This window comes from Vibrio sp. AH4 (assembly GCF_030710545.1).
Lineage (GTDB): Bacteria > Pseudomonadota > Gammaproteobacteria > Enterobacterales > Vibrionaceae > Vibrio > Vibrio metoecus.
Genome location: NZ_JALAIV010000003.1, coordinates 857,140 through 914,810, shown reverse-complemented (window position 1 = coordinate 914,810; position 57,671 = coordinate 857,140). Strand labels below are relative to the sequence as shown.

General features: G+C 45.5%; 47 protein-coding genes, 2 pseudogenes and 1 CRISPR repeat array (2 of these 50 only partly in view). Of the genes and pseudogenes, 40 read left to right on the top strand and 9 right to left on the bottom strand.

What is annotated here, in order from left to right; translation table 11 throughout:
* From MKA69_RS17455 to MKA69_RS17425, 7 genes are all read left to right on the top strand, one after another.
* A protein-coding gene (locus MKA69_RS17455; RefSeq protein ID WP_095469052.1) for a sugar kinase crosses the window boundary here: on the top strand, nucleotides 1-762 show its 3' portion. It extends 168 nt beyond the left edge of the window; the window shows 762 of its 930 coding nt (coding positions 169-930); its start codon lies off the left edge, out of view; its stop codon occupies nucleotides 760-762.
* Between the two features lie 22 nt (nucleotides 763-784).
* A complete protein-coding gene (locus MKA69_RS17450; RefSeq protein ID WP_095469053.1) occupies nucleotides 785-1,417 on the top strand; it encodes a bifunctional 4-hydroxy-2-oxoglutarate aldolase/2-dehydro-3-deoxy-phosphogluconate aldolase in 633 nt (210 codons plus the stop codon).
* Nucleotides 1,418-1,483: 66 nt separating this feature from the next.
* Complete coding sequence (gene galT, locus MKA69_RS17445; RefSeq protein ID WP_305848568.1) at nucleotides 1,484-2,539, top strand: galactose-1-phosphate uridylyltransferase; 1,056 nt, start codon at nucleotides 1,484-1,486, stop codon at nucleotides 2,537-2,539.
* A 128-nt stretch (nucleotides 2,540-2,667) separates the two neighbouring features.
* Entirely contained in the window at nucleotides 2,668-3,429 is a 762-nt protein-coding gene (gene kduD, locus MKA69_RS17440) for a 2-dehydro-3-deoxy-D-gluconate 5-dehydrogenase KduD (protein WP_000599675.1), read from the top strand.
* 166 nt (nucleotides 3,430-3,595) lie between these two features.
* Nucleotides 3,596-4,765, top strand: coding sequence for a glycoside hydrolase family 88 protein (locus MKA69_RS17435; protein ID WP_181710979.1), 1,170 nt, complete (start codon nucleotides 3,596-3,598; stop codon nucleotides 4,763-4,765).
* A 68-nt stretch (nucleotides 4,766-4,833) separates the two neighbouring features.
* The gene (gnpA, locus tag MKA69_RS17430) at nucleotides 4,834-7,017 is read left to right on the top strand and encodes a 1,3-beta-galactosyl-N-acetylhexosamine phosphorylase (protein ID WP_055044798.1); all 2,184 of its coding nucleotides are present in this window, start codon (nucleotides 4,834-4,836) and stop codon (nucleotides 7,015-7,017) included.
* Between the two features lie 335 nt (nucleotides 7,018-7,352).
* On the top strand, nucleotides 7,353-9,923 hold the full coding sequence (locus MKA69_RS17425; protein ID WP_081022443.1) for a polysaccharide lyase family 8 super-sandwich domain-containing protein: 2,571 nt from the start codon (nucleotides 7,353-7,355) through the stop codon (nucleotides 9,921-9,923).
* A 77-nt stretch (nucleotides 9,924-10,000) separates the two neighbouring features.
* On the opposite strand, the gene MKA69_RS17420 is transcribed toward MKA69_RS17425, so the two are convergent.
* The 3 genes from MKA69_RS17420 to MKA69_RS17410 all read right to left on the bottom strand — a co-directional run bounded on the left by MKA69_RS17420 (nucleotide 10,001) and on the right by MKA69_RS17410 (nucleotide 15,320).
* Entirely contained in the window at nucleotides 10,001-12,091 is a 2,091-nt protein-coding gene (locus tag MKA69_RS17420; RefSeq protein ID WP_305848567.1) for a sensor domain-containing diguanylate cyclase, read from the bottom strand.
* Between the two features lie 281 nt (nucleotides 12,092-12,372).
* Complete coding sequence (locus MKA69_RS17415; RefSeq protein WP_095470223.1) at nucleotides 12,373-13,836, bottom strand: arylsulfatase; 1,464 nt, start codon at nucleotides 13,834-13,836, stop codon at nucleotides 12,373-12,375.
* Complete coding sequence (locus MKA69_RS17410; RefSeq protein ID WP_095470224.1) at nucleotides 13,833-15,320, bottom strand: sulfatase; 1,488 nt, start codon at nucleotides 15,318-15,320, stop codon at nucleotides 13,833-13,835. The genes MKA69_RS17415 and MKA69_RS17410 overlap by 4 nt, the downstream gene beginning before the upstream one ends.
* Nucleotides 15,321-15,504: 184 nt before the next feature.
* Here MKA69_RS17410 and MKA69_RS17405 point away from each other — a divergent pair, with 184 nt between their 5' ends.
* The 11 genes from MKA69_RS17405 to MKA69_RS17355 all read left to right on the top strand — a co-directional run bounded on the left by MKA69_RS17405 (nucleotide 15,505) and on the right by MKA69_RS17355 (nucleotide 31,935).
* Nucleotides 15,505-16,704 (top strand): anaerobic sulfatase maturase, encoded by a 1,200-nt coding sequence (locus MKA69_RS17405; RefSeq protein ID WP_305848565.1) that lies wholly within the window; start codon nucleotides 15,505-15,507, stop codon nucleotides 16,702-16,704.
* Nucleotides 16,705-17,038: 334 nt separating this feature from the next.
* Nucleotides 17,039-18,760: a DUF2264 domain-containing protein gene (locus MKA69_RS17400; protein WP_095469059.1), complete on the top strand. Its 1,722-nt coding sequence runs from the start codon at nucleotides 17,039-17,041 to the stop codon at nucleotides 18,758-18,760.
* A 49-nt stretch (nucleotides 18,761-18,809) separates the two neighbouring features.
* Nucleotides 18,810-20,729: an ABC transporter substrate-binding protein gene (locus MKA69_RS17395; protein ID WP_055044802.1), complete on the top strand. Its 1,920-nt coding sequence runs from the start codon at nucleotides 18,810-18,812 to the stop codon at nucleotides 20,727-20,729.
* A 374-nt stretch (nucleotides 20,730-21,103) separates the two neighbouring features.
* A complete protein-coding gene (locus tag MKA69_RS17390; RefSeq protein ID WP_000093885.1) occupies nucleotides 21,104-22,111 on the top strand; it encodes an ABC transporter permease in 1,008 nt (335 codons plus the stop codon).
* Nucleotides 22,112-22,113: 2 nt separating this feature from the next.
* Nucleotides 22,114-23,274 (top strand): ABC transporter permease, encoded by a 1,161-nt coding sequence (locus MKA69_RS17385; RefSeq protein WP_055035496.1) that lies wholly within the window; start codon nucleotides 22,114-22,116, stop codon nucleotides 23,272-23,274.
* Nucleotides 23,274-24,983 carry an ABC transporter ATP-binding protein gene (locus MKA69_RS17380; RefSeq protein ID WP_305848564.1) on the top strand — a complete coding sequence of 570 codons (1,710 nt, stop codon included), beginning with the start codon at nucleotides 23,274-23,276 and terminating at the stop codon, nucleotides 24,981-24,983. Before MKA69_RS17385 ends, MKA69_RS17380 begins: the two co-directional genes overlap by 1 nt.
* Before the next feature lie 402 nt (nucleotides 24,984-25,385).
* Nucleotides 25,386-26,180: a DNA-binding transcriptional regulator KdgR gene (kdgR, locus tag MKA69_RS17375; protein ID WP_000151010.1), complete on the top strand. Its 795-nt coding sequence runs from the start codon at nucleotides 25,386-25,388 to the stop codon at nucleotides 26,178-26,180.
* 305 nt (nucleotides 26,181-26,485) lie between these two features.
* Nucleotides 26,486-28,396 (top strand): methyl-accepting chemotaxis protein, encoded by a 1,911-nt coding sequence (locus tag MKA69_RS17370; RefSeq protein WP_055064672.1) that lies wholly within the window; start codon nucleotides 26,486-26,488, stop codon nucleotides 28,394-28,396.
* Nucleotides 28,397-28,411: 15 nt separating this feature from the next.
* The gene (locus tag MKA69_RS17365) at nucleotides 28,412-30,085 is read left to right on the top strand and encodes an aspartate aminotransferase family protein (RefSeq protein ID WP_055044806.1); all 1,674 of its coding nucleotides are present in this window, start codon (nucleotides 28,412-28,414) and stop codon (nucleotides 30,083-30,085) included.
* A gap of 165 nt (nucleotides 30,086-30,250) precedes the next feature.
* Nucleotides 30,251-31,420, top strand: a complete 1,170-nt coding sequence (locus MKA69_RS17360) for a serine hydrolase (RefSeq protein ID WP_371131879.1) — start codon at nucleotides 30,251-30,253, stop codon at nucleotides 31,418-31,420.
* Nucleotides 31,421-31,587: 167 nt separating this feature from the next.
* Nucleotides 31,588-31,935: a helix-turn-helix transcriptional regulator gene (locus tag MKA69_RS17355; protein WP_000422467.1), complete on the top strand. Its 348-nt coding sequence runs from the start codon at nucleotides 31,588-31,590 to the stop codon at nucleotides 31,933-31,935.
* Between the two features lie 107 nt (nucleotides 31,936-32,042).
* Here MKA69_RS17355 and MKA69_RS17350 read toward each other — a convergent pair whose 3' ends face one another.
* Nucleotides 32,043-32,477, bottom strand: a complete 435-nt coding sequence (locus MKA69_RS17350; RefSeq protein ID WP_095476272.1) for an exoribonuclease R — start codon at nucleotides 32,475-32,477, stop codon at nucleotides 32,043-32,045.
* Between the two features lie 214 nt (nucleotides 32,478-32,691).
* Between MKA69_RS17350 and MKA69_RS17345 the strand changes: the two genes are divergently transcribed.
* Nucleotides 32,692-33,411 carry a carbonic anhydrase gene (locus tag MKA69_RS17345; RefSeq protein WP_305848563.1) on the top strand — a complete coding sequence of 240 codons (720 nt, stop codon included), beginning with the start codon at nucleotides 32,692-32,694 and terminating at the stop codon, nucleotides 33,409-33,411.
* Nucleotides 33,412-33,693: 282 nt separating this feature from the next.
* On the opposite strand, the gene gcvP is transcribed toward MKA69_RS17345, so the two are convergent.
* From gcvP to MKA69_RS17330, 3 genes are all read right to left on the bottom strand, one after another.
* Nucleotides 33,694-36,558 carry an aminomethyl-transferring glycine dehydrogenase gene (gcvP, locus tag MKA69_RS17340; RefSeq protein WP_305848562.1) on the bottom strand — a complete coding sequence of 955 codons (2,865 nt, stop codon included), beginning with the start codon at nucleotides 36,556-36,558 and terminating at the stop codon, nucleotides 33,694-33,696.
* Nucleotides 36,559-36,700: 142 nt separating this feature from the next.
* Nucleotides 36,701-37,081: a glycine cleavage system protein GcvH gene (gene gcvH, locus MKA69_RS17335; protein ID WP_305848561.1), complete on the bottom strand. Its 381-nt coding sequence runs from the start codon at nucleotides 37,079-37,081 to the stop codon at nucleotides 36,701-36,703.
* A gap of 36 nt (nucleotides 37,082-37,117) precedes the next feature.
* Nucleotides 37,118-38,425 carry a serine hydroxymethyltransferase gene (locus MKA69_RS17330; RefSeq protein WP_000993296.1) on the bottom strand — a complete coding sequence of 436 codons (1,308 nt, stop codon included), beginning with the start codon at nucleotides 38,423-38,425 and terminating at the stop codon, nucleotides 37,118-37,120.
* A 387-nt stretch (nucleotides 38,426-38,812) separates the two neighbouring features.
* Between MKA69_RS17330 and MKA69_RS17325 the strand changes: the two genes are divergently transcribed.
* From MKA69_RS17325 to rplT, 6 genes are all read left to right on the top strand, one after another.
* Nucleotides 38,813-39,436, top strand: coding sequence for a helix-turn-helix domain-containing protein (locus MKA69_RS17325; protein ID WP_305848560.1), 624 nt, complete (start codon nucleotides 38,813-38,815; stop codon nucleotides 39,434-39,436).
* Nucleotides 39,437-39,679: 243 nt separating this feature from the next.
* The gene (gcvT, locus tag MKA69_RS17320) at nucleotides 39,680-40,810 is read left to right on the top strand and encodes a glycine cleavage system aminomethyltransferase GcvT (RefSeq protein ID WP_305848559.1); all 1,131 of its coding nucleotides are present in this window, start codon (nucleotides 39,680-39,682) and stop codon (nucleotides 40,808-40,810) included.
* 293 nt (nucleotides 40,811-41,103) lie between these two features.
* Nucleotides 41,104-43,032, top strand: a complete 1,929-nt coding sequence (gene thrS, locus MKA69_RS17315; RefSeq protein WP_305848558.1) for a threonine--tRNA ligase — start codon at nucleotides 41,104-41,106, stop codon at nucleotides 43,030-43,032.
* Nucleotides 43,033-43,035: 3 nt separating this feature from the next.
* Nucleotides 43,036-43,587 (top strand): translation initiation factor IF-3, encoded by a 552-nt coding sequence (gene infC / locus MKA69_RS17310; protein WP_001894072.1) that lies wholly within the window; start codon nucleotides 43,036-43,038, stop codon nucleotides 43,585-43,587.
* A gap of 103 nt (nucleotides 43,588-43,690) precedes the next feature.
* On the top strand, nucleotides 43,691-43,885 hold the full coding sequence (gene rpmI, locus MKA69_RS17305) for a 50S ribosomal protein L35 (protein WP_001885060.1): 195 nt from the start codon (nucleotides 43,691-43,693) through the stop codon (nucleotides 43,883-43,885).
* A gap of 41 nt (nucleotides 43,886-43,926) precedes the next feature.
* Nucleotides 43,927-44,280, top strand: coding sequence for a 50S ribosomal protein L20 (gene rplT, locus MKA69_RS17300; RefSeq protein WP_001138367.1), 354 nt, complete (start codon nucleotides 43,927-43,929; stop codon nucleotides 44,278-44,280).
* 81 nt (nucleotides 44,281-44,361) lie between these two features.
* Here rplT and intIA read toward each other — a convergent pair whose 3' ends face one another.
* On the bottom strand, nucleotides 44,362-45,324 hold the full coding sequence (intIA, locus tag MKA69_RS17295) for an integron integrase IntIA (RefSeq protein ID WP_000841999.1): 963 nt from the start codon (nucleotides 45,322-45,324) through the stop codon (nucleotides 44,362-44,364).
* A 246-nt stretch (nucleotides 45,325-45,570) separates the two neighbouring features.
* On the opposite strand from intIA, the gene MKA69_RS17290 reads away from it, so the two are divergent.
* The 8 genes and pseudogenes from MKA69_RS17290 to MKA69_RS17250 all read left to right on the top strand — a co-directional run bounded on the left by MKA69_RS17290 (nucleotide 45,571) and on the right by MKA69_RS17250 (nucleotide 51,094).
* Nucleotides 45,571-45,885, top strand: coding sequence for a DUF4144 domain-containing protein (locus MKA69_RS17290; RefSeq protein ID WP_305848557.1), 315 nt, complete (start codon nucleotides 45,571-45,573; stop codon nucleotides 45,883-45,885).
* 167 nt (nucleotides 45,886-46,052) lie between these two features.
* On the top strand, nucleotides 46,053-46,358 hold the full coding sequence (locus tag MKA69_RS17285; RefSeq protein WP_198041669.1) for a hypothetical protein: 306 nt from the start codon (nucleotides 46,053-46,055) through the stop codon (nucleotides 46,356-46,358).
* Nucleotides 46,359-47,075: 717 nt separating this feature from the next.
* Nucleotides 47,076-47,256 (top strand): annotated as a pseudogene (locus MKA69_RS17275) (DUF645 family protein).
* 198 nt (nucleotides 47,257-47,454) lie between these two features.
* Nucleotides 47,455-47,871, top strand: a complete 417-nt coding sequence (locus tag MKA69_RS17270) for a lysozyme inhibitor LprI family protein (protein WP_305848556.1) — start codon at nucleotides 47,455-47,457, stop codon at nucleotides 47,869-47,871.
* A gap of 310 nt (nucleotides 47,872-48,181) precedes the next feature.
* A pseudogene (locus MKA69_RS17265) lies at nucleotides 48,182-48,362 on the top strand (DUF645 family protein).
* A gap of 199 nt (nucleotides 48,363-48,561) precedes the next feature.
* On the top strand, nucleotides 48,562-49,548 hold the full coding sequence (locus MKA69_RS17260; protein ID WP_305848555.1) for a hypothetical protein: 987 nt from the start codon (nucleotides 48,562-48,564) through the stop codon (nucleotides 49,546-49,548).
* Between the two features lie 744 nt (nucleotides 49,549-50,292).
* Nucleotides 50,293-50,475 carry a DUF645 family protein gene (locus MKA69_RS17255; RefSeq protein ID WP_305848554.1) on the top strand — a complete coding sequence of 61 codons (183 nt, stop codon included), beginning with the start codon at nucleotides 50,293-50,295 and terminating at the stop codon, nucleotides 50,473-50,475.
* Nucleotides 50,476-50,671: 196 nt separating this feature from the next.
* Nucleotides 50,672-51,094: a DUF5677 domain-containing protein gene (locus MKA69_RS17250; protein ID WP_305848553.1), complete on the top strand. Its 423-nt coding sequence runs from the start codon at nucleotides 50,672-50,674 to the stop codon at nucleotides 51,092-51,094.
* On the opposite strand, the gene MKA69_RS17245 is transcribed toward MKA69_RS17250, so the two are convergent.
* Nucleotides 51,091-52,241 (bottom strand): IS3 family transposase gene (locus MKA69_RS17245; protein ID WP_305847673.1). Its coding sequence is split into 2 segments (ribosomal slippage): nucleotides 51,091-51,998 and nucleotides 51,998-52,241, totalling 1,152 coding nucleotides; the frame shifts between segments, so codons are not numbered across the junction. The two genes, MKA69_RS17250 and MKA69_RS17245, sit on opposite strands and share 4 nt — an antisense overlap.
* A gap of 105 nt (nucleotides 52,242-52,346) precedes the next feature.
* Between MKA69_RS17245 and MKA69_RS17240 the strand changes: the two genes are divergently transcribed.
* The 7 genes from MKA69_RS17240 to MKA69_RS17210 form a co-directional block, all read left to right on the top strand.
* On the top strand, nucleotides 52,347-52,769 hold the full coding sequence (locus tag MKA69_RS17240) for a hypothetical protein (protein ID WP_305848552.1): 423 nt from the start codon (nucleotides 52,347-52,349) through the stop codon (nucleotides 52,767-52,769).
* Between the two features lie 194 nt (nucleotides 52,770-52,963).
* Nucleotides 52,964-53,725 carry an ORF6N domain-containing protein gene (locus MKA69_RS17235; RefSeq protein WP_114794445.1) on the top strand — a complete coding sequence of 254 codons (762 nt, stop codon included), beginning with the start codon at nucleotides 52,964-52,966 and terminating at the stop codon, nucleotides 53,723-53,725.
* A gap of 146 nt (nucleotides 53,726-53,871) precedes the next feature.
* On the top strand, nucleotides 53,872-54,471 hold the full coding sequence (locus tag MKA69_RS17230; RefSeq protein WP_305848551.1) for a pentapeptide repeat-containing protein: 600 nt from the start codon (nucleotides 53,872-53,874) through the stop codon (nucleotides 54,469-54,471).
* A gap of 322 nt (nucleotides 54,472-54,793) precedes the next feature.
* Nucleotides 54,794-54,955 carry a DUF645 family protein gene (locus tag MKA69_RS17225; RefSeq protein WP_114710095.1) on the top strand — a complete coding sequence of 54 codons (162 nt, stop codon included), beginning with the start codon at nucleotides 54,794-54,796 and terminating at the stop codon, nucleotides 54,953-54,955.
* Between the two features lie 602 nt (nucleotides 54,956-55,557).
* Nucleotides 55,558-55,935, top strand: coding sequence for a hypothetical protein (locus tag MKA69_RS17220; protein ID WP_083150902.1), 378 nt, complete (start codon nucleotides 55,558-55,560; stop codon nucleotides 55,933-55,935).
* 153 nt (nucleotides 55,936-56,088) lie between these two features.
* Entirely contained in the window at nucleotides 56,089-56,628 is a 540-nt protein-coding gene (locus tag MKA69_RS17215; protein WP_148504872.1) for a restriction endonuclease, read from the top strand.
* 279 nt (nucleotides 56,629-56,907) lie between these two features.
* A CRISPR array of direct repeats spans nucleotides 56,908-57,176; the repeat unit is 29 nt; unit sequence GTTCACTGCCGCACAGGCAGCTTAGAAAT.
* A gap of 186 nt (nucleotides 57,177-57,362) precedes the next feature.
* Nucleotides 57,363-57,671 carry the 5' end (the start) of a DUF1349 domain-containing protein gene (locus tag MKA69_RS17210; protein WP_043993107.1) on the top strand. Its footprint extends 315 nt past the window's final position, so 309 of the gene's 624 nt are visible here — the first part of the coding sequence; its start codon is at nucleotides 57,363-57,365; its stop codon lies off the right edge, out of view.

Here is a 57,671-nt window from a genome sequence, read left to right as displayed (position 1 = left end):
GGTAAAGACCATCTTAGCGATGACATGATCAATAGCTGGCAACAAGAAGGCGTGGATACTACTTATGTGGCTCGTTATGCAGATAAATTACCCGGTTTGTATCTGATTGAAAATCGAGAAGATGGTGAGCGTGATTTTCATTACTGGCGACAAGATGCTGCCGCTCGTTACTGGATTGCACGGGAAGATAATGACCACTTGTACAGCATTCTGTCTGACTACGATCTTATCTATCTCTCGGGAATTACCTTAGCCATTCAAGATAGAACCTCACTAACCAAGCTACTGAATTTAATTAAAAAGCTAAAAGAATCGGGATGTGTAGTGGCGTTTGATACCAACTACCGAGAGCGTTTATGGCCAACGCCAGCACAAGCTCAGGAATGTTATGAACAGATGTTGGCACTGACTCATATGGCATTACTGACTCTAGACGATGAGCAAAAGCTGTATCAAGAAAAAACGCAAAATGACACCTTAACGCGCTTACAAGCCTTTGGTTTGGCTCAACTGGTACTCAAATCCGGCAGTGATGGCTGCATGGTTGTGACACAAGGCAAAGAGCAGTGGGTACCGACAAAGGTGATTCACGATGTGGTTGATACCACAGCGGCGGGGGACTCGTTTAACGCGGCATACCTCTATCAGTGGTTGTCTAGCTATGACGCAATTCAAGCGGCTTTAGCTGGGCATACATTGGCGGGGCAGGTGATACGCCATTACGGAGCCATCATCGCGCAAGAGGCAATGCCAGCACTGTGAATAGTCATGCTAGGAGAGAAAAATGAGTGAAAACCAATTAGAGAAACAGTTAAGTGCGATGAAAATCGTTCCGGTGATTGCGATTAAGCGTTCAGAAGATGCGGTGCAATTAGCGAAAACCTTAGTGGAAAACGACCTGCCTTGTGCCGAAGTGACATTCAGAACGGAAGCCGCAGCAGAGGCGATTCGCTTAATGCGTCAGGCTTATCCCGAGATGTTGATTGGGGCGGGCACCGTGCTTAGAACCGATCAAGTGGATGCCGCGATTGAAGCGGGAGTCGATTTTATCGTCAGCCCCGGTTTTAACCCAACCATAGTCAAATATTGCCAACAACGTGATGTCACCATAGTTCCCGGCGTCAATAACCCGAGCCTTGTTGAGCAAGCAATGGAAATGGGCTTGAAGACACTGAAGTTTTTCCCTGCGAGTGCATCGGGCGGTACTGAAATGCTCAAAGCGTTGAACGCGGTTTACCCGGTGAAATTCATGCCAACAGGCGGAATTTCAGCCGCCAATATTCAAGATTATTTAGCCATTAGCAGCGTGCTGGCTTGTGGCGGTACATGGATGGTTCCGGGTCAATTGATTGATGAACAGAACTGGCCTGAGATCGGCAATCTGGTTCGCAAAGCGGTAGATGCACTGACGGTTTGAAAGTGGTGATGGATGTTGAGGTAACGCCATCAAGTTGAAATCTGGGATGTAGAGAGTATTGAAGACATGACGTTAGAACAATTTGAAGTAGCAGAGCATCCGCACCGTCGCTACAACCCGTTGACTGGTGAGTGGGTGTTGGTGTCTCCCCACAGGGCAAAGCGTCCATGGCAGGGACAGCAAGAATCTGCCAGTGAGCAGTCACTACCAAGCTACGACAAAGGCTGCTTTCTATGCCCCGGCAATCAGCGAGTCAATGGGGAAGTCAATCCTACCTACAGTGGCACTTATGTGTTTAAGAATGACTTTGCAGCATTAACGGAAACCACCCCCTTTGCAGAACAGTTGAATGATCCGCTTTTTAAAATGCACAGCGCACGAGGCGAAAGCCGAGTGATCTGTTTCTCTGCCGATCACAGCAAGACACTTCCAGAATTGGAATCTGCTGAAATTGAGCACGTGATCCGGACTTGGATTGAGCAAACTCAAGAGCTGAGCCAACACTATCCTTGGGTTCAAGTGTTTGAAAATAAAGGTTCGACCATGGGCTGTTCCCAGCCGCACCCGCATGGACAAATCTGGGCCAACAGCTTTGTGCCTACGCTGGTGAGCCAAAAGGATCGACATCAAGCGGAGTATTTTGCTGAGCACGGTTCGCCTTTGCTGTACGACTATGTTCAGCGTGAATTAGCGCTGCAAGAACGCATTGTCGTTGAGACAAAGTTTTGGGTAGCACTAGTACCTTATTGGGCGGCGTGGCCGTTTGAAACCTTGCTGCTACCTAAGCAACGAGTGAGTCGTTTAACGGAACTGTCTGGTGAACAACGTCAGGACTTAGCTATCGCGATCAAAGCACTGACCACACGTTATGACAACCTTTTCCAATGCTCATTTCCGTACTCAATGGGCTGGCACGGTGCCCCTTTCTTGGGAGAGCAAGATTGCCAATATTGGCAAGTTCATGCGCTGTTTTATCCACCGCTATTGCGTAGCGCGACTGTGCGTAAATTTATGGTGGGCTATGAGATGTTGGCAGAGAGCCAGCGTGATTTAACGCCAGAACAGGCTGCAGAAAGATTGAGAAGTGTGAGTGCGGTGCATTACCGACAACAAGCTAGGTAAGAGCAGCAGTAACGTTTGTATATCCGCATAAATTTTTTTGCCTTAATTAAAGTTTGGAACATTGTTTTAAAAAAAATTCATCACTTTCATAAAACGAAAGAGTAAATCGAAGTTACAGGAATCCAGAAATGATATTAGAAGCTTTTGATCTTAAAGGAAAAGTGGCATTAGTCACGGGGTGTAATACCGGTTTAGGTCAAGGAATGGCAGTCGCGTTAGCGCAAGCGGGTTGTGACATTGTAGGGGTGAACTATGCCGATGCTGCGGATACGCCTAAACTCGTTCAAGCGGCCGGTCAGCGTTTTTTCTCAATGACGGCCGATCTGAGTGATCAGCAAGTCATTACTAAAGTCGTTGATGAAGCGGTGGGATTAGCGGGACGCATCGATATTCTAGTCAACAACGCGGGCATTATCCGTCGTGCGGATGCCATCGAATTTACCGAAAAAGACTGGGATGATGTCATGGATATCAATATTAAAAGCGTTTTCTTCCTTTCACAGGCGGTCGCAAGACAGTTCCTCTCTCAAGGTCAAGGAGGAAAAATCATCAATATTGCTTCCATGCTTTCTTTCCAAGGCGGGATCCGTGTGCCTTCTTATACCGCATCCAAAAGTGCTGTTATGGGTATCACTCGTTTACTGGCTAATGAGTGGGCTTCACAAGGCATCAATGTTAATGCGATTGCACCAGGATACATGGCAACCAATAACACGGCGGCACTCAGAGCGGATGCCGATCGTAACCAAGAAATTCTGTCACGCATTCCGGCGCAACGTTGGGGTCTACCAAGCGATTTAGCTGGCCCCGTGGTGTTCTTGGCTTCGCCAGCATCTGATTACGTCAATGGTTATACCATTGCCGTAGACGGTGGTTGGTTAGCCCGCTAGTAAGCCTGCAATTCACCGCGTATGAGTCACAAACTTAGCATATTTGTTTTGAAATGACGTTTTGGAAAATGTGACTCGGCGTGATGTGAATATTTCATAAGCAAGTTATGATTTCAGTATGAGCTTGCTTATGAAGCAAATCGAATCATTGATGAGAATGACTTATATGACCAAACCTATTGCACTTCGACCATTGCCAAGCACTTTAGATGAACCTCGGGTACTCAATCATCTGAGTAAAGTGGTGGAAGCTATTGCACGTAATATTCCGAAAATTGGTGAGCGTAACCCTAAAATCGGTACTCACGATCATCAATGGGAATTTTGTGGCCAATTTGATTGGGTATCCTCATTTTGGACGGGGGAACTCTGGCTTTGTTACCAAATGACAGGCCAAGAAACCTTTAAAAACAGCGCTAAACTGCGCAAATCTTACTTTGCCAACATGCTTTTGGATCCGTTCTGGTTGGATCATGATTTAGGTTTTCAATACAGCTTAAGCTGTGTTGCGGACTACCAACTGACTGGGGATGAAGAATCCAAGATGATGGCGATTCGCGCCGCCGATCATCTTATTCATCGCTTCCGAAAAATTGGCGGTTACATTGTTGCGTGGAACGATACGCATCCCCTTGGGCCTGAAATCACCCAAGGAAAATCGATCATCGATTCTTTGCAAAACACGGCATTGCTCTTTTGGGCATCAAAGATGACAGGTTCACCGGTCTATGCGAATGCGGCTAAGCGCCACAGTGAAACCTTAGCCAAGCACATAGTGCGCGATGATTTCTCAACCTATCACTCATTTAATTTCCATCCAGTGACTCAACAGCCGCTTAAGGGCGAGACTTTCCAAGGTTACGCGGATGATTCTTGTTGGGCTCGTGGTCAATCATGGGCGATTCATGGCTTTGCCCAAACCTACCTTTATACCGGTGATGAGCAGTTTTTAACGCTCGCGAAGCAGCTTGCGAAATACGCGACTGACCACATCACGGACGATGGTGTACCTGTGTGGGATTACAGCCTACCGGCTGATGAAATTCAGTATAAGGACAGCTCTGCTGGTGCGATTACCGCGGCAGGCTTGCTGCTGATTGCGCAGTGCATTGACGATGAACAAGAAGCAAAAATGTACCGCGATTGGGGCCTGTTCTTGCTGCAAGGTCTCATGAAGCAATGCGATTTAACCGATGATGAACAGGCTCTCGGTCTGCTGGCGGAAGGCGCATCCTTCGTCAAAATTGGTCTTTGCAACAACATGCTGCCTTATGGTGATTACTACTATCTAGAAGCACTGATGCGTGCAAACGGCTACCGGAACTTCTTCTGGTAAGTCAGTAACCTCTCTTCTCTAGGCTGAGGGAGTTCAGCCTAGAATCGCAACTTTTCGGAGTATGAAAGATGACTAAGATGACCTCACGTAAAGGGCATATGACCCTGCCTGTCGAAGTGGGACAGGAAGAGGTAGTTTTGGATTTATATCAGCGTTGGCAAGCGGATGCACTGCGCGATAGTGATGGCACCAGCATGCCAGCTTGTCTGGCAGAGCAAGACAGCGAAATCTATTCGATCATGTGTTTAGTGCGCGCCGACCAAGCCTTTGCGAACCAACACCCAGAGTACTTGCACCGTAAATACTTGATGTCTTTCCCTATTACGGCAATGGATGAAACCTTAGTGCTGACACCACTAAAAGGTTACAGCAAAGACAAGTATGAGCTGGATGACGACAGCGATCCTAAACAGTGGTGGGAGGTGCGTAACCGCACAACGAACCAAGTGATTCCTGCTGCGCAGTGGGAGTTTGATGCCGCTCACCAGCAGGTGACGATTTTCCAAGCGGTGCCTTACCATGAATACACGGTGACTTTCATGGCACGCCAGGTTTGGGATAGCGTATCCATGTATAACGCGCTAACTAACGATTGGAAAGGGCCAAAAATCAAGAGTTTGGATCCTTATCATCCCGAGTGTCGAGCACATCTTCTGGCACATTTCCAAAAATGGCTGGATGAGCACCCGCACACGACCGTGGTTCGTTTCACGACTTTCGCTTTCCTCTTTGTGATTGATACTGGTGAAAAGAACCAAGATATCTATCGTGATTGGACGGGTTACGGTGAAACCGTTAGCCCGCGTGCCTTGGAAGATTTTGAACGCCGCTTTGGGTATAAACTTTCCCCTGAAGACTTTGTGGATGCAGGCTATTACAACGGAACGTACAAGGTGCCATCGCAGCGCTACCGTGACTGGATGACCTTTGTGCAAGATTTTGTGGTGGAATTTGCTGCGCAGTTGGTGGAAATGTCTCACCAAGCCGGCAAAAAAACCGCCATGTTCCAAGGTGATCACTGGATCGGTACCGAACCTTTCTTGGATAGCTATCAAAAAATTGGTTTAGATATCAACATTGGTGCAGTAGAAGATGGCGTTGCACTGCGCCGCTTAACCGACTCACAAGGTAGCCAAATTCGCGAAGCACGGTTCTATCCTTATTTCTTCCCAGATGTGTTCCGTGAAGGGAACGATCCGGTTGTGGAATCCATGTCGAACTGGACTAAGATTCGCCGCGCGATGTTACAAAAACCGTTGGATCGAATTGGTTACGGTGGTTATCTCTCCTTAGCTAACCAGTTCCCGCATTTTATTGGCCATGTGAGTGAGATTTCACGCGAATTTGGCACTTATTTGGATAAAACGGCACGCACTGAGTCACAGAAATTGCCGGGTAAAGTCGCAGTATTAAGCTCGTGGGGCAAAGCACGTAGCTGGTTACAAAACCAAGCACGCGATCAGCGTTTTTATGTTCCGCCTCGTCCGGATGTGATGGAGTTTGTTGGCAATAACTTACTCGAATGTTTGGCAGGGCTGCCATTTGAAGTCGAGTTCATCAGTTTTGAAGACATCATCCAGCACGGCATTGGTGATGACATCAAAGTGATCATCAACACGGGTGATGCGAATTCTGCATGGAGCGGTGGCGAGTGTTGGGCCGATCCACAAGTGCTGGTGGCTTTACGTCGATTTGTTGCCAATGGTGGCGGTTTACTGGGCGTATGTGATCCTTCTGCACTGCAAAAGAATGGACGCTATTTCCAACTGGGTGATGTTTTTGGCCTTGAGAAAGAAACGGCATTGACCATGGGACGTGTCGCCATGCCACTGAACATCGCCAAAGATCATTACCTGAGCCAGTTTGTTACTGGTGAAGAAGACTTTGGTAATCCAAGCTACGTTTACCCGCAGGCGGATGATTTGGCCGTACTTGCAGCGCAAGGGCAACATCTCGCTCTGACAGCAAGAAATTATGGTGAAGGGCGAGCGGTTTACTTAGGGAATCTGCCGTTTACCATGCTCAACGCGCGCTTGTTGCAACACATTCTGGTATGGCTAGGCGGTAATGAAGCATATCCTCAACCTTGGTTGTCATCTCATCCATTGGTGGACGTGGCCTATTATCCAGAGATGAACGTCGCGACCGCGGTGAACTTTTCAAGCTTGCCGCAAATGCTGACTGTTGTAGATGAACGGGGATATGACGTTGAGATTCGTCTACAAGGCTATGAATGGAAATGGATTGAGTGATGAATTCATTCATAAATGAACAAAGGACGCTTAGGCGTCCTTTTTACATAATTCTCTGTTTAAGTTGATTTAAAGTGCTTATTCCTACTCCAGACAGCTGATTTTGATAGTTCATACAGATGTTTTAAATTTGATCGAAATTACATTCTCTTAAAAATAAAAAAGCTTTTCATTATTGTTGTGTTACTGTTCCAAATAGAATTGTTTAAACAATCAGCAAAGTGAAACACGTTTCTAACATCGGCAATGATGCCAGTGTTAGCGAGAGTTTTACGACAACGTCAAGTTTGGTTTCTCCTAATAACAAATGAAATCCCCTACAAAGAGAACAAACCATGATGATCAACAAACTGAAGACAAAGTGGTGGCTATTGGCTCCCTATATGATCTGTCAATCAGCATTGGCAGACGACATTCAAACCCTCACGCAGCGTATTGCGCCTGATTTTGCTCAGGTTGCCGTTGAAGCGGCTCAAGGGCTTGGGCAACCACTGTCTACACTCGCAGCGCAATATCTGGCCAATCAGCAAACGGATGGTCATTGGGCGGATATCGACTACGCGGCGATTCCAACTCAAGAAGCGCCTATCCGTGAGCACTTGACTCGTGTGCGTGCGTTGGCTGCCCAATATTACCTTTCCAATGATGTCACTTTTGCGGCAGGCGCCATCGCGGGTCTTTATCATTGGTACAGCGCTGACCGTACCAACAGCAACTGGTGGTGGAATGAAATTGGTAAACAGATTTATCTCGGCCCAACGGCCTTTTTGCTTGGTAATCAGTTACCCAGTGATTTGAGCACTTTGATACGCTCAGACATGCCGACAGAGCCTTACAAAACCGGTGCTAACCGCACGGATATTTCAAAAGGAGTCATCTATGGCGGTCTGCTTGGTAGTGATTCTGCGCAAGTGAAACGTGGGTTAGGTGGCATTGAAGAAACCATAGTGATCACTGAAGCAGAAGGTGTGCAAGCTGATTTCTCCTTCCAGCAACATGGCGCTCAACTTTATAACGGCGGGTATGGGGATGTTTTCTTTGATGCCGCGTCTTATTGGGCATACCAAGTTCGCGATTTGCAGTGGCATTTTGCCCCAGATAAAAATCGTCTTGTCGCGGATTACTTTCTAGACGGTGTCCGCTGGATGAGCCGGCATGGCACGCTGGATTATAATGCGCGAGGTCGTGGCTTAAGCCGAGTAGATAAGGCAAACCTCGGGCCTATTCTACGGCAAGCCGATTATGTTGCTGCGTTGGCTCCTGAACGCGCGGCTGAAGCGCAGCAGTTTAAACAACATGTGAATGGTGCGCCGGAAAGCATCGCAGGATTTCGCTCTTTTTACCGTTCAGACTATGCCAGCAAAGTCGGTAATGGCCATTTCATTGGCATCAAGATGAATTCTAAGCGAATCAAACCCACTGAAGCCGGGAACGGTGAGAATCTACTCGGTAACTGGATCGGTTTTGGTAGCACTTTCATCATGCAAAGAGGCGATGAATATCATGACATCTTCCCTGTGTGGAACTGGGCTTTAGTACCGGGTACAACGGCACCACAATTTGCGATTAAACCCGCAGATTGGGGACGCATCGAAATGCAAACTCAATTTGTTGGCAGCGTGTCGGACGGGCGAAATGGCGTTGCTGTCATGGATATGGATGCTTACCAAACCAAAGCCAAAAAAGCGTGGTTTAGCTTTGATGATGAGTTGGTTGCCTTAGGCGCAGGTATTCAATCTACCCGAGCAGAATATGTGAATACCACCGTTAACCAAACACGCTTGAATGGGCCTGTTACTGTGGATGGACAAGTGTATAGCAAAGGCAGCCGTCCGTTAGTGAATGCTTCTTGGGTTCACCATGATGGTATTGGTTATGTTTTCCCGGCCAATTGGTATGGACATATGGATAACCAAGCCCAAAATGGCAACTGGAGAAACATCAATACAGGTCAACCGGATGCTCCCATTTCTGCCGATGTTTTCATGTTACGTATGGGTCACAGTTGGCAGCCAACTAACGCCTCTTATCAGTACATAGTGGTGCCAAATCGTGATGCGCAAGCGGTGGCCAACTACGCAGCTTCAGTGCCGGTTAGTGTTCTATCGAACACGCCACAGATACAAGCGGTAACGCATGTGAGCAAGCAGGTGAGTGGCATTGTGTTCCACCAAGCAGGAACGCTGCAATTGCCGAGTGGTAAGACCGTTACTGTGAATAAACCAAGTGTGTTGGTCATTGATGAATCTCAAGCGACACCTCAAGTCACGTTGGCAACGCCTGGAATCGGTGATCAAGTACAATTAAAAGTGGAAGAAGGTTCCACGATTTGGGCAGCGACGGTCGTCACCGCTAAAGAGCCCCGTTTGCTCGGTAAAGGGGTGGTGGTTGAATTCAACGCCGCACCGGTTATTCCACCTGTGACAATGAGTGCCAATGCTGATGCTTTTGTGCGTGATGGGCAATACGCCAACCAAAGCTTTGGCACCAACAGTTACTTAGTCGTAAAAAGCGATATTACGGGCTATAACCGTAAAACGGTTCTAAAGTTCGACTTGAGTCAACAGGCGCTGTCCTCCCATTCACAAGCGGTGTTGAGACTGCATGTAAAAAACGTCAATACCGCCGCATCCCGAGCGATCACGGTATCTCGTTTAAAATCCAGTGCATGGCAAGAAAACAGCCTAACTTGGAGCACCCTGCCGCCGATTGAACAACAAGGTACGACGGTGACGATCTCACCATCTCAAGTGAATGAGTGGATAGAGATAGATGTCTCGAATCTTATAGTGCAAGGTGAGTTGTCTTTGCTTTTAGAGAATAAAGGTGCCGCACATCAGAAATCGGATGTGAATTTCTCTAGCAAAGAGAGTGGGCTAGCCCCTCAATTGGTGATTCAACCATAATTCGATCCTTCCTAGGGCTTACTCTATTAGGCCTGCGTGAATGCAGCCCGTGTGAGTAAGCCCTATTTGCTCTCTGATCAAGGTGTGGGATAAATGACCAACTGCTGTTTGCCATTGGCTTTCGCTTGATAAAGTGCTCGATCAGCAAGGCTGAAAAACCCATCGGTGTTCATATCGAGATTGGGGATCACAGTGGCAGATCCGATAGACACTGAAAGACCGTTAAAATGTTGTGCTGTTTCTTGAGCGAACTTAGCGATCAATTGATTTAATAAATGGTGATGTGCTTGTTGATCAGCACCACACATGATGACGGCAAATTCATCCCCTCCGAGACGACAGATACGATCACCAGATCGCTGGAATGTGGCTTGCAAAAGACTAGCGAACTGTTTAAGCAGTTCATCTCCAGCCTGATGTCCTAGTTGATCATTGACCTGTTTAAATCCATCTAAATCTAACACTGCAAGTGTGATAGGTTGTTGTTTTTGGTAGATTTGCCAATATTCTTGAATAAATTCTTCATAGGCTCGTCGATTATAGAGTTGAGTTAAACTATCGGTACGAGCTGCGAGTGCTAGCTTATGGTTGACGCTTTGTAGCTCGTTAGTTCGAGCTGTGATGCGTTCTTCGAGAGTTTTGTTTAATCTTTCGAGCTTTTCTTGCCCTCGAAGCCTTGCCAGCATTTCGCCAAAGTTACGAGTGAATAACTGAATTAATTCATGTTGATGCGAGGAAAGTAGGCGTTGTCGCAGTAAATTATCGGCACAGATTAGCGCCATCAATTGGTTATCAACTGAGAGTGCAATCGCGGCATTCCAGCCATGGCCAACCATTTTTCTGTCATGCCACAGCGGAACATCATTGAGCATGATCAGCGTATTTGGAGTGGCATAGGCCTGATTAAATAAAGGCGATTCAGGATAAGGCATAGAAAAATAACTTTCGTTACGGATCACACCATCGGTATCCACGCCATAAGTGCCTTGCAGTTTATCCGGCTCAGAATCGCTAGGAAGAAAAATGCCAATGCGATCAATATCAAGTTTAGACACTGAGAATTCGACAGCTTGTTGGCAGATTTCCAGCGAATTTCTTGCTTGAGACATCAACTGGAGTGCCTGGCTAATCATTCTAACTCGGTTGTTATGGCGAATTTCAACGAGGATCCGTGAAGCCGTTTTAGCAAAGACCTCTAATGCCTCTTGAATATCAAAATCAAACGGTTTTTGGGTGAGTAAATTATCCATGGCAATCCAGCCAAGAGGCTCTTGGGATTCGTTGCGCAGTACCACCATCGCATTCCACCCATGCCCAATCGGTTGGTGTTGATGATAAAGCGTAATATCTGACACTAAATGAAACCAATTATCTGGTTGGCTTAATACGCTTAAAAATCGAGGGTCTAGTTGAGTGTAAGGATAGTAATCATCAGATTCATCGCGATACTGGCTTTGGTCATCGGTTCCAAACACTCCGTGGTAGCGGCCCACTTTATGATCAATTAGAAAAGTACCGACACGATCTAATCCCAACTCTTCACGTAACAACTTAACACTCTGTTTTAATAGATCGAATTCGGTTCGGGCAGCCGTCAGTTCGGCGACGCCGAGTGCGACTTTACTCATGGCTTGGTGACGGCGAGTTTGTGTCTGTAGTTTATTGAGAATTAGGCCATATTGGTGATCAACGGCACGACGCTTCTCTGCCGCAGTCAGTTTAATATATTGAGTTAGCCAGAATTGTTGTAAAACGGTGGAAAGCATATGCCATTCATCGGCATAAGCTCGAAAGTGTTGTTCATCTTCTAGCAATAAAATCAGTACGGTGGAATGCTCTTCCTCAAAAGAAAGACGGCACACCAAACTCGTCCTTTGCTCAATTAATAACGAGTGTGGAATAAGGACAAATCCAGCATCTCTTCTGAGTGTGGAAAGCCATTGCCACCAAGTGCTATCGAGTGTGTCGACAAAGTCCGACTCCATTAAACAAGAGCCTTCATGTAAAGCACAAAGAGTGAGTGCAGCGGGGTGACAGATTTGAGCGCCTGCTATCGGTAATAACGTACTTAAATGCTGGCATAGGAGCTGGGAAACATCGTATTGGCTTATCCCGATATGTTCAAGTTGCAGCAATGATGCTGCGGTTTCGGCCAGTTTTCTAGGCATTTAAGCGACCTATTGATAATGAAATAGATGAAGTGAGGAGTGACTACCAACTGAACCGTAAGCGGTGTCTGACTACTTATTCGGTTTACAGATCTTGTTGGGCAACAACTATCACAAACTAGGAGTCATCAGAAAGTTTATTCTGTGAAATAAGTCTTTGAGTGTGACATTACAAATTATCTAACCCAAATTTTCTGAAATTTTTCAAAGCAGAATGTGAAGTCGATAACACGATTCTGTATGGATGAGAGGGCTGTTCATTCATGAACAGCCCATTCTGTTTAGCGAGTTTTAGGTTGCTGAATGGCTTGGTTAAGCGCTTGTTCTAACTCCTGAACCAAGTCGGGCATTTGTTCTGCCAAGTTGGTGATCTGTCCAACGTCATCCTTTAAATCATAAAGTTGAGGTGAAGATTGGTTGCCTTTCTCGTTCCCCGTGTATTGGCAAACAAAGTCGTCATCGTGTGCGGGAATATAAGCATAACGTTGGTTTCGGAACACTTTTTTGTACTGCATACCTTCCAACACCATGTCACTTCGCCCGATAGAATCTTTGCCTAACAGTGTGTCGAGTAAAGGTTGGCTATCGGGAGCTTCTGTTTGGGTCAACGGGCGGTTGAGCAACTGAGCGAAACTATGATAGAGGTCGACCTGATTAAAAAGCGCGGAGCTTTGACCAGAAGCGATTTTCTTCGGCCAACGGACGATAAAGGGAACCCGTGTTCCGCCCTCAAATAAGCTGTATTTCCCGCCTCGTAACGGCCCCGCCATACGATGTTGCCCATTGAGTTCAATGGCTTGATCTTTGTATCCATCGTTAAGTACGGGGCCGTTATCGCTGGAAAAGATCACTAAGGTGTTGTCTTTGAGTCCAAGTTCATCGATTTTTTTGAGGACTTTGCCGATACACCAATCCATTTCAACAATCACATCACCACGCACACCATGTGGGGTCACGCCACGAAATTTAGGGTTAGGAATGCGAGGAACGTGTGGCTGATGCAGTGCGTAATACAAGAAGAAAGGTTTTTGTTGATGTTGTTCAATAAAGGATATGGCGTTATCTGCAAAGACTTCTCCCATGGTTTCATCATTCCATAACGCGGATTTGCCACCCCGCATATGGCCGATGCGGCTAATGCCATTGATGATGGTGCCGTCATGTCCGTGATCGTACATGACGTCCAGCAATTCTGGGTTTTGGCGACCATTGGGTACCTCAGGAAAGGCTTTGTCCCAATCATAGGTGACTTCGATAGGGTCGTTGGGGTCGAGATTCGCGACTTGGCGGTTTTGGATATAAACACAAGGCACGCGGTCGTTGGTGGCTGCCATAATAAAGGAGTGTTCAAAACCAACATCATTCGGTGTACCTTGGATCTCCTGATTAAAATCCAATTCCCCATTGCCCAAGCCAAGATGCCATTTGCCAACAATGCCGGTGGCATAGCCGTGTTCTTGGAACAAGTTGGCTAAGGTTGCATCGTCACTGGTAATGATTTGTGCGGCATCACCGGGTAACACCGCAGCATCAGGATTGCGCCAAGGGTAACTGCCCGTCAATAAACTGTAGCGAGAAGGCGTACAGGTTGCGGCAGTGGCGTAGGCTTGATCAAACTTCAGCCCCTCTGCTGCGAGTTGATCCAAATTCGGGGTTGGAATGTCATTCGCGCCATAGCAACTTAAGTCGCCAAAACCTAAATCGTCGGCATACAGAATAATGACATTGGGTTGGGTATTACTCATGAATTATCCTTCATTGATTGAACTGGATAGGGCAGGAGTGAGGCCAAAATGCCTTGTTCTGCCCAAGGATCCTGAATTCGGTGCAGTTCTTCGGCCATCAGTTGTAGGAGTGGTTTGACGAATGAATCCTGAGGCTCAAAGGGTAAATTAGTTAACTGGTACGGATCTGTTTGGTTATCGAACAACTGGGTGGCGATAAGCTCTGCTTGACGGTTGATTTCCAATGCCAGTGTGTAGCGAAGTGTTCGGATACCGCGACTCTGCGGGAAATAGGCAATCACTTCACCTGAGGCATTTTTCTCTCCATCTTGATTGCGCAGATAAAGCGCGCAGTCTGGTGAAGCAGGATGAGCGAGTGGTTGGGTAATCACGCAAGAGAGATCACGACCATCTATCGAAAGAGGCTCCGCCACCGGAACGCCAAGTAAGCCCAAGATGGTCGGCATAATATCAGGGCTGCTGAGTAAGGTTTGGCTGATGGTCGATTGCTGCTGGTGGTCTGTTTTAATCACAAAAGGCACGCGTAGTGCTTCATCGTAAATGACGTTTTTCGCATCGCTGAGGCTGTGGCTACACAGGGTTTCGCCGTGATCACTGGTAAATACGACCACGGTATTGTCCCACTCGCCGATCTCTTCGAGTGCCTGAAAAATGCGCTCAATTTCTTTATCCACACCGCTGATGTTGGCGAAATAGTAACGCGCGCTGTCGGCCTTGCTGATTGAAGCATCGGCATTTTGGCGGACTAACAGTTCCTGATTGCTGGCGGCCTGATACAAAGCGAGGTCACTCTCGCGGCAGTCATTAACACTGTTATACGGGCTGTGTGGCGGATTCATGGACACAAAAAGCGCGAAGGGCTTCTGTGCATCCCGCTCGCCATGCTGATTAAGGAGATACGCGATCGCTTTATCCGCCTCATGCTCGGCCGACCATGTTTTGGGCTGATGGCGTTGACCCTGCGTGTCGTAATAGTGGGGATTGCGATGCTCATCAAAAGTGCCGTAGCCATACCAGTAATCAATGCGGTGCCGACGTTCTGGCTCGGTATAGGAATCCCAAACCGGGAACTGTTCTTCTACATAGCTGCCCGGCTTATCAGGCGCATTGGGAGTTGGGTAATCGAGATGCCATTTACCGATGTAACCAATGTGATAACCCGCTTGTGAGAGCACATCCGTAAAGCATTCCGCGTCAGTCGGCAAATTTGAGATGGGGCGTAAAGAGTGGCAGTTCAGTGGAACGCCACTTTTATTCGGATATTGCCCAGTGAACAAACTACCACGATGAGGGCTGCATAATGGGCAATTGCTGACCGCATGAGTCAGGAAAGTAGCTTGCTGAATAAAATTGTCCAACGCTGGGGTGATAACGGGATCTGGCTCGCCAGAGCAAAAGGGGCGGTAAACGGCGTGTTGCCAAATACTCAACGCCATCACGCGCCACTGATCGGGAAACACATAAAGCAAGTTTGGTTTTTTCATTGATCACAATCGGGCGGAGTTGTTTAGATCAAAATTCTATAATGGAACGCCATTTCAAATTTGTGACTCAGTCTCCATTGAGAGTAAAAATGAAAAGTTGTTTTGATAAAAATATATAGAATCTATTAGGAAGATAATTTGTCCGACCATTGCAGGGTCGGATGCCTACACTGGATTTTTATTGATGTCAGAACAACGGATTTTTATTCGCAAACCAACGGCAAAGCGGCCATTTCATCTCTTGGCAAAACCGATTGGGCCCTTGTGCAATCTCGATTGTGCCTACTGTTTCTATCTCGATAAAACCCAGTATTACCCCAGACAAAATCGCTTTGATATGGATGATGCACTGCTAGAAGCGCATGTGCGGAACTACATTGAAAGCCAGCCAGCGGGATGTCGTGACGTGACTTTTGGCTGGCAGGGTGGCGAACCCACTTTGCGTGGTATCGATTTTTATCGTAAAGCGGTGACCCTACAGCGCAAATACGCGAGGCCGGGAATGCACATTGTGAATACCTTACAAACCAATGGGGTACTCATTAATGACGAATGGGCGCAATTTTTGGCCGACCATCAATTTTTGGTGGGCATCAGTCTGGATGGTGATGAAGAGCTGCACGATCACTTCCGTAAGACGCGCAGTGGGCAAGGTACTTACCAATCGGTAGTGAAAGGGCTGCGTTGTTTGCAGCGTTATCGAGTGGAATACAATGTGTTGACTGTGGTGCAAGCGCACAATGGAGACCACGGGACAAGGGTTTATCAGCATCTGGTTTCGCTTGGCGCTCAGTTCATTCAGTTTATTCCGGTAGTGGAAAGTATTGCGGGGGAAGGCATTTCTTCACGCAGTGTGAGTGCTCAGCAGTTTGGCCAGTTTATGATTGATGTCTTTGAAGAGTGGCGTCAGCATCATATCGGGCAAGTGTTTGTCAGCCATTTTGATAATGCGTTGGGCATGAGTCTCGGTTTGCCTTCATCGATCTGTGTGCATGCCCAACGTTGCGGCGACAACTTGGCGGTTGAACATAATGGCGATGTGTACAGTTGTGACCACTTTGTTTTTCCTGAATTCAAACTGGGTAATCTGCGTGAACACGATTATCCCGACCTAATTGAAACCCCAATCCAACAGAGTTTTTCAGAACGTAAACCCATAGGCCGCCAGCTTCATTGCCAAGGGTGTCCGCAATGGGATTTATGCCATGGCGCATGTCCTGCACAACGCTTAAATGATCGAGGGGAGCTTTCGCTCACTGCGCCACATCATCTTTGCGCCGGCTATAAACGGTTTTTCACTCACCTTCGCCCCTATTTGCGTGCGATGGGCAAATGCTTAAGGGCAGGAAAAACAGCGCAACAGTACCAAGATTTTCTTGGATAATCGCCAACCTTTTTTGTTGTAGCCCTTTCATAGCAAGGGGCTGCGCCTTATTTCCCATCACAATGTTTGTCCTTGTTGGTGGCTATTTTTCATTGAGCGCGCATCGAAGAAACCAGTATCTGATACGTTCCATTGTGTGAAATTCATAAATGAAATGGCTTTTTAAATTAAACGAAATTTTCATGATGAAAATGTGATCGGGGTAATTAATCACTGTGATTTATGGGGATGAGTTTTGATCCAAATATCATAAATATAAAAAAGCGTTTCAAAAATATTTGTTTGTGCGATTAAATTAATTCAATAGAGCAGCAAATGTCATTCAGGAGTCAGCATGTGCATGCGGTTGAAAGACCTAATTCAGCAACCTAAACCATTTAATCGCCGCAGCAATGTTAATGATTTAACAAAGAAAATTGCGGATTTACAGCTTGCCGTTGTTGCGGGCTCGGTGAACTGGGATGCACAAGCTTATGGTGCTGCACACTATTCTGAACAGACGGCTCAAATCGAATATTACTGTCGTCTACTTTGGCTGGCGGTGCCGGCGAAGACACTATGCCTAGAGCTAAATCAGCAGTTGGCGCAGAAAATCATGGAGGGAACCAACCCTCAGTCCCCCAATTATTGGCAGAAAGCCAAAGATTATGATCAACGTGTGGTGGAGATGTCGGCCATTGCGATGGCTTTAGTGGAAGCGCCTGAAGTCTATTGGTCTCCCTTTTCTTCGACTGAGCAGCAAAATTTGGCACTCTGGCTGCTATCGGTAAAGCATCTGACTTTACCGCCAAATAATTGGTATTGGTTCCGAGTACTTATCCTCACCGCTTTGCAGAGTGTGGGTGTTCGGATTGACGATTGCGAGTGCGAAAGTGACCTTAATGCGATTGCTCAGATGCAGTTAGAACAAGGTTGGTACAAAGATGGCAGTGACTCGGTGATGGATTATTACAATCCGCTCGCCTTTCAACTTTATGCATTGATGTATTGCCGCTGGAAGCCGCAATGTCCTCGTGTTCCCAATTTACTTAAGCAAGCGGTTCTGTTCGCGGAAACTTATGTTAATTGGTTTGGTACCGATGGTAGCCAATTAGGGTACGGTCGATCACTGAATTACCGTTTTGCGATTTTGGCTTTTTGGGCTGAATTGGCGCGACTATTCCCTGCTCATCGCAATGTACCTTTGTGGCGCACGTTATGGACGCAGGGGATGAACTGGTGGGCAGAACAACCGATTTGGGATTTAAATGGCACACCGATGCCGGGCTTTGCTTACCCTAATCTTTTGATGAGTGAGTTTTATACCAGCTCCGCTTCTCCATTGCTGGCCTTTAAAGCGTTTAACGCATTAGCGTTGGGAAATGACCATCCGTTTTGGCAAAGCGATGTGATTCCTCTTAATCCTCATTCCGAGGCCTATTGGGTCAACAATCATCATCAAGTTTGGCGAAATGGGGGCAGTTACCTCATCAGTAATGCTCCGGGAAGCAGTGAATTGCGCGAGTGTTCGGACAAATACTACAAATTCGCCTACAGCTCTCAACATGGTTTTTGTATCGATAGCTTGCGTTGGGTCAGCCAAGGTTGGATCGGTGACAACCTTCTCGCGATACAACACCCCGATACCCATGGTTGGTATGGGCGGAAGTCGAACCATCGAACGTATCGAGTGGGCGATACCTTAGTTTCAGAGTGGTCACCTTTTACTGGTTGTGATGTGACGACTTACCAAACCTTGAAAGAGGGAAAAGAAATTCGAATTCATCGAATTGAAAGCCAGCGTGAATTGGCTTTCATTCAGACGGGGTACTGTGTGGACGCTTGGCGTGCGTGGTTTACCCACAGTGAACCGGCATCAAAACGCATTGAGTCAGAACAATTATTTAGTGAACTGACATTAATTCGGGGTCCTGGGGAAAACCGTTGTTACCCCTGTGCTCCAAATACCAACATCCTTTACCCACACGCTTGTGTGCCAGCTATCTCTGGGGTTACGCACCGAGGCATTACGGAGTTAGAGGTTCACGTATCAGCAGGAAGTAAAAGCGTTGCATGAAGCAGCGTTAACTTAAACTTGGACAATCAAAAACATCAGGGAGTGACTGATGAAACAACATAATCTTATTCCAATATTCGGCAAAATCGCACTATCGGTTGCGGCAGCGCTGTCTTTTTCAACTTGGGCCGCCACTTATAATGAAGCCCCACAATTAGCGGAGTTAGTCAAAGCAGGTAAATTGCCAGCGGTTGAACAACGTTTGCCAGAAAACCCATTGGTGGTTGAACCGAATGAGTCGGTTGGCCAGTATGGAGGTACGTTAAATCTTGTGGGTACCGTTGTTGATAATGGACATCGTATTCGCACAGTGGCATACGATAATTTATTTAACTTTGATACCACCTATTCAAAAGTTATCCCAAACTTGGCGACCGGTTTTACTTCTAACGCAGAGAACACAGAATATGTGATCACGTTGCGCAAAGGTGTTAAATGGTCCGATGGTTCACCGTTTACCGCGGAAGACATCGCGTTTTATATCAATGATATTGTGGGTGACCCAGAACACTCAGGTAACCGCCCGCTTGCTCTACCAACGCATGATGCTGCGCGTGCAGAAGTTGTCGATACGTACACCGTCAAAATTACGTTGAGTAAACCGAATGGTCTATTTATCCGTAGTCTTGCGACGGTAGACAGCGAAAGTTATACCGCTTTCCCTAAGCAGTACTGCTCACAATTCTTACCTAAGTTCAACGACAAAGCGGTGGTTAATGCGAAAGCGGCTGGTTTTGACTCATGGCGTCAATATGCGGCAACCAAGTGTGAAGCGCACTACTTTATTGAGCATTACACTAACGTTGATCGCCCAGTGTTAACGGCATGGAAAGTGACTACGCCTCCGGGACCAAACGCAAGTTATGCCGTGTTTGAGCGTAACCCTTACTACTGGCAAGTCGATACCGAAGGAAACCAACTGCCTTACCTAGACGCGGTTCGTTGGCGCTATAGTGAGGATCAGGAAGAGATGGTGTTACGCGCCGCCAATGGTGAAGCGGATTACCAGCATCGTAATATAGGCCAAACATCCTACCGCCCACTTCTGATCGAAAATGAGAAAAAAGGGGGCTACACCTACGAGTTCCGTCCCAGTACGCTTAGTACTGAACTGGCGATTGCGCTGAACCAAACCACGAAAGATCCACTCAAGCGTGAGTTGTTCCAAAATAAAGATTTCCGCATTGCGCTATCTCACGCGATTGATCGTGAAGAGATCAGTGAAACCGTCTTTTCTGGTTCGGTTGGGCCTTATCAGGTCGCGCCACTGAAAATTTCGCCTTTCTATGATGAGCAAATGGCGACCCAATACACGGAATTTGACCCTGAAAAAGCGAATAGAATCCTTGATTCACTCGGTTTGAACAAACGTGATAAAGAAGGCTACCGTTTACTCAAAAATGGCCAACGTTTGCGTATTGAAGCGCTCTCCAAAGTAGCGGATAAAGGCGTACTAGCGGACTCGCTTGAGTTGGTGAAAAATCAATGGAAAGCCGTTGGCGTGTATTTAGACATTCGTGTACTTGAAATCAACCATGTGACTAACCTTCGTTTGACGAACGACTTCGACATGATACCAATCATCGGTGATGGCGGTGTCGGTATCATTGACGATGCTCGCCACTATATGCCATTTAGCCCTGAGTCAACCTGGGGATTGGGTTACTACCTGTGGGTCAGTGAGCCAACCAATGAGTTTGCAGTTGAGCCACCAGCACATGTTAAGCGCCAACTTGAGCTGTGGAAAAAACTGACACAAACCTCGTCGCAGGATGAGCAAAATGGCTACATGAAAGAGATTATTCAGATTGCTAAAGATAACTTCTATGTGATTGGTACTGTGGAATCCATGCCTGCCGGTGTTGTGGTGAATAATAAGCTGCACAACGTGCCTGAAAACATGCCTCAGTCATACAATTTCCCAACCCCAGGGCCAATGCGTATGAGCCAACTGTGGAAATCGAAGTAATCCCACTACTTTGATCGTTATACAGCCCCATCTTCGGATGGGGTTTTTTATTGCCCTTGATAAGCGGTTACTGCGGCCGTTGATTGTTCTTACTCGGCTTACAGTGATCACTTTGGTTTCTTGTATGCAAATTCACACGTCATTTGCACGATGAATTGTCTGAGTGTGATCACGCTTCTTAAATACGATGATGATCAACTCATCAAAAATATGAAAAAGCGTTTTAAAAATTAAATTCAATGCGTTCTAATAAAAATGAACTTGAATGAGGCTAACTCTTTGATCGACTGACTGCCCGTAACACAGGCCAAAACTTGAGATTAAAGATGAGCCATTTTGCCAGTGATTTACCGTATCGTAATTAAGGAACAGTAATGAGCAGTTTTTTTCTGTTTGCAGGTAAGCGTTTGGTGTCGATACTTGTCACGCTTTTCGCTGTCTCGATTGTTGTATTCGCCGTTATAGATCTTCCCCCCGGAGATTTTGCTTCATCAAAGATTGCTGAATTGCAATCGATGGGGCAAACCGTGGATCCGCAAATGATTTATACCATGCGCGAAATGTATGGTTTGGATAAGCCGTTGCTCGAACGCTACGCTTACTGGATGTTGGGTTTAATGACAGGTGATCTAGGTATTTCCCTGACCACCAACCAACCGGTTTGGAATACGATTGAGCCTCGTATTTGGCCCACCGTGTCACTGGCGGCCGCAGTGTTCCTCTTCCAATTTTTAATTGCTATTCCAATCGGTATGTACTCCGCATTGCGCCAATACTCGTGGGGGGATTACGTTGCCACCATCTTTGGTTTTATTGGCATGGCAACGCCGAACTTTGTTATCGCGATTGTTGCTCTGCTGATTGGCTATTACAGCTTCGATACGGTGGTTTCTGGTCTTTATTCTGAAGCGTATCTTGATCAGCCCATGTCCTGGGCCAAATTCTTTGATGCCGCTTCACGCAGTTGGATTTATATCTTGATTGTTGGGACTGCGGGATTGGCTGGCATTATTCGCATCATGCGCGCTAACTTGCTCGATGAATTGAAAAAACCGTATGTCAAAACTGCGCGAGCGAAAGGGCAAACCGAAGCGAAGCTGATCCTAAAATACCCAGTACGTATCGCAATTCTGCCGATTGTTTCAACCATAGGTTGGATGCTTCCTGCCTTACTGGGTGCTGACATCATCGTCAGTCAAGTCATGAATATTCCTACTTTGGGCCCTCTGATGTTGGCCTCTCTGCGCGCCCAAGACATGTATGTAGCGGGTGATGTCTTGCTCATCATGTCCATCTTGACCATCATTGGTACTTTAATTTCCGATTTACTTCTGTACTGGGTTGACCCTCGGGTACGAGTTGGCATCGCTAAGGAGTTTTAATTATGACAACCTCTACGATTCAAAGGGTCGGCCGCCTGTTTAGCCGTAAAAAGAAAACGCTGGATCTCTCAACGGCAACTCAGTGGCAGTTAATTGGCCTAAAAATGCGCCAACATAAGCTAGCTTGGTATAGCTTGTGGTTTCTGGTCATCGTGTACTTTATCGCTCTGTTCGCTGAGTTTTTTGCTCCATTTGAGCCAAGCGATAACTGGCGTCGTTTTACTTATGCTCCACCACAAGCGGTTAGCCTGTTTGAGCAAACGAATGCGGGCTGGCGTTGGGCTCCCCATTTGGATCTCTATACCAGCAAAACCGATCCAAGAACCTTAAAACGTCATTACGAGCTGAATTCGGATAAAAAAGCCTATTTTTCTTTCTTCGGAAAAACAGAAAGCTATGAGTTACTGGGATTCATTCCATTCAGCTACAAATTTATTGTTCCTAAAGATCCTAAACAGCCGTTCTTCATCTTAGGTTCTGACCGAATGGGACGTGATTTGTTATCTCGCCTCATTTATGGGGCGCGAATCTCGCTCTCGGTTGGTCTTATGGGGGTATTCACTACGTTTGTGTTGGGTATCTTGATCGGGGGTATTTCGGGCTATTTTGGTGGCACGATTGATAACTTTATTCAGCGCAGCATCGAATTTATGAAATCCATTCCGACATTACCGTTGTGGATGGCGTTGTCAGCCTCCTTACCGGCACAGTGGAGCTCATTAACCAAATATTTCCTCATCACCATTATTCTTGGCCTCGTGTCATGGCCTGATATGGCTCGTGTGGTGCGCAGCCGATTTATGTCACTGCGTAACGAAGAGTATGTCGCCGCCGCATGGCTGGACGGTAATAGCCCCTTTGAGATCATCCGCCGTTACATGGTACCCAACTTCCTCAGCCACATTATTGCGGTGGTGACTTTGGCGATCCCAGCGATGATTTTGGGTGAAACTGCGCTCAGCTTCTTGGGCTTAGGCTTGCAAGCTCCGATGGTCAGTTGGGGTGTGCTACTGCAAGAGGCACAGAATATTCGAGCACTGGCAGATGCCTCTTGGCTACTTATTCCAGCAGTAGCGGTTGTCGTCGTGATATTGGCAATGAACTTTGTGGGAGATGGTCTGCGTGATGCCTGCGACCCATACCATGATCAGGGAGCAAAATAATGAGTAATAAAATTCTACAAGTCATCGATCTGAATGTGAGCTTCCCAACCAGCACCGAGCATTTTCATGCGGTAAAAGGGGTATCGTTTGATCTGTATCGTGGTGAAACGCTCTCGGTGATCGGTGAATCAGGCTCTGGCAAGTCCGTGACTTCTTCGGCGATCATGCAATTGTTGGATAGACCTGGTCGAATTGATTCAGGCAAGATTCTCTATACCACAGAGACCAACGAAACCCTCGACATCGCGCAAATCGATCCTCGCAGTGCTGAAATGCGTTTATTGCGCCGCTTTAATTTCTCACTTGTATCGCAAGAGCCGATGGCGGCATTAAGCCCAGTTCATACGGTTGGCGATCAAATTAAAGAAGTATTGTACTTAGTTGAGCCAAGCATAAGCAAAGAAAATGCGCACCAAAAAGCGATTGAACTGCTTTATCAAGTGCAGATGCCAGAACCTGAGAGTCTCATTAATAAGTATTCGTTTGAGTTATCTGGCGGGCAGCGCCAACGGGTTGTGATTGCTATGGCGATCGCTTCTCGCCCTGATATCTTGATTGCGGATGAACCGACGACGGCGTTGGATGTAACCACCCAAGCGGAAATCCTGCACTTATTCGACAAGCTCCAGCAAGAGATTGGTATGGCGATTTTGTTCATTACCCATGATCTTGGCGTGGTGGCACAGATTTCTGATCGTGTCGCAGTAATGGAGAAAGGGGTGCTGGTTGAATGTGGTGACGTTCGACAAATCTTTGAAAACCCGCAACATCCTTATACCCAAAAATTGATGAAAGCCACTCGCGCGTTGGAAAAACCATCCAAGGTTAAAGTGCCTTACGCAATGCGAGAAGAGAAGAGTAATCAGCCCATTCTCGACTTACAGGGTGTCACTAAAACTTTTGAAAAGCCTGCCAAAATGTTCCAGAAAAAGAGCTGGATGACGGCTGTTGATAATGCAGATCTCACGCTCTACCCAGGAGAATCTCTGGGTATTGTGGGGGAGTCAGGTTCTGGAAAAAGTACACTTGGTCGCGCCATCTTAGGGATGTCTCCGGCGAGCTCCGGCACCATTCTCTACGTTGATGAAAAAACGGAAACTACCATTGAGCTTGCTAGTTATAAACGACAGGTGCGTGATCCTCTGTTTGCTGACATGCGTTTGATTTTTCAGGACCCGTGGTCGTCACTGAATCCAAGAATGACCGTATTCGATATCATTGAAGAGCCACTGACCAAACTACGCACCGAAATGAATAAAACTCAGCGTGAAGAGCGAGTACGTAACATCATGAAATGGGTTGGTTTACCACCTGAATTCTCAAGCCGTTATCCTCACGCCTTTTCTGGCGGTCAACGGCAACGGATCGTGATTGCTCGTGCATTGGTGACGATTCCGAAAGTGGTAATAGCGGATGAAGCTACGGCTGCGTTGGATGTTTCATTACGTTCACAAGTGCTGGATTTGCTGATTGAGTTTCAAAATATCTATGGCACCGCGTTTATTTTGATAACCCACGATATCGCGACCGTAAAGTATTTTTGCGATCGAGTGCTTGTCTTACAACATGGCAAAATTGTTGAGCAAGGCAGCGTGGATGAAGTGATATTTAACCCACAGCAAGCGTATACCAAACAATTGATCTCTGCGGTTCCTATTGCCGAGTTGCCACCTGAGGCCGTTTATCACTACGCCATGGGAAGTTGTTAAACCTCTTCGCTTGCGGCCTATATTGTTCAAAAACGCGAATATAGGCCGCAAACAGATTTTTGAAAATGTTCACGATAGTGCATTAAGTAAGGTAATTGAGGGGATTTTTGATTATGAGATGCATAACTTAACTTATGTTTTGGCTCTCTATCAATTTGTTATTGAAGCAGTTTGCGCGCAAAAGCTCGTAAAATTCACAATTTGTGTTAATTCGGGCGAGAAAAAAACAAAAAAATCGAATTCAGGTCTGTTTTTTTGTAGAACATTATTTTAGATTGGCATCTGACATTGAAACCAGTTGAATTGTTTGGACTAAATAAAGTTGGTGATTTGGACCGTTTTTGGTAGGTCATAGCAAATTTGAGCATGTCAAAAGCCGGAATTAAGTAATAGGTATAAAAAATGACAATTGATAAACAACCTGAATCTGTTTCATCGGTAATGAAAACCTTTGGTATTCTTCAAGCACTAGCAACTCAGAAAGATATTGGTATCAGTGATCTAGCACAACGTCTGATGATGTCTAAAAGTACGGTTTACCGTTTTTTACAGACGATGAAAACGATGGGCTATGTTTCTCAAGAAGGTGAAACGGAAAACTACTCACTGACATTGAAACTGTTTGAATTAGGGGCTGCGGCCTTAGAATATGTTGACTTGGTTGAACTGGCGGATGTGGAAATGCGCCGAATTTCAGATTTAACCATGGAAGCACTGCATTTGGGGGCTCTTGATGGGGATGGAATCATTTATATCCATAAAATTGATTCTAAATACAACCTGCGTATGCAATCTCGCATCGGACGCCGCAATCCGCTTTACTCGACTGCAATTGGTAAAGTGTTGCTTGCCGAGCGTAATGAAGAGGAAGTGCGCCAAATTTTGGCTGATGTAGAGTTTACTCAATCCACCGAAAATACACATAGCGATGTAGATTCATTGTTGAAAGAGTTGCCTGTTGTTAAAGAGCAAGGTTTTGCTCAAGATAATGAAGAGCAGGAAGTTGGGCTTCGTTGCCTAGCTGTACCCGTTTATGATCGTTTTAACCGTGTGGTTGCTGGCATGAGTGTTTCACTGCCAACCATTCGTTTTACTGAAGAAAAGCAGGTTGAATATGTGCAAGAGCTGCACCAGGCTGCGGCACGTATTTCTGCGAAACTAGGGTGTGCTGAATACCCTTATTTAAGTCAAAAATAAGCACTAAACGCTTTATTGATGGTGACAAGAGCAGCTTCTGGCTGCTCTTGTACTTTTCCTTTCTATGACGCTTTCTCGCATAAAATTCACGAATGAAAATTATGTTGATATTCATGGTTTTAATTCATCTTTGTTCTCCTGAGCGTTTGAACTTTCTGTGATAGATCTTGCATATCTTCAATCTATGCACCAAGTTTTAATGGTTGGCTAGGTGGCCCTCGTGTCATTTCTTTCAAATACTCTAAGACACGATCCCACCTGAAGAGGAACCGCAATTGAATGCATGAAAAACGGCAGGGGGAGTCATGACTCTAGGATTCAAAGCAAGAATTTATACCAGCGTGGTCCTTTTGGTGACCATATCACTGGTTGTTCTAGGCACTATCAATATGTTGTCTCTCAAACGAGAGATGATTGATTCATTAACCACCGAAACGCAAAACAAGCTCAACTATCATGTTTCTGAACTCGAATTCTGGGTAAAAAGCCGCTACGAAGCGGTGTCTCGTGGTGCGAAATTGTTTAATTCGCAGCTTTCCGATGCAGATAACCTCAACCAAGTCCGTTTATTAGCTGAAGCAGCCCAAATCACCAATGTGATTGTGGCCTATGAAGATGGCCGTTCTTACATGTCGTTAGATAAAGAAGGGGGCATAACCAGCGATCGATTTAAATTTACCGATCGAGATTGGTATCAGCAGGCGAAAAGTCGTCGTAGCTCCTTTTTAACGGAAATTTACCCAGATCAGGTGACGGGTAAGAAAGTCATCAGTGCTGTCACTCCTATTGTGAATCAAGGCCAATTTGTTGGGGCTTTGCTGGGTGATATCCAACTGGATGATATCATCACCCAAGTGAGTAACATGCGTTTTGCTGGTGGTGCCGCGACGCTGACTGACAAAAATGCAGTGTTTTTTGCCAGTGACGATCCAACGGATATTGGCCGTACTCCTTCCCAAGTCAGCCCCTCATTCCGTGAAATGGAAGACGGGTTCCATCGTCAACAAAGTGGTCATCTCTCCTTTCCTTATTTGGGGATTGAGTTTGATGGTTATTACAAACGCGTCAATCTGACCGATGACATGTATTGGACTCTGATGGTGTTTGTCGATAAAGGCACGGCGCTAGCGGATGTGGATGTTGCGGTGACAAATGCTGTGACCACTGGGATTGTTTTGATTGCGATCAGTATTGGGGTGATCATTCTCATCATCAACCAAATCTACAAACCTTTACTGCGCTTGAAAGCGGCGGTGTTAGATTTAGCGCAGGGCAGTGGTGATTTAACCCGTCGTCTTGAGGTGAATGGTAATGATGACTTGGCGCAGATCAGTGCGGGTTTCAACCGATTCTCGTCTAACTTACAAGATATGATGTTGCAGATATCCGATGCCACACAGGTGATTTCAAGCAGCATCGAACAGCTAAGCCATACCGCGAAAGAGAATGAGCAGATGTTGATTACTCACTCTTCGGAAACGGATCAAGTCGTTACTGCGATTACGCAGATGAGTGAAAGTGCGCGCACTGTGGCAGAAAGTGTCACCCAGTCGAATCAAATTACGGATGCAGCGAGTAAAGAAGCACAACAATCACTGGTGATTGTGAATAACGCAGTTTCAACCGTGACTTCTTTGGTCAATGATGTGGAGAAAATGTCAGAAAGCATCACGAGCATGAACCGTGATGCGAACAAAATCAGTGAAGTGCTGAGTGTGATTGGCGCAATCTCAGAACAAACTAACTTGCTTGCTTTGAACGCTGCCATTGAAGCAGCGCGAGCAGGTGAACAAGGACGCGGGTTTGCGGTGGTGGCAGATGAGGTTCGTGCCTTAGCGGCGAGAACACAAAACAGTACTACGGAGATCTCCGATATGCTCACAAAGCTACTAGAAGGCACCGACAGCGTTGTAGTGGCAATGGATCGAACAAAACAACAATGCCAAACCACGGCGGATAAAACCTCAGAAGTGTCTGGTAGTTTGAACATGATGAGTTCGTCAGTCAGTGATATTGATGATTTGAGTACGCAAATTGCTGCTGCAACTGAGGAACAAAGTACGGTGGCGGCGGAACTGAGTCGTAACATGCTGTCGATTCGGGAGATTGTCGAGTCTTTGGTGGTCAGCGGACGCCAAACGGTGGGGGCGACCGAATCGCTTTCTCAATCTAACCATGACCTAGAGCAACTGGTAAGCAAATTCAAACTGCGTTAATTAGGGTGTTTTATCATGAGTCATGCGTTATCAGATCGCTGGTTGGCTTTGCAAGCCAACCAGCTTCATCCTCGTTTTGAACAGCATTATTGTGCAGTCAAAGCGAAGTTTTTCTCACGTGATCCTGAGCTATGGCCGTTATATCGTTCATTAGAGATCCAGCCCCTGTTGCATTCACGTCGAGAAACGCCAGCGGTTAACCATCACTTATTAAAATTGCTCACTACGCGGGATGAAGTGCCACGTTTTTCACGCTATCAAGGGAAACCCTTTGATGACGTTGCCCTGTATGCAGCGCAGCATTCGAAGAACTGGGATGATCCAAGATCGGTTGAGAATGTGATTTCAACGCCCTGCGATCCTGCTATTCACGGTGGATTACTGGCAATGATTGCTAACCCCAACTTAGTGTATGGCGAATATGCGGGGATGGCGGCTGAGCTAGAAAAACTAGTGGTGCGGCAAATTGCCTCGTTGGTGGGGTATTCAACGGAGCAAGCCACGGGTATTTTTACGCAAGGCGGCACCTTTTGTAATTTGTACGGCTATCTTTTGGGGCTACGCAAAGTCATACCAGAGACCATCTCGAAAGGGATCGCGACACGCGCGTTCAAGATGCTTAATTCTGAGGCGGGGCATTACTCCAATATGACCAACTTGGCTTTGTTAGGAGTGGATGTTCAGTCGCAAGTGATCCGGGTTCGTGTGACGGACAATAATGAAATGGATCTGAACGATCTCCATCGGCAACTGAGTCAGTGCTTTGAGCAACAACAATTGGTTCCAACAATTATGCTCACATTTGGTACCACCGATACTTTCGCGTTAGATGATGTCAAAGCCGTGTATGACTTGCGTGAATCTCTTTGTCATCAGTATGCCGTGTCACGCCGCCCCCATATCCATGTCGATGCCGCAGTGGGGTGGCCCCTGCTTTTTTTCGCCAGTTATGATGTGCAACGTAACCCTTTAGCAATTAATCCCGCAACATTGGCAGCGTTAACCGAATGGTTACCTAAAATTCGTGCGTTGCAATGGGCTGACTCCTTTACCGTCGATTTCCAAAAATGGGGTTATGTCCCTTATACCTCCAGCTTGGTGATGGTAAAAAATAGCCATGACATGCAGTCGTTGAAATCAGACCCGAGTTATTTTTCGTATTTTGAAAGCACAAGGCAGCAAGAAACGCATTTGCAGGCAACGATTGAATGCTCACGTAGTGCGGTGGGGGTTTTTGCTGCGTACTCCGCATTACAGATGATGGGTATTGAAGGCTATCAAGTGATTTTGGCGCACGGTTTACAAAACGCGAGTTATTTACGCGCACAACTTGCAACGCTTCCTCACTGTAAATTGATTGCCGAGCAAAACCATGGCCCAAGTGTTGCTTTTCGCCTTTACCCACCGAATGTTAAATCAGCGCGCGAAGCGTTTGTTTTAGAGATGGATCTCAGTCAGCATCCCGATTATGTTGAAAAATTAGTTACACACACCTTGTATCATCGGCATCATTTTTTAGAACGTAAGGGAAAATCACTCAACAGCAACTGGGTAGAGTCATTAACCCGCACGCATTATGATCGTGATGGTCGGTGTTTGCATTTACCGGGTGAAAAAGTGGTGCTGATGAATCCGCATACCACGCGCACTCACCTCGATGCCTTTATGAACGACATTAGCCATCGGTGAATCAACCGAGTACGGGATTGACTGCGTGTAAATATCGCCAATTGCGGCGGATATGTAACACAATGTAAGTACCTGAAGAACAACTGTAAGAGTTGGTAAAGAGAAGCTGTGCTAGTGTCGCAGTTAGTTATACTGCGGGCTTGGTATTTATTGGGGGGACACATTATGACCAGCACCAAGTTTCTCGTTAGATTTTCCATGGCTTGTATGGCGTTTGTGCCAACGTTAGGTTTTTCGGCCCTGACGGTGATTCCTGAGCCACCACAGTTGGCTGCAAATGGATATGTTTTAATTGATTTTCACACTGGAAAAATTCTGGTCGAATACAATGCCCATCAAAAACTCAATCCGGCCAGTTTAACCAAATTAATGACTTCGTATGTCGCCGGACAAGAGATGAAGCGTGGCAATATTCACGCGGATGACCAAGTGCGGATCAGCAATAATGCCTGGGCAAAAAAATTCCCAGACTCATCAAAGATGTTCATTGAAGTAGGCACTTACGTCAATTTGATGGATCTTTACCGTGGATTAATCGTGCAGTCGGGTAATGATGCGAGCGTGGCGATTGCTGAACATGTCGCGGGCTCTGAAGGGGCATTTGTGAGTTTAATGAACTCATGGGCGCAGCAACTGGGGATGAACAATAGCTCATTTGCGAATCCACATGGGCTGGATAACCCGAATTTGTATAGCACACCCTACGATATAGCCCTGCTCGGACAAGCGATTATTCGTGATTTACCGGAAATCTATGCTCTCTATAGTGAACCATCATTCACCTATAACGGTATCACGCAATATAACCGTAATGGCCTATTGCGTGATGGCAGTATGAATGTGGATGGTATGAAAACCGGTTATACCAGTGGTGCGGGTTACAGTTTGGCCAGTTCAGCAACCAGCGGGGAAATGCGCTTAATTTCCGTCGTTATGGGAGCTAAAAGCGTTAAAATTCGTGAGGCAGAAAGCAAGCAACTACTCAGCTATGGCTTTCGATTCTTTGAGACAGTGAGCCCTCATCAAAAGGATAGCGTGGTTCAAAGTCAGCGAATTTGGTACGGAAACAAAAATGAGGTGGCGTTAGGTAGCAAAGAAACGGTGTACCTGACTCTGCCTCGAAATGATGTGAAAAAGCTCAATGCGGTGATTGAGCTAGACAAAACATTAGAAGCACCGATTAACAAAGGCGATCTGGTTGGCTCCATTCTCTACTACATTGACGATGAGAAAGTTGGGGAGGCCCAGTTGGTGGCGCAAGAATCTGTTGAGCAAGGAGGCTTCTTTAAACGTTTATCTGATTGGTTCAAGTTGCTTTTTGCAGGTTGGTTTTAGGCCGATGAGTTTAGTCTATCGATAATTATCTCACTACAAACTGGGAGTTTGATCTCAGTTTGTAGTCTGACGATCAACATACATCGCAAACTCACATCAGTTTGACACGCGCCACAGAAAATTCTGGCATTCTGCTTGCCATTCACAACCACGATGAGGAGGCTGAAATGGAACTGAACCAAGAAGACCGTAATGCACTGTACGATGTTTGGATGACAAAAAAAGCCAAAATGCATATGACCCAGATGGAGATGACCAAACGTCTTGGTGTAAGTCAGGTTGAGTTTTCAGATCTGCTGAGAGGCGATGCGCCGCTCTCCATGTCTTTTGTGAGCCGTTTTTGTCAGCATTTGCATGTTGAGCCACACAACGTGCTACCAACCTTAAAACGCAAAGCGCGGGCTGGTGAAAAATTAGTGCATCTACAAAACCGAGTGACAGTGGATGGGGATATCAAACGGGTCTATGTCGAGGGTAACCAAGTCATTATCGAATATACTCACCTCGCTAAATAGTCGCCTTTGTTTCTCGATGCTCCTCAATTAAGATTTTATATCCCAGAACGTGAAATTGCAGCCAATCAAGCGCTGCAATTTCACGTAGTATGTTCACTGCAATTCGTTTATCGCTCAGCGTAACGGTACAGCAGTTCTGTCAATTGCGTTGACCACGCTAGCGCGTTTTCAGGTTGTGTGGCAATCAGCTTTTCAACTTCGGCACAATGGGTTTCTAGATCAACAGTTTGTTCTAGATGGAAAGCGATCGCATAGAAATGCCACATCAGTAAGCGAGTCATGCGCTGAGTATTTTGCATGGCTTGATCTGTCCCTTCAAATAGAGCAGGAAGATCACCAAGGGCAATCGCATGCATTTTTACCATCGCATCAATATGAGCCATATGGGCTTTTTCTTCGCCTTCAAATTCTTCGTCATCAAAGTGATACAACTCACGCAAAATGTCTTCACTGATCAAACGATGTAAAATGCGTAAGCTGAATTCAGTCAGCTCTTCTTTGTCCATCGCACGAATGCATTGATAGGTGTAGTCTCGCTCCATGGAGTTACTCTTTTCTTAGTCAACAGAATGAAACATTGTAAAGCCTTTTTGAATGAGTGCCAGTCAATCTTATTTGAGTAAGTTGTCGATTACATTCTGCCGTGATGAGTTTCTAGAATCTTATATTCCGAACATATTCATTTTGTCTGCCAATACTATTCTGCATCATGTCAAACCTAAACCATGCTTCAATCAACCAGTTAAGTGAGGGACTATGAAAAAGACAACGTGGGTATTAGCGATGGCAGCCAGTATGAGCTTCGGCGTACAGGCTTCCGAATGGGGATATGAAGGAGAGCATGCTCCGGAGCATTGGGGCAAAGTTGCCCCTCTTTGCACAGAGGGTAAAAATCAAAGTCCGATTGATGTCGCGCAAAGCGTAGAAGCGGATCTACAGCCTTTCATGCTCAATTATCAAGGGCAAGTGGTTGGGCTGCTCAATAACGGGCACACTTTACAAGCGATAGTCAGTGGTAATAACCCACTGCAGATCGATGGCAAAACGTTTCAGCTTAAGCAGTTTCACTTTCATACCCCTTCTGAAAATTTGCTAAAAGGAAAACAATTCCCACTGGAAGCGCATTTTGTTCATGCCGACGAGCAAGGCAATCTGGCGGTTGTTGCGGTGATGTACCAAGTGGGTTCGGAAAATCCGCTGCTTAAGGCTCTCACGGCGGATATGCCGACCAAAGGGAATTCGACTCAGCTCACGCAAGGGATTCCTTTGGCTGATTGGATCCCAGAATCGAAGCACTACTATCGTTTCAATGGCTCATTGACTACGCCGCCTTGCAGTGAAGGTGTACGTTGGATTGTGTTAAAAGAGCCAGCACATTTGTCGAATCAACAAGAGCAGCAGCTTAGTGCCGTGATGGGACATAATAATCGACCCGTACAACCGCATAATGCTCGTCTTGTCTTACAAGCCGATTAAATACAAGGCTTAGCAGGCATAAAAAATGGCGTCCAAGAGGACGCCAAAATCTTCGCAGAAATTAAATTCACAGAAGTTAAATTGGGACGAGAAAAGTCTCACAACAGCGATAGTAAGCCGAGGAGTTACTATCTCTTTACTGCCGGATTTAAGATTAAATGCACTATTTGACGAGATGATGTCTGTTTTACTGCGATTTGATGACGTTCCGAAAATGATGCCATTAAAAAGGCGAGCACTCTGGCTCGCCTTTGTTAAACTAATGGTCACACGGATGACCGATTAGTCTTGATAGCTGTCAATGCTTGGGCATGAACAAACTAGGTTACGGTCGCCGTACACGTTATCGACACGGTTCACCGTTGGCCAGTATTTGCTGGCTTTGGTGTGCGCCGATGGGAAGCAAGCGATTTCACGTGAGTATGGACGATCCCAATTCTCTTCGCGCAGATCTGCTTGGGTATGTGGAGCATGTACCAGAGGGTTGCTTTCCAATGGCCATTCGCCATTTTTCACTTTGTCGATCTCGCCGCGAATCGCAATCAATGCATCACAGAAGCGATCCAGTTCCGCCAAATCTTCCGATTCAGTGGGTTCAACCATTAAGGTGCCTGCGACTGGGAATGACATAGTTGGCGCGTGGAAGCCGTAGTCCATCAAGCGCTTCGCAATATCTTCTTCGCTAATCCCGGTTTCTTCTTTCAGAGGACGGATATCGATGATGCACTCGTGTGCCACTCGACCATTCGCACCACGGTAAAGAATTGGGTAGTGCGGACGCAGACGCTCCATCACATAGTTGGCATTCAAAATCGCCAGCTTGGTGGCTTCAGCCAAACCTTCTGCACCCATCATCGCAATGTAGGCCCAAGAGATCGGCAGAATGGATGCGCTGCCAAGATCGGCTGCGGAAACTGCGAAATCAGAGCCCTCTACGCCGCCTTCAATGTGTCCCGGTAGGAAAGGCGCTAGGTGCGATTTCACACCGATAGGTCCCATGCCTGGGCCGCCGCCGCCGTGTGGAATACAGAACGTTTTGTGCAAGTTCAGGTGTGATACGTCTGAGCCAATAAAGCCCGGTGACGTTAAGCCCACTTGCGCGTTCATGTTCGCACCATCAAGGTAAACTTGACCACCTGCCGCATGCACCATTTCACACACTTCACGCACTTGTTGTTCATACACGCCATGCGTTGAAGGGTAGGTGATCATGATGCTGGAAAGATGGTCTTTGTGCTTTTCAATCTTGTCTGCAAGGTCAACCATATCAATGTTGCCGTTTTCATCGCATTTCACCACCACGACTTTCATCGACACCATTGCCGCTGTGGCAGGGTTGGTGCCGTGTGCTGAGCTTGGAATGAGACAAACATTGCGGTGGCCTTCGCCACGGCTTTGGTGATAACGCTGAATTGCAATCAAACCAGCATATTCACCGGAAGCCCCTGAGTTGGGTTGCAATGAGAAAGCATCGTAACCGGTAATCTCACACAGTTTTTGCTTCAGGTCTTCAGCCAATGCCGCATAGCCCGCAGCTTGTGCTTTTGGTACAAACGGATGCAGTGCGCCAAACTCAGGCCAAGTGACAGGGATCATCTCCGCCGTGGCGTTGAGCTTCATGGTGCAACTGCCCAGTGGGATCATGCCGTGAGTCAGAGAAAAATCTTTGTTTTCCAGATGCTTCATATAACGCAGCATCTGAGTTTCACTGTGGTGCGTGTTAAACACAGGGTGAGTCAAAAACGCGCTTTGGCGACGGCAGCTTTCTGGAATCGCTGCGAGCTCATTGGCAGCAATGCAGTTTGAAAGCGCATGAACCTCTTCTTTAATGCCAAAGATGGTAAATAGCGCTTCAACGTCTGCCACTGTTGTGGTTTCATCAAAGCTCACGCCAAGCTGATTAGGCAGTTTACGCAGGTTGATGTTCGCTTGTTGCGCAGCTTGGTACAGAGCATCGGTTTTTGCACCTGTATTGATCGCCAGCGTATCAAAGAAATGCTGATGCGCCAGTTCGTAACCCGCTTTGGTTAAGCCAGCAGCAAGAATCGCGGTGAGGTGGTGAGCGCGGCGCGCAATAGTGCGCAGACCTTGTGGACCATGGTACACCGCATAAAACGCAGCCATGTTGGCCAGCAGCGCTTGCGCGGTACAGATGTTGGAGGTCGCTTTTTCACGGCGAATGTGTTGCTCACGGGTTTGCATTGCCATACGTAAGGCTTGATTGCCTTTCGCATCAATCGAGACACCGATCACACGTCCCGGCATGGTGCGTTTGTGCGCATCACGTGTTGCCATGAAAGCCGCGTGTGGACCGCCGTAACCCATAGGTACACCAAAGCGCTGTGCCGAACCAATCACTACATCTGCGCCCATTTCACCCGCAGGTTTGAGCAGCACACTGGCGAGCAAATCGGTCGCCACGGTGACTAAGGTTTTGTTGGCTTGTGCTTTGGTGATGATGTCAGTTAGATCGCGCACTTCACCGGTAGTGCCTGGGTATTGCAGCAGTGCACCAAAGGCTTCTTGCTGGGTGATGTTGTCAATCGAATCCACTTTCACATCAAAGCCAAGGAATGCGGCGCGGGTTTTCACCACTTCAATGGTTTGTGGATGTACGTCATCGGCAACAAAGAACAGGTTGCTTTTGCTCTTGCCTGCGCGTTGGCACAGTGCCATCGCTTCCGCCGCTGCTGTGGCTTCATCCAGCAGTGACGCGTTCGCAATCTCCATCGCGGTTAAATCCATCACCATCTGCTGATAGTTAAGCAGCGATTCAAGACGGCCTTGCGAGATTTCTGGCTGATAAGGAGTGTAAGCGGTGTACCAGCCCGGGTTTTCCATCACGTTACGTAAAATGACGTTAGGAGTGAAGGTGTTGTAGTAACCCTGACCGATGAAAGTACGTTTAATCTGATTAAGCTTAGCGAACGATTGGATGGTCGCTAGCATGTCAGCTTCGCTTTGAGCTGGCGCGAGCTGCATTGGCGCTTCTAAACGGATTTGTGCAGGCACGGTTTGGGCGATCAGCGCATCCAAACTTTCCGCATTCACCGTTTCAAGCATGGTAGCTTGTTCTTGTTTATCTGGCCCGTTGTGGCGTGCAACGAACTCATTTTGTGTGCTTAGGCTGTGAAGTAATTCTGTCATTGTCCTTTACCTTCTTTCCATGTGAGCATGCGAACAACCTTGGTGGAATCACCACTCACTTGGCGATCAAACATCACTCATTTGCGGTGAGTGACTTTGAAAAAAAGCCGCCTTAAGGGCAGCTTTTTCATGCATGTGGCGCTTAGTCTTCTTCGATTGAAGCAAGATACTCTTCAGCGTCTTTCAGATCTTTCAACTCATCTGGATCTGACATTTTCACTTTGACGATCCAACCGCCATCGTAAGGCTCTTCATTAATCAGCTCTGGGCTGTTTTGCAGCTCTTCGTTGACTTCAATCACCGCGCCAGTCACTGGGGCGTAGATGTCAGAAGCGGCTTTCACCGACTCAACCAGTGAAAAACTGTCACCAGCGTCAATTTCGGCATCGATTTCAGGTAACTCTACAAACACTACGTCACCGAGCATTTCTTGGGCGTGCTCAGAGATGCCGATGGTTACTGTACCGTCACCGTTGTCGCGAACCCATTCATGGCTTTCTGTGAACTTCAGTGTCTTGTCCATTGCGTATTCTCCAAAAAATATCGTACTGATAAAAAGCTATTGATAGAGCGGGAAGCGTTGGCACAGTGCTTTCACTTGTTTACGCACTTGTTGCTCAACGTCTGGGTTGCCTTCTGGGCTGGCCACCAAACCATCCAGAACATCCCCAATCCACTCACCGATGAGTTTGAATTCTTCACGACCGAAACCACGGCTGGTTCCGGCAGGCGTACCTAAACGAATGCCCGATGTAATCATAGGCTTCTCTTCGTCAAATGGGATGCCATTTTTGTTACACGTGATTCCGGCACGCTCTAAGGCTTGTTCAACTTGGTTGCCTTTCAAACCTTTAGGTCTAAGGTCGACCAACATGAGATGCGTATCCGTTCCGCCAGTCACAATGTCACACCCGCGAGTTTGCAACACTTCAGCCAGCACTTTTGCGTTATCGATCACCGAATCAATATAAGTACGGAATTCAGGGCCGAGCGCTTCACCAAATGCCACTGCTTTAGCGGCGATCACGTGCATCAGTGGGCCACCTTGTAAACCGGGGAACACCGCAGAATTGATCTTTTTGTGGATCTCTTCGCTGTTGGTCAAAATCATGCCGCCGCGCGGGCCACGTAGAGTTTTGTGTGTGGTAGTGGTGACGACATGAGCATGCGGCAGCGGGCTTGGATGTGCGCCAGTTGCTACCAATCCGGCAATGTGCGCCATATCGACCATTAACAGCGCGCCAACTTCGTCCGCAATCGCGCGAAATTGAGCAAAATCGATAGTGCGAGGAATGGCACTGCCGCCTGCGATGATCATTTTGGGTTTGTGCTCTAACGCCAGTGCACGAACAGAATCGTAGTTAATCTCGAGAGTTTGACGATCCACACCGTATTGCACCGCATTGAACCATTTACCTGAAAGAGCAGGGCGCGCACCATGGGTGAGATGACCGCCCGCATCCAGTGACATACCCATAATGGTATCGCCCGGTTGCAGCAGAGCAAGCATCACAGCGCCATTGGCTTGAGCGCCTGAGTGTGGTTGAACGTTTGCGTATTGACACTGAAAAAGCATTTTGGCGCGTTCGATAGCAATCTGCTCTACGCTGTCAACATGCTCACAACCGCCGTAGTAACGACGGCCGGGATAACCTTCGGCGTATTTGTTAGTCAGGCAAGTGCCTTGCGCCTGCATTACGGCTTTAGAGACGATGTTTTCAGAGGCAATCAGTTCGATCTGTTCATTTTGGCGGGTGTATTCAGCTTGAATGGCGGCAAATACCGCATCGTTGGTCGCCGCCAGTGGGGTAGAGAAGAAGTTCTCAAGGCTAACGTTGGGATAAGCTTTGTTTAGATTTGCATTCATAGTAGATGGCCTTCCAATCTGATAACCGCACTAAGATGGGGTTATCGCTCCTTTTTCTGATCGCAATACTCATCGCGATCGGCTGAGTCATTCCTAATCTTGATTGCCCTAAACCTTGGCAACATAACCCCAATCCGTAGGGTCGAAAACTCACGGTGATAAACTGAAAAATCAGCTAAGAGCCGCGAGTGATTGCATCTCTTCATCTAACAAGTCGGTAACATACTCTTTGCTTACAGAACAATCAATCAAAAATTTCCTATAGGAAACATGGTTTCTGATCTGCTTAGCAAAAGTGGCTTTATTTCTTTGTGTACTCTTTAATCAACAAATCGCTTCATGCCACAATGCTCGGCACACAGGAAGTTTTACAACCAGAGGGAAAGCATGTCAGAAGACATTTATGATGAGTACCCATCCATCACTTTGGCGCGTGAATCGGGCGAACAAGGCATCGAGCCACTCAAGCTGGGTCAGCGGATCAAAGATATCCGCACGCGATTAGGTATTACGCTTGAAGAAGCTAGCCAGCGCACTGGGCTCGCTCGCTCTACACTGAGCAAAATTGAAAACGAGCAGATTTCGCCAACCTTTCAGGCCATGCAGAAATTGGCGCATGGCTTGCAGATTGACATGCCGCAACTCTTTGAGCCACCAAAGAAAATTGTTGCGACAGGGCGGCGAGACATTACCCGTAAAGAAGCAGGAAAACCGCACCCAACACAAACCTATGAACATGAATTGCTCGCGACTCAACTTTCTAACAAAAAGATGATGCCGTTCAAAAGCCGTGTGCGTGCCAGAGCGTTTGAAGAGTACAGCGATTGGGTGCGTCACGATGGTGAAGAGTTTTTGCTGATCCTCGAAGGTGCAGTGATGTTCTACAGCGAATTTTATGAGCCAGTACATTTGGCGGAAGGGGACAGTGTGTATTACGACGCCAACATGGGACACATGCTGGTTTCGGTGAGTGAAGAAGATGCGCTGATTCTCTGGGTAACCGCAAGATAGCGTGTTTCCTATCCGAAAGATCCGCTTATAGAGACAGAGAAAGTGGAGTCGATCGGTAGTGATTTTTGATAACCGTTTCTTAACAATGTTGTTAACTGTGATGGTGAGCACTGTTTTAATTTGGTGAATCCTCTAAAACGAGCTCGGCTTGTTTATTATCGGAAACATAGTTTCCTCACTAAAGGAATCTTGCCACGGTAGATTGCGCCAAAAGCGCAGCTTTGGCTTATATGGAGAACAAGAATGACTGAACAACACGAAACCTTACTGACGACACCGCTACATGCGCTACACATTGAAGTTGGCGCAAAGATGGTGCCTTTTGCGGGCTACGATATGCCAGTTCAATATGCCCTTGGGGTGAAAAAAGAGCATTTACACACCCGTGAAGCAGCCGGTCTGTTTGATGTTTCCCACATGGGGCAACTGCGTTTGTACGGTGCTCAAGCGGCTGCCGCATTAGAAAGCTTGGTTCCGGTTGATATTATTGATCTCCCTGCTGGCAAACAGCGTTATGCGTTTTTCACCAATGCCCAAGGTGGCATCATGGACGATTTGATGGTGGCCAATATGGGGGATCATCTATTTGTAGTGGTGAACGCGGCGTGTAAAGCGCAAGACATTGCTCATCTAAAAACGCATCTGCCTGCGGATGTTGAGATGGAAGTGATTGAAGATCGTGCTCTGCTCGCGCTGCAAGGTCCGAAAGCCGCGCAAGTGCTCGCACGTTTGCAACCTGCCGTTGCCAAGATGCTGTTTATGGATGTTCAACTCCTTGAGATCGATGGTGCAGAATGTATTGTCAGTCGCAGTGGCTACACCGGTGAAGATGGCTACGAAATCTCAGTGCCTGCAGATAAAGCGGCGGCACTAGCTCGTAAACTCACTGATTTTGCAGAAGTAGAGTGGATTGGCCTTGGCGCGCGCGACTCACTGCGTTTGGAGTGTGGCTTGTGTCTCTATGGACACGATCTTGACCCAACCACAACGCCAGTCGAAGCTAGCTTGCTGTGGGCGATTCAGCCTGTTCGCCGCAAAGGTGGTGCGCGTGAAAGTGGTTTCCCTGGTGCAGAGATTATTCTCAGCCAGATTGAAACCAAACAAGTCAGCCGTAAACGCGTAGGTTTGGTCGGACAAACCAAAGCACCAGTACGCGAAGGCACCGAGCTGTTTGATGCGCAGGGCAACAAAATTGGTGTTGTGACCAGTGGTACTGCAGGCCCAACGGCCGACAAACCAGTTTCAATGGCTTATGTCAGCAATGAGCACGCCGTTTTAGGCAGTGAAGTGTTTGCCGAAGTGCGCGGGAAGATGCTGCCAATGACTGTCGAAAAAATGCCTTTTGTGCCTCAGCGTTATTATCGCGGAGCATAATCTAATCAGTGTCGTTCCTATGAATAGCGCTTATTAACAAAGGAAGGGAAACCTTCCTTTGTGCTTTTTGAAACCTAGGTTTACAGCCTGAGCTAACCGAGAAAGCGGTTGTCATTTCAGCTTATTGGTTTATGATGCTGCAACGTACTTAAGCTGGTGCATCCGTATTTGCGCCAAAATTTGTACCGAATTTTTTGAACTCGTTACGCCGCTATTTATTACAGAATGAATTTAAAGCGTAATTTTTTCACACAAGTGTTGCTTGGTGTGCAACACCACTGTAAGGATAATACATGCCTATTATTACTCTTCCTGACGGTAGTCAGCGTCATTTTGACAACCCAGTATCTACTCTCGAAGTTGCCCAATCTATCGGTCCAGGTCTTGCGAAAGCGACCATTGCAGGTCGTGTGAATGGTGCTCGCGTTGATGCTTGCGATCTGATTGAACACGATGCCAGCCTAGAAATCATCACGACTAAAGATGAAGTAGATGGTCTGGAAATCGTGCGTCACTCATGTGCGCACTTGCTTGGCCATGCGCTTAAGCAACTTTACCCAAATGCGAAAATGGCGATCGGTCCAACCATCGACAGCGGTTTTTACTACGACATCGATCTTGAGCAGTCTCTCTCTCAAGAAGATCTTGAGAAAATCGAAGCTCGCATGGTTGAGTTAGCAAAAACCAAATACGCGGTTGTCAAAAAGAAAGTGAGCTGGCAGGAAGCGCGCGATACCTTTGAATCGCGTGGCGAAAGCTACAAAATCGAAATTCTTGATGAAAACGTGGCGCGTGATGATCGTCCAGGTCTTTACCATCACGAAGAATACATCGACATGTGTCGTGGTCCACACGTACCGCACATGGGCTTTTGTCAAAACTTCAAATTGCTGAACATTGCTGGTGCATACTGGCGTGGTAACAGCGACAACAAAATGCTGCAACGTATCTACGGTACCGCGTTCCATGATAAGAAAGCTCTCCAAGCGCATTTAACTCGCCTTGAAGAAGCAGCAAAACGTGACCATCGTAAAATCGGTAAGCAACTTGATCTGTTCCATATGCAGCAAGAAGCGCCGGGCATGGTGTTCTGGCACCACAATGGTTGGTCAATCTTCCGTGATCTGGAAATCTTTATTCGTCAAAAATTGAACGAATACGGTTACCAAGAAGTAAAAGGTCCATTGATGATGGATCGCGTGCTTTGGGAACGTTCAGGTCACTGGGACAAATACGCTGATGCGATGTTCACCACTTCATCAGAAAACCGTGAATACGCGATCAAGCCGATGAACTGTCCGGGTCACATCCAGATTTTCAACCAAGGTTTGAAATCTTACCGTGATCTGCCATTGCGCATGGCTGAGTTTGGTTCCTGTCATCGTAACGAGCCATCGGGTTCACTACATGGCATCATGCGTGTGCGTGGGTTTACTCAAGATGATGCACATATCTTCTGTACTGAAGACCAAATTCAGCAAGAAGTGACTTCGTGCATCAAGATGGTGTATGACACCTACACGACTTTTGGCTTCCAAAACATCGTGGTGAAGCTGTCTACTCGCCCTGAAAAGCGCGTGGGTAGCGATGAAATTTGGGACAAATCAGAACAAGCGCTGATCGATTCTCTGAAGGCAATGGAAATTCCATTTGAAATTCAGGAAGGCGAAGGTGCGTTCTATGGTCCGAAAATTGAGTTTACACTCTATGACTGTTTAGATCGTGCATGGCAATGTGGTACAGTGCAGCTCGATTTCAACTTGCCTACACGTTTAGGTGCCACTTACGTTGGTGAAAGCAATGAACGCTTAATTCCGGTGATGATCCACCGGGCGATTTTGGGTTCACTTGAACGCTTTATCGGTATTCTGATTGAAGAATACGCAGGATTCTTCCCAACTTGGTTGGCGCCAGAGCAGGCTGTTGTTGTAAATATCACGGATAAACAAGCCGACTATGCTCATGAAGTCGCTCAAAAGCTACAAAAATGTGGCATTCGAGCAAAAGCGGACTTGAGAAATGAGAAAATAGGCTTTAAAATCCGCGAACACACTTTGAAGCGTGTTCCGTACATGTTAGTTTGTGGCGACCAAGAGATGGAAGCCGGCGAAATTGCAGTACGTACACGTAAAGGTAAAGATCTTGGTAAATTTAAATTGGATGATTTTATCGAACATATCCAAGCTGAGATTGTAAGCCGTAAGCTTAATCTGGAGGAATAAACTATTAAAGGCGGAAGACGTGGCCAAGTTCCGGTCAAGCAAAACCAGCACCGTTTAAACGGTGAAATTCGTGGCGTTCGTGAAGTTCGTTTAACTGGCGCAGACGGTGAGTCTGTAGGTATCGTTTCGATCCAAGAAGCACTGGCTACAGCTGAAGAATCTGGTTTGGATCTCGTTGAGATCAGCCCTAACGCCGAGCCACCAGTCTGTCGTGTTATGGACTATGGCAAGTTCCTCTTTGAGAAGAGCAAGGCTACAAAAGAGCAGAAGAAGAAGCAAAAGCAGATCCAGATTAAGGAACTCAAATTCCGCCCTGGAACTGATGTGGGAGATTATCAGGTAAAACTACGCAACCTGATCCGTTTCCTAGAAGAAGGCAACAAAGTGAAAGTAACTATTCGCTTCCGTGGCCGAGAGATGGCTCACCAAGACATCGGTGTAGACGTTTTGAATCGACTGAAAGAGGACACTGACGAATTCGCAGTGGTTGAGTCTTTCCCGACCAAAATTGAAGCACGCCAGATGATCATGGTGTTAGCCCCTAAAAAGAAGTAATTAACGGCATTACAAGTAATGAACCTAGCCGTTGAAAGGCGGCTGGGTTTTATTCGCCTTAATTACATTGTTATTTAACTACTACAATGCGGAGTTATTCATCATGCCTAAGATGAAAAACAACAAAGGTGCTGCTAAGCGTTTCAAGAAAACTGCTGGTGGTATTAAGTACAAGCACGCTACTAAACGTCACATTCTGACTAAGCGTACTACTAAGAACAAGCGTCAGCTGCGTCCAAACGCCATTCTGCCTAAGTGCGAACTGGCTGCTGTAGCACGTATGCTTCCATACGCTTAATTCTTTTTAGTTTAATATTCGTTTAGTTTAGGAGAGACATAATGCCTCGCGTAAAACGTGGTGTACAAGCTCGTGCACGTCATAAGAAAGTTTTAAAACAAGCTAAAGGTTACTACGGTGCACGTTCACGTGTTTATCGTGTAGCGTTCCAAGCAGTTATTAAAGCTGGTCAATACGCTTACCGTGACCGTCGCGCTAAGAAACGTCAATTCCGTCAACTGTGGATTGCACGTATCAACGCAGCTTCTCGTCAAAATGGTCTATCTTACAGCCGTTTCATCAACGGTCTGAAGAAAGCATCTATCGAGATCGATCGTAAGATCCTTGCTGATATCGCAGTATTCGACAAAGCAGCATTCGCTGTTCTCGTTGAAAAGGCGAAAGGCGCTCTGTAATATAGCGTGTTATTAAGAAAGGGGAGCATTTATGCTCCCTTTTTTCTATCTAATGTTTTGGTATTTGTAACAATATCAAATTTATAGTCGTGATAATGGACTCAGTACGCCACTGGCTCCTCGATCTAAGACATGGGTATAAATCTGTGTTGTTTTCACATCAGTATGCCCCAGTTGTTCTTGTACGGTTCGAATATCAGCACCTACTTCAAGCAAATGTGTCGCAAATGAATGCCTGAGAGTGTGACAAGTAACAGTTTTTTCAATCCCCGCTTCTTGAGCCGATCTTCTCACCGCTTTTTGTAGTACCGTTTCGTTCATATGATGACGGCGCATGACATCAGATTCCGGATCTAGAGATAACTGAAAGGATGGAAAAAGATAATGCCAACGAAACTCATAAGGAGCATTCGGATATTTTTCTTTTAAGGCTGTTGGCAACCAAACTCCACCGTAATTTTTTTGGTGCAAGTCTCTATCGTAATAGCGTTTTACCAGCGCAATTTGCTCTTTAAGATGGGGATAGAGTTCTTTCGCTAGAGTGACAGTGCGATTTTTCCCACCTTTACCTTGCCATATTCTGATCGCACCATAGTCAAAGTCGACATCCTGAACCCTTAAACGAATACATTCCATCAAGCGTAAACCTGAACCGTAGAGTAACTTGATGGGTAGCTGATACTTAGGATCAACAACTTCAAGCAATCGTCGAATTTCATCTCTAGTCAATACAACCGGTAACTTTCGTTCTAGTTGCGAGCGTTGGAAGCGGATCTCAAGAGAAAGGGGTGTTTTCAGAATTTCTTTGTATAGAAAACTGAGTGAGTTCAAGGCCAGTGACTGAGTCTTTGTGGCCACTTTACCTTGCACGGCCAAGTAGGTTAAAAACTCTTCGACTTCTTGATCTCCCATCAAACTAGGGTGTTTTTTATTATGAAAATGAATGTAACGTGTGATCCAATGAAGGTAAGCTTCTATAGTTTTTTTGGCATAGTATCGAGTTTGCATAAATTCGCGAACACTTAACAAAAACTGGGATTTCATATAGTTCTCACTGAATTTTTACCTGGTTATTCATACAGTATTCATTGGTTGTTTTTATGTCAAGAGACTAAGGGGTTAGCCGCGGTATATATAATGAGATTTATGGTCACTGTGATACTCAACATACTGATTTAGATGGTTGTTATGGTAGTATGCACTCAGTGGTCTATTAATTAGATAGCGGTAGCCTACCAGCTGGAAAGGTAAGAAGCTGCCTAGAAAGCGTTATGTTTATCGGAGAAGTTCATGGTCAATTGGCCTTGTATTTTGAAATTAGATGGTGACGATGAGCTTGTTTATTTGGACTCTGAGGCTGATTTGAATTGCGAGTGTGTGGATCTGATCGTTAGTCCGAGCGATCGAGTCATTGATTCTGAAGGTTTTGTCTATTCAATAGTTTCAAATAACTCAGCAGTTAGCTTGATTGGAAATTCAACCCAGATTTCAGCAGAGGAAGCGTCTAGGTTGATTCAACGTCATGAGTTTTGTTTAGCGGAAGTCTGTTTGACAAAAATTCAGTTTAAAACAGTCGCTGAAGCATTTAACTGTTTGAAATCTTAGGCTAAATAAACATAACAAGCACCTCAAGAGGGACTGTCAACGCGTGGCGTTTCCAGTCCCATTGAGCCGCGGTGGTTTCGGCTGTTGTGTTTGAGTTTAGTGTTAATGCGTTGTCAGCCCCTTAGGCGGGCGTTATGTGCTTTTGCCTAGAAATTAGGAAATTCACAATGATTAAGTTACGTCAAAGTGGAAAGGTGTTCAGTATGGATAGTTTTGAGTCAAAAGGTGAGTTGTTACGAAATCACGCCAAAGGTTTAGTTGTTGAGTTTATGCAAAGTCATCCTGACTGCTCCCCAAACAGCCTTGGAATGAAGCAGGCAGAAATTTTTAGGCGTTGTGGTCTTGGCTGGGGAGAGCAGCGTAAAGCAAGCCCATCGAACCAGCAATATTGGCTAGTAGCCTTGCTACGACAGCTTGAGCAAGAAGGTGTAGTTGTTCAGGTGGTAGAGTCTGGTCCTTGGAGACTCTGCTAACTCAAAGAGTACGCACATAACAAACGGTTCAAGAGGGACAACCAACGCGTGGCATTTTTACTATGCGTTGGTTTTTGTGGTTACTGTGTTATGCGGAAGCTTGGTGTAGCGTTGGTTGCCCCTTAACCGGGCGTTAGGTCACGACGGGATCACATGAGCAATGTAAGATGGTGTCGAGTGAGTATTGAAGAGCAAATAGGGCATAGAGGAAATAAGGCAAAAAGGACGAATATTAGTCATTTCTATGATACCCTTGAGGCGCTTTCGTGCGCACCTTAATCGGGGCACGATTGAAGAGTGACGCCCGCAAGACCTCAAGGTAGAGCTATGACAAATACTTCGGCTTCGATTTTTGTCTTTTTCTTCAATTCCATTTGATAATCAATAATTAACGAGAGACCTTGTACGAATTTGGTCGTGACCTAACAATCGATTCAAGACAGATTCGCAACGCATAGCATTAGCGTCATGCTTGAACATGAGTGTTTACGTTGTTATGCGTTGAGTTGGTTTAGGCGTTGCTCACTGCTTAATCGGGCGTTAGCTTCTTAAAGGCTGGAATCATAAAAATCCAAACTCAATCGTTCTGAAAAATCAGCTTTTAGCGTTCAACTTGCACAAGTTGGCTTTCGAGTTTGTCGGATTCTGACTTGGTAGAAAGTGTTGAATGCTCAGCAGTTTCAAAGTCGCTGAAAACCATCAAGTTTCGATGCTTCAATGTTGTTGGATGCTCCACACGGAAAGTTTCGTTTCACAAAGGCTGCATTGTCGCTGAAATCGCGCTTTCTTTGTCGGAAATTCGGTAAGTGGCCAACTTAACCTTGATCACTGCGAGTTTTGGCTGCTCACTTCACAGCTTTTGGTGTTGGACGTGTGTTTGAGTGATGCTTTTGCGTAAAATGCATTTCAAGCAAATATGTTTAAAAAATCATTGGTAAACAATGGGCTACGAAGCTAACAAACGCCTCAAAGGGACTTCCAACGCGTGGCGTTTTCAGTCCCAATGAGCCGCGGTGGTTGCATTTGTTGTGTTTGAGTTTAGTGGTGATGCGTTGTCAGCCCCTTAGGCGGGCGTTATGTGCTTTCGGAGAAAACGATGAATAAGTGTCTAATCATCATATTAGCTAGTCTTTCGCTTGGTGCTCTTGCTGAAGAAGAGTCCATTGACTGTGATAATGCGATGACCACAATCGAGATAAACCAATGTGCCGCTATTGAATTAGAGTCAGCACAAGTTAAATTAGACAAATATCTAAACACTAGCTTTGAGCACAACTCTCATGACCCAGAACTGATCGCAGCAATTAAGCTTGCTCAACAGGATTGGCAAGCATATATGTCCTCTCACTGTGATTCGGTTTATACGCAATGGCGTGATGGAACTATTCGTGGAATTATGGCGATATCGTGCAAAACTAAGTTAACTAAGCAAAGAACGCACGAGTTATGGGAAAACTTTTTAACTTATATGGACAGTACACCACCAGTTTTACCGGAGCCAAGTGTAGAGTAGGTTTCAACCACGCACATAACAAACTGTTCAAGAGGGATTCGCAACGCGTGGTATTTTTACTATGCGTTGTTTTTAGTGATTAAGGTGGTATGCGGCGGCTTCGGTATTGCGTTGCTCACCCCTTAACAGGGCGTTAGCTTCTTAAAGGCTAAAATCATCAAAATCCAAACTTCTTGTTCTTAAAAATCAGCTTTTAGTGTTCAAATTGCACAATTTGGCATTTGAATTTTGCTAGATGCTGATTTGGTAGAAAGTGTTGAATGCTCAGCAGTTTCAAAGTCGCTGAAACCCATCAAGTTTCGATGCTTCAATGTTGTTGGATGCTCCACACGGAAAGTTTCGTTTCACAAAGGCTGCATTGTCGCTGAAATCGCGCTTTCTTTGTCGGAAATTCGGTAAGTGGCCAACTTAACCTTGATCGCTGCGAGTTTTGGTTGCTCACTTCACAGCTTTTGGTGTTGGACGTGTGTTTGAGTGATGCTTTTGCGTAAAATGCATTTCAAGCAAATTTGTTTAAAAATCATTGGTAAACAATGGGCTACGAAGCTAACAAACGCCTCAAAGGGACTGCCAACGCGTGGCGTTTTCAGTCCCATTGAGCCGCGGTGGTTACGGTTGTTGTGTTTGAGTTTAGTGGTAATGCGTTGCCAGCCCCTTAGGCGGGCGTTAAATGCACGAGGAATAATTAGGATGAGAGAAGCTCAAAGAATGAAGTTGTTTCGTTCTAAAGTTGGAAAAGCTGAGAAAGCATCGAATAGACGTAGCTATATTTGTATGAAAAGAGGCTGTGCGAATAAAGCAATTAAATCCCACTCCCAACAAAAAATGTGTCAACTAGCATCAATAGCCGAGGACTCTTGGGTATACAGTATCGATAAAGGGCTATACCAAATGTTTTCGGGTAAACCCCGAGAGATTCTTGTGAAAAAGACAATAACAGAATCTAGTCGTTATAAAGGTTATTGCAATGGACACGATACGGAAATATTTTCAGAGATTGAAAATGATAATCTTGATGTGTCGTTGGCAAAGCATAACTTATTATTATTGCTACGCTGCGTTAGTTATGAGGTCGCAAATAAAAGAGATGCGTACCTCAGACAACAAGACTTATTGGAGCATGCTGGTGAATTGATGTCATGGGATGGTCGTAAAAACTACGAGGCATCTGGTTTTGGTATGAGACTGTTCCTTGAGAAAGATGCACCTTATTACTTTGAATTGTTAGACCAAATTGAAAGCTCAGGCTGTTACGATGGCATCGAATTCAATTCGTTCACTATCAATAAAAATTTGGGAGTATCAAGTACGACTTGTTTTTCCCCATTTAGAACTCAGCATAGTGATTGGATGTCGGAGAACTTCGATAAACCTCAGCCCTTTGTTTCGTTAAGTGTCGTTCCTACCCTAGATAAGACTCATGTATCATTCTGTTGGTTTAAGGAATTTAGTCAGCATTGTTCCGAGTTTCGACTCCTTACTCCGGAAAGCGCGAATATAATCGAATTAATCAATATGTATATCTTTACTGAATCTGAGGATGTTTGTGTAGCCCCTTCTTTGTGGGAAAAGTTGACCTCTAGTGAACGACAGCAAATATACAAACATATGGGGAACAGCGATACACTAGAAAACTTACCAAATATTCCGTTGGTACTGGAAGCAAAGTGCATTTAACAAACAATTTAAGAGTGATTCAGCACGCGTGGCATTTTTATTATGCGTTGATTTTAGTGATTAAGGTGGTATGCGGTAGCATTGGTATTGCGTGCTTCACACCTTAATTGGGCGTTATGTGCTTTTTTGTTCAACATACCTTTTCTTCTTATTCATCCCTAATTAATTCAGTTTGTTACGTTCTCTTTGTCATGACTTTTATTGAATGCTGTTTGGCATAATATGCCCCCAAGGCGCCGACTCTTAATCTAGACAGACCTGCATTTGTCGTAAGCAAAATCGTTGGCTATTCAGTCTATTACCCTTACTTAAAGGGTTTGAGGATCCCGATACTCTTACTGATGACCATTGTAAGAAACTCCGAATTAGAAACGTAAAGCGGTGTAAGCTCTCAATCGTAGGTTTCTAGAATTGAAAATATGCCATAAAAGGCATTACAGTCAGGCACATAACAAACGCTTCAAGCGGGACTGTCAACGCGTAGCGTTTCCAGTCCCATTGAACCGAAGTGGTTACGGCTGTTGGTTTAAGCTGTGCGGTAGCGTTGCCAGCCCCTTAAGCGGGCGTTAGCTTCTTAAAGGCTGGAATCATTAAAATCCAAACTCAGTCGTTCTGAAAAATCAGCTTTAAGCGTTCAAGTTGTACAATTGGGCTTTTGAGTTTTGCTTAATGTTGATGTGGTAGAAAGCGTTGAAAGTTCAGTCGTTTCAAAGTCGCTAAAAACCAACAAGCCTCGAAGCTTCAATGTTGTTGGATGCTCAACACGGTCAGTTTGGCTTTATAAAAGACTGCATCATCGCTGTGATCTGGTTTTCTTTGTCGCGGACTTTTAACCGTGGCCAACTCAACCTTGATCGTTTTGAGTTTTGGCCGCTAACTTCACAGCTTTTGGCGTTGGACGTGTGTTTGTATGATGCTTTTGCGTAAAATGCCTTTCAAGACAATGTGTTAAAAAATCATTGTTAAACAATAGGCTACGAAGCTAACAAACGCCTCAAGAGGGACTGTCAACGCGTGGTGTTTCCAGTCCCAATGAGCCGCGGTGGTTACAGTTGTTGTGTTTGAGTTTAGTGGCAGTGCGTTGCCAGCCCCTTAGGCGGGCGTTAAGTTTCACGAGGTAACTATGAACGATAGGTTTAAATCTTGGGTTGCAATGGCTAGCCATTTCATTGGTGAGCACTTTGATCATTGCAAGCCTTTTCTAGATAAAGATTTTCAAAACATGCATCCCATGGTTAGGTTTGTAAGTACCCAGTTGTATTTATCCTGTCACTTTAGCTCAGAGAGTTCGCTTATTTTGTTACAGCACGGTCAAGAGTGGGATGCTGAAATTATTAACCGTACAATAATTGAAGGTGTTACCAAGTACATCTACATGCTGAATGGCTCTGAAGAGGAAGTGCTAAAGAAAGTTAATGAATATTGGGAGATTCTTCCCAGTTACTCTGCTATTAAACGAAGTGATCGTGCGAGTTCTTTGTTAGCAGAAGTGGACCCACAAGATATGCATAATGATCTGCTCCAGCCAGACTGGACACTTCATTAAGCGACATTTTGTTGTTCAAAGTTAACTGGGCTTAGATACCCAAGAGCACTGTGCCTTCTCATCCGATTATAATCAACCTCTATATACTCGAAGATCGTTTGGCGCATCTGGTCTCTCGTCATAATCGGCTCATATTGGATCGCTTCCACTTTCATAGAATGGAAGAAGCTCTCAACACAAGCATTGTCCCAGCAATTTCCTTTCCTACTCATACTTTGTTCTAGATTATAAGCAGTTATGAGATCTCGATAATCTTTTGAGCAGTACTGACTACCTCGATCACTATGAACGATAACCTGCTCGGGGAATCCGCGACGGAACATCGCCATTGATAGCGCATCACAGACCAGCGTAGCCGTCATTCTGGTATCCATAGACCATCCAATTACTTGTCTTGAGTAAAGGTCAATAATTACCGCCAAGTACAGCCAGCCTTCGCTTGTCGCTATATAGGTGATGTCTCCAGCCCATTTTTCATTCGGAGCAGATGCGCTAAAGTTCTGAGCCAACAGGTTTGGAGCAACAGGCATTTGATGCTTGCTGTCCGTAGTGCACTTAAACTTGCGTGCCGCTTTCGGCGTTAAATCTTGACGCTTCATACTGGCAGCAATGGTTTTAACATTGTAGCTATCACCGCTCTCAGACAGTTCTTTTTGGATACGCCTTGAGCCATCTCGGCCTTTGCTGTTGGCGAAAGCTTCTTTAACTTTTGTATCAAGCTGTTGGCGAATAGCCTCACGTTGGATGGCGTTGTGTCGATGCTTAATCCAGTAATAAAACCCACTTCGGGATATCCCGAACACCTTAGCCATACGCACTATACTGAAGCACAGCAGGTGTTCGAGCATAAACTCGTAGCAATCTACTTTAGATTCTTCGCGAAGTAGGTGGCGGCCTTTTTTACAATTTCTAGCTCTTCTGCTTGCTCAGCCAACTGCCTTTTGAGCTTGGCAACCTCTGCGGCTAGCTCTTGCTCTCGCTGACTAGTACTGGTGTCTTTCTTCGAGTTCTTCCGCCACCCGTAGATTTGAGATTCGTGTAAAGAAAGCTGTCTTGCTGTCGCAGCTACTCCCACTTTATCTGCTAACTTCAGGGCTTCTGCTTTAAATTCAGGGGAATGTTTAATTCTAGTTTTCTTAGTTGTCATTGTTCACCTCGTTAGTGATTGTACTCACTTAACTCAGTGTCCAAAACTGCTGGGGCGGATCATAATTGGCTTTCAATTCAAGAACTAACACTAGAACCAGAACAAGTGGACAGTATTCGAGGTGATACAAATAAGCAGCAACGAAAACAGCTAGAACAAAAGTGGTCGTTTAGCCACATCATACAAGAATTTAGCAAGTCTAATGATACGATGCTTAACCCTTTGATCCATTTAGGCTATAACTACGGGATGAGTAGTCATCTTATCCATAAAGATGGTGACGGTGTTGCTATGGTGTGGGAGCGATGTGTACGTACGACAGAAGAACAAGCATGGGTTAAAGCTGCGCATATAGCTCGATCTATTTCTGATCTCTGCACCTTTGCTGAAATGCGTTCGCTATTTCTATTTCAGTTTTGTGGTGAAAATCCAGATTTTTCCAACACCTTAAGACAAAACTATGAGCCACTTTTTGCAAGTTTAAAAGACGCACTGCAAGAATTTAATGCCAACGAATATGAAACTTAACAATCTGTTTAAGAGTGATTCGCAACGCGTGGTATTTTTACTATGCGTTAAGTTTAGTGATTTAGGTGGTATACGGGAGCTTCAGTATTGCGTTGCTCACACCTTAACAGGGCGTTATATGCAATTGCTCACTTGAAAATCAAGTTGCTTATCCCCATAGAGTTAAAGGTCTAATATCTAATAGGAGAAGAGTCGTGAATTCAACACAAGTTGGACAGGTTACTGTTGTAGATTTGACTATCCCTGTAATTGAGTTTTCTGGCGAGCGCGTTGTGACTCTGCCTATGGTTGACACATTACATCGATTGCCTATCGGTTCTACCGCAAACCACTTTCATCAAAATCAACAGCGTTTCATTGGTGGTAAACATTATTTTCTGGCTTCCCCAAGCGAACAAAGCTTTTTCTCAAAATTTAATATCGTAATACCACCGACTGGCTTAGTTTTACTCACTGAGCGTGGGTATTCTATGCTGGTGAAAGGCTTTAACGATGATTTCTCATGGGATGTCCAAGAGCAACTATCTGATGGTTATTTTGATAGCAAAAAACCGATGTCCACTGCTGAGTTTCTTGTTCAACAATCCCAGCTAATATTAGAGCATGACAATCGAATTAAGAGTTTGGAACAAGAAAACTTAAGAACTCAGCAGCACTTACTAGATACACGACAACAAGTAAAAAAAGTGAACGAAGTTGCCAATAACGCATTACTGGCAGCAAGCGCAGCATTAGAGCATAAATTTGGACAACCAAATCACTATACTGTTATGGCATTTTGTCGAGCAAAAGGTTTAAAAATTGACCTTGCGGAAGCAAAGCTAAGAGGGGCGCGTGCTGCACAGTTAACTCGTAGTCGTTCTGGAACAATATATGAAGTCCCAGATGAACGCTTTGGTAAAGTGAACTCTTATGATGAAGCCATATTAGAAGAGATTTTTAGTGATAGGGTGTAGTTGCATATAACAAACGCCTCAAGAGGGACTGTCAACGCGTGGCGTTTCCAGTCCTATTGAGCCGCGGTGGTTGCAGTTGTTGTGTTTGAGTTTGGTGTTATGCGTTGCCAGCCCCTTAGGCGGGCGTTAGGCGATTGGAGGAAACGATGAAATCTTTGAAAAGTGGTGAGCAGTATTTAGACGTTTCCTTTGAGAAGCTTGAGCTATCAGAAAATAGTTTCAAAGACATAGAATTTGAAGAATGCCATTTTTCAGACTGTGATTTGTCTGGAGCGCAATTCCAAAATTGCAAGTTTGTAAGCTGCGAGTTTGAACGTTGTAATCTCAGTTTGGCGAGTTTCCCTAATGCACGTTTGTTTGGTGTGTCATTTCAAGATAGCAAGCTCGTGGGTATCGACTGGACAAGAGCAACGTGGCCAGTTTATCACCTAGACTTTGAGCTTAAATTTCAGCGTTGTATTTTGAACGACGCCTCATTCTTTGGGCTGACATTGAATGAGTTAACATTCGATGAGTGTAAGTTGCATGATGTGGACTTCCGTGAAGGAAATTTTGCCGGTTCAACAATGTGTTACTGCAATTTTACGCATAGTTTATTCATGCGGACTAACTTACAAAAAGTGGATTTCAGCGAGTCGACAAATTACGCAATTAATGTGTTAGAGAACCAAGTCAAAGGGGCTAAGTTTTCTCGTTATGAAGCTCTGAATTTATTGGAATGTTTAGGCATCGAGTTGGTTGATTAATCGCCTAACAAACGCCTCAAGAGGGACTGTCAACGCATGGCGTTTCCAATCCCAATGAGCCGCGGTGGTTTCGGTTGTTGTGTTTGAGTTTAGTGGTAATGCGTTGTCAGCCCCTTAGGCGGGCGTTAGCTTCTTAAAGGCTAGAATCATCAAAATCTAAGTTCATTTGTTGTGAAAAATCAGCTTTTAGTGTTCAAATTTCACAACTTGGCTTTCGAGTTTTTCTGATGCTGACTTGGTAGAAAGTGTTGAATGCTCAGCAGTTTCAAAGTCGCTGAAAACCATCAAGCTTCGATGCTTCAATGTTGTTGGATTCTCCGCACTGAAAGTTTGGTTTCATAAAGGCTGCATCATCGCTGAAAGTGTGCTTTCTTTGTCGCGGACTCTTAAACGTGGCCAACTTAGCCTTGACCGTTTTGAGTTTTGGCTGCCAACTTCACAGCTTTTGGTGTTGGACGTGTGTTTGAATGATGCTTTTACGTAAAATGCCTTTCATGAAAATGTGTTAAAAAACCATTGTTAAACAATAGGCTACGAAGCTAACAAACGCCTCAAGAGGGACTGTCAACGCGTGGCGTTTCCAGTCCCATTGAGCCGCGGTGGTTTCGGTTGTTGTTTTTGAGTTTAGTGGTAATGCGTTGCCAGCCCCTTAGGCGGGCGTTAGGTCACGACGGGATCACATGAGCAATGTAAGATGGTGTCGAGTGAGTATTGAAGAGCAAATAGGGCATAGAGGAAATAAGGCAAAAAGGACGAATATTAGTCATTTCTATGATACCCTTGAGGCGCTTTCGTGCGCACCTTAATCGGGGCACGATTGAAGAGTGACGCCCGCAAGACCTCAAGGTAGAGCTATGACAAATACTTCGGCTTCGATTTTTGTCTTTTTCTTCAATTCCATTTGATAATCAATAATTAACGAGAGACCTTGTACGAATTTGGTCGTGACCTAACAATCGATTCAAGACAGATTCGCAACGCATAGCATTAGCGTCATGCTTGAACATGAGTGTTTACGTTGTTATGCGTTGAGTTGGTTTAGGCGTTGCTCACTGCTTAATCGGGCGTTATGCAGCAAGGAGAATTATGAGACAACAGTATCATTTTCGAAGCTCAGATGAAGGGCTGTTATCGTGGGATGTTTTCCGGCTAATTGAACTAGCTAAAGATTTGCCAGTTATCGAAATCTCTCTAGCAGACATCAGTGAGTTAGACGAAGAATTTTGGTTTGAGCTAGGTGGTGCAAAACCAACCTGTAGAAATATTATAGAGCACACGAAACTCATCCAAAAAGCTGACTTATCATACCCGATCATTCTGTGTCATAAAGGTAGGGTAATGGATGGTATGCACAGAGTGTGTAAAGCAGTGTTACTTGGTCACGATACAATCCGAGCAGTCAGGTTTCCTCAATATCTAGCTCCTGATCATGTTGGCATTGAAGCTGATGAGTTACCGTATTAGAAAGCTGCATAACAAACAATTTAAGAGGGATTCCCAACGCTTGGCATTTTTGGTTCTACTTCAATTTTAGTGGTTACGGTACAATGCTTTAGGTTGGGTGGTCGCGTTGCTCACCCCTTAATTGGGCGTTATGTGAAAATCTAAGAGGCAAACATGGGCTTTTCTAATGTAAATGGTATTTCACCGGAAGAGTTTGAACTCATGGTCAAAGCTTGGTTTACAGAAGCTGGGCAAGGGTTAACGGCTTTTGATGCAAAACATCGTGAAAAATTAAGAGGGTCTGATGGTGAATATGAAATAGATGTTTTTATTTCATATGAAGCAATTGGGCTAAAAATAGACGTAATCGTAGAATGTAAAAAATATAACTATCCAATTGGTCGAGATCTTGTTCAGGTTTTAAAGTCAAAAAAGGACTCACTTGGTTCAAATAAGGCAGTATTATTTTCAACCAGTAGATTCCAATCTGGTGCTATTGAATATGCAGCAAAAAATGGTATAGCACTTATTCAAGTTGTAGATGGTAAAGTTATTTACATACAAAACTCTTTATTTCATCGAAGAGAGTTTCCGCAGGAGATTGAAAAATATGCAGGCTTGTTTTGGGGAAATAATGTGGACGGAAAACTACTTTTCCCGTTAGCTGTATCGACAAACCGAACATTTTGCTTATCGAGCTATTTAGGGTTGTAATATTTTCACATAACAAACGCCTCAAGAGGGACTGTCAACGCGTGGCGTTCCCAGTCCCATTGAGCCGCGGGGGTTACGGTTGTTGTGATTGAGTTTAGTGTTATGCGTTGCCAGCCCCTTAGGCGGGCGTTAACTGGCAATGAAATTACCCATCTTTTTTCGTTGAATTTTAACTTGTTGATTTATATTAATAATAAATCGAGTAAAAAATAAAAGGTTATTCTTAGGAATTTGATGTAATTACTATTATTAACAATAGGTTACTGCTAAAGTTTCATAGTTCACTGCCGCACAGGCAGCTTAGAAATTTATTGGCCGCAAAGAACTCGAGAACATCGAGTTCACTGCCGCACAGGCAGCTTAGAAATGAAAGATGGCGCAACCGTGGAAGATGAAGATGTTCACTGCCGCACAGGCAGCTTAGAAATTTATCGTAAGCTCCCATGCTTTGCCTTTCAGGTTCACTGCCGCACAGGCAGCTTAGAAAGTCAGAACTGGACGAAGAAGTGGGTTGAGCCGGTTCACTGCCGCACAGGCAGCTTAGAAATAGTTATAACTTTGGCATTTGGGATCGGCCAGTTAACAAACGCCTCAAAGGGACTGTCAACGCGTAGCGTTTCCAGTCCCAATGAACCGCGGTGGTTACGGCTGTTGTGTTTAGGTTTGGTTGTTATGCGTTGCCAGCCCCTTAGGCGGGCGTTATGTGAATTTTGTGAACAACAAAGAGATTGGTAATGGTAAATTTTACTGCTGGGAAGTGGATTTCTGAACCGAAAGTGAGTGAAGTCACTTCAGAGTTTGTGTCGATAACTACTGAGCCGAAAACAGATTTTTGGCAACGTTCTTATTATGGTTTTCGTAATGAAAATGCTCCTGCATTATTGATTGACTCAAAAGACAATTTCACATTTACCGCTAAGGTAAGTTTTGCTTATCAACAGCTGTTTGATCAATGTGGATTGATCGTTTATATCGATAATGAAAATTGGTTTAAAGCTTCGATAGAGTACGAAAATCAATCATTTTCTAGACTTGGTAGTGTA

Coding starts and splice junctions, on each gene's coding strand:
- MKA69_RS17415 (WP_095470223.1), bottom strand. CDS start 13,836: ATGAGTAATACCCAACCCAATGTCATTATTCTGTATGCCGACGATTTA.
- gcvH (WP_305848561.1), bottom strand. CDS start 37,081: ATGGACAAGACACTGAAGTTCACAGAAAGCCATGAATGGGTTCGCGAC.
- kdgR (WP_000151010.1), top strand. CDS start 25,386: ATGACAATTGATAAACAACCTGAATCTGTTTCATCGGTAATGAAAACC.
- MKA69_RS17285 (WP_198041669.1), top strand. CDS start 46,053: ATGATTAAGTTACGTCAAAGTGGAAAGGTGTTCAGTATGGATAGTTTT.
- MKA69_RS17270 (WP_305848556.1), top strand. CDS start 47,455: ATGAATAAGTGTCTAATCATCATATTAGCTAGTCTTTCGCTTGGTGCT.
- MKA69_RS17345 (WP_305848563.1), top strand. CDS start 32,692: ATGAAAAAGACAACGTGGGTATTAGCGATGGCAGCCAGTATGAGCTTC.
- intIA (WP_000841999.1), bottom strand. CDS start 45,324: ATGAAATCCCAGTTTTTGTTAAGTGTTCGCGAATTTATGCAAACTCGA.
- MKA69_RS17230 (WP_305848551.1), top strand. CDS start 53,872: ATGAAATCTTTGAAAAGTGGTGAGCAGTATTTAGACGTTTCCTTTGAG.
- MKA69_RS17370 (WP_055064672.1), top strand. CDS start 26,486: ATGACTCTAGGATTCAAAGCAAGAATTTATACCAGCGTGGTCCTTTTG.
- MKA69_RS17330 (WP_000993296.1), bottom strand. CDS start 38,425: ATGAATGCAAATCTAAACAAAGCTTATCCCAACGTTAGCCTTGAGAAC.
- MKA69_RS17290 (WP_305848557.1), top strand. CDS start 45,571: ATGGTCAATTGGCCTTGTATTTTGAAATTAGATGGTGACGATGAGCTT.
- MKA69_RS17405 (WP_305848565.1), top strand. CDS start 15,505: ATGTCAGAACAACGGATTTTTATTCGCAAACCAACGGCAAAGCGGCCA.
- gnpA (WP_055044798.1), top strand. CDS start 4,834: ATGACTAAGATGACCTCACGTAAAGGGCATATGACCCTGCCTGTCGAA.
- MKA69_RS17420 (WP_305848567.1), bottom strand. CDS start 12,091: ATGCCTAGAAAACTGGCCGAAACCGCAGCATCATTGCTGCAACTTGAA.
- MKA69_RS17250 (WP_305848553.1), top strand. CDS start 50,672: ATGAACGATAGGTTTAAATCTTGGGTTGCAATGGCTAGCCATTTCATT.
- MKA69_RS17215 (WP_148504872.1), top strand. CDS start 56,089: ATGGGCTTTTCTAATGTAAATGGTATTTCACCGGAAGAGTTTGAACTC.
- MKA69_RS17435 (WP_181710979.1), top strand. CDS start 3,596: ATGACCAAACCTATTGCACTTCGACCATTGCCAAGCACTTTAGATGAA.
- kduD (WP_000599675.1), top strand. CDS start 2,668: ATGATATTAGAAGCTTTTGATCTTAAAGGAAAAGTGGCATTAGTCACG.
- rpmI (WP_001885060.1), top strand. CDS start 43,691: ATGCCTAAGATGAAAAACAACAAAGGTGCTGCTAAGCGTTTCAAGAAA.
- MKA69_RS17220 (WP_083150902.1), top strand. CDS start 55,558: ATGAGACAACAGTATCATTTTCGAAGCTCAGATGAAGGGCTGTTATCG.
- MKA69_RS17400 (WP_095469059.1), top strand. CDS start 17,039: ATGTGCATGCGGTTGAAAGACCTAATTCAGCAACCTAAACCATTTAAT.
- MKA69_RS17450 (WP_095469053.1), top strand. CDS start 785: ATGAGTGAAAACCAATTAGAGAAACAGTTAAGTGCGATGAAAATCGTT.
- MKA69_RS17360 (WP_371131879.1), top strand. CDS start 30,251: ATGACCAGCACCAAGTTTCTCGTTAGATTTTCCATGGCTTGTATGGCG.
- gcvT (WP_305848559.1), top strand. CDS start 39,680: ATGACTGAACAACACGAAACCTTACTGACGACACCGCTACATGCGCTA.
- MKA69_RS17260 (WP_305848555.1), top strand. CDS start 48,562: ATGAGAGAAGCTCAAAGAATGAAGTTGTTTCGTTCTAAAGTTGGAAAA.
- MKA69_RS17365 (WP_055044806.1), top strand. CDS start 28,412: ATGAGTCATGCGTTATCAGATCGCTGGTTGGCTTTGCAAGCCAACCAG.
- thrS (WP_305848558.1), top strand. CDS start 41,104: ATGCCTATTATTACTCTTCCTGACGGTAGTCAGCGTCATTTTGACAAC.
- MKA69_RS17255 (WP_305848554.1), top strand. CDS start 50,293: ATGTTGTTGGATGCTCAACACGGTCAGTTTGGCTTTATAAAAGACTGC.
- MKA69_RS17355 (WP_000422467.1), top strand. CDS start 31,588: ATGGAACTGAACCAAGAAGACCGTAATGCACTGTACGATGTTTGGATG.
- rplT (WP_001138367.1), top strand. CDS start 43,927: ATGCCTCGCGTAAAACGTGGTGTACAAGCTCGTGCACGTCATAAGAAA.
- gcvP (WP_305848562.1), bottom strand. CDS start 36,558: ATGACAGAATTACTTCACAGCCTAAGCACACAAAATGAGTTCGTTGCA.
- MKA69_RS17350 (WP_095476272.1), bottom strand. CDS start 32,477: ATGGAGCGAGACTACACCTATCAATGCATTCGTGCGATGGACAAAGAA.
- MKA69_RS17325 (WP_305848560.1), top strand. CDS start 38,813: ATGTCAGAAGACATTTATGATGAGTACCCATCCATCACTTTGGCGCGT.
- MKA69_RS17425 (WP_081022443.1), top strand. CDS start 7,353: ATGATGATCAACAAACTGAAGACAAAGTGGTGGCTATTGGCTCCCTAT.
- MKA69_RS17380 (WP_305848564.1), top strand. CDS start 23,274: ATGAGTAATAAAATTCTACAAGTCATCGATCTGAATGTGAGCTTCCCA.
- MKA69_RS17390 (WP_000093885.1), top strand. CDS start 21,104: ATGAGCAGTTTTTTTCTGTTTGCAGGTAAGCGTTTGGTGTCGATACTT.
- MKA69_RS17395 (WP_055044802.1), top strand. CDS start 18,810: ATGAAACAACATAATCTTATTCCAATATTCGGCAAAATCGCACTATCG.
- MKA69_RS17410 (WP_095470224.1), bottom strand. CDS start 15,320: ATGAAAAAACCAAACTTGCTTTATGTGTTTCCCGATCAGTGGCGCGTG.
- MKA69_RS17385 (WP_055035496.1), top strand. CDS start 22,114: ATGACAACCTCTACGATTCAAAGGGTCGGCCGCCTGTTTAGCCGTAAA.
- galT (WP_305848568.1), top strand. CDS start 1,484: ATGACGTTAGAACAATTTGAAGTAGCAGAGCATCCGCACCGTCGCTAC.